Origin of the sequence: Pseudomonas sp. PA-1-3F, from assembly GCF_021609665.1 — a bacterium.
Taxonomy (GTDB): Bacteria; Pseudomonadota; Gammaproteobacteria; order Pseudomonadales; family Pseudomonadaceae; genus Aquipseudomonas; species Aquipseudomonas paracarnis.
The window spans coordinates 1-56,718 of record NZ_WJZD01000030.1; the positions used below are offsets into that span (position 1 = coordinate 1).

General features: G+C 60.8%; 53 protein-coding genes and 1 pseudogene. 12 read left to right on the forward strand and 42 right to left on the reverse strand.

The window, feature by feature from the left end:
* Positions 1-152 precede the first annotated feature (152 nt).
* The 27 genes from cspE to GIV26_RS20510 all read right to left on the reverse strand — a co-directional run bounded on the left by cspE (position 153) and on the right by GIV26_RS20510 (position 25,203).
* Positions 153-356 carry a transcription antiterminator/RNA stability regulator CspE gene (gene cspE / locus GIV26_RS20380; RefSeq protein ID WP_060764477.1) on the reverse strand — a complete coding sequence of 68 codons (204 nt, stop codon included), beginning with the start codon at positions 354-356 and terminating at the stop codon, positions 153-155.
* Positions 357-1,035: 679 nt separating this feature from the next.
* Positions 1,036-2,172, reverse strand: a complete 1,137-nt coding sequence (flhB, locus tag GIV26_RS20385) for a flagellar biosynthesis protein FlhB (protein ID WP_054920172.1) — start codon at positions 2,170-2,172, stop codon at positions 1,036-1,038.
* A gap of 3 nt (positions 2,173-2,175) precedes the next feature.
* Positions 2,176-2,961 carry a flagellar biosynthetic protein FliR gene (gene fliR / locus GIV26_RS20390; protein WP_236281996.1) on the reverse strand — a complete coding sequence of 262 codons (786 nt, stop codon included), beginning with the start codon at positions 2,959-2,961 and terminating at the stop codon, positions 2,176-2,178.
* A gap of 4 nt (positions 2,962-2,965) precedes the next feature.
* On the reverse strand, positions 2,966-3,235 hold the full coding sequence (gene fliQ, locus GIV26_RS20395) for a flagellar biosynthesis protein FliQ (protein ID WP_003192936.1): 270 nt from the start codon (positions 3,233-3,235) through the stop codon (positions 2,966-2,968).
* Positions 3,236-3,239: 4 nt separating this feature from the next.
* Positions 3,240-3,983, reverse strand: coding sequence for a flagellar type III secretion system pore protein FliP (gene fliP, locus GIV26_RS20400; protein ID WP_003192937.1), 744 nt, complete (start codon positions 3,981-3,983; stop codon positions 3,240-3,242).
* Entirely contained in the window at positions 3,983-4,417 is a 435-nt protein-coding gene (gene fliO / locus GIV26_RS20405) for a flagellar biosynthetic protein FliO (protein WP_034126791.1), read from the reverse strand. The genes fliP and fliO overlap by 1 nt, the downstream gene beginning before the upstream one ends.
* A 1-nt stretch (position 4,418) precedes the next feature.
* Positions 4,419-4,886, reverse strand: a complete 468-nt coding sequence (gene fliN / locus GIV26_RS20410) for a flagellar motor switch protein FliN (RefSeq protein ID WP_003192941.1) — start codon at positions 4,884-4,886, stop codon at positions 4,419-4,421.
* Positions 4,887-4,929: 43 nt separating this feature from the next.
* A complete protein-coding gene (fliM, locus tag GIV26_RS20415; protein ID WP_014719344.1) occupies positions 4,930-5,898 on the reverse strand; it encodes a flagellar motor switch protein FliM in 969 nt (322 codons plus the stop codon).
* 9 nt (positions 5,899-5,907) lie between these two features.
* Positions 5,908-6,408: a flagellar basal body-associated protein FliL gene (gene fliL, locus GIV26_RS20420; protein ID WP_019818373.1), complete on the reverse strand. Its 501-nt coding sequence runs from the start codon at positions 6,406-6,408 to the stop codon at positions 5,908-5,910.
* 253 nt (positions 6,409-6,661) lie between these two features.
* Positions 6,662-7,966 carry a flagellar hook-length control protein FliK gene (locus GIV26_RS20425; RefSeq protein WP_236281998.1) on the reverse strand — a complete coding sequence of 435 codons (1,305 nt, stop codon included), beginning with the start codon at positions 7,964-7,966 and terminating at the stop codon, positions 6,662-6,664.
* A gap of 84 nt (positions 7,967-8,050) precedes the next feature.
* Complete coding sequence (locus GIV26_RS20430) at positions 8,051-8,398, reverse strand: Hpt domain-containing protein (protein WP_014719347.1); 348 nt, start codon at positions 8,396-8,398, stop codon at positions 8,051-8,053.
* 30 nt (positions 8,399-8,428) lie between these two features.
* The gene (locus tag GIV26_RS20435) at positions 8,429-10,147 is read right to left on the reverse strand and encodes an ATP-binding SpoIIE family protein phosphatase (protein WP_060764476.1); all 1,719 of its coding nucleotides are present in this window, start codon (positions 10,145-10,147) and stop codon (positions 8,429-8,431) included.
* Entirely contained in the window at positions 10,144-10,449 is a 306-nt protein-coding gene (locus tag GIV26_RS20440; RefSeq protein WP_236282000.1) for an STAS domain-containing protein, read from the reverse strand. Before GIV26_RS20440 ends, GIV26_RS20435 begins: the two co-directional genes overlap by 4 nt.
* A gap of 199 nt (positions 10,450-10,648) precedes the next feature.
* The gene (gene fliJ, locus GIV26_RS20445) at positions 10,649-11,098 is read right to left on the reverse strand and encodes a flagellar export protein FliJ (RefSeq protein WP_034126787.1); all 450 of its coding nucleotides are present in this window, start codon (positions 11,096-11,098) and stop codon (positions 10,649-10,651) included.
* A gap of 3 nt (positions 11,099-11,101) precedes the next feature.
* Positions 11,102-12,460, reverse strand: a complete 1,359-nt coding sequence (gene fliI, locus GIV26_RS20450; protein WP_003192955.1) for a flagellar protein export ATPase FliI — start codon at positions 12,458-12,460, stop codon at positions 11,102-11,104.
* Positions 12,450-13,214 carry a flagellar assembly protein FliH gene (fliH, locus tag GIV26_RS20455; protein WP_236282002.1) on the reverse strand — a complete coding sequence of 255 codons (765 nt, stop codon included), beginning with the start codon at positions 13,212-13,214 and terminating at the stop codon, positions 12,450-12,452. Before fliH ends, fliI begins: the two co-directional genes overlap by 11 nt.
* Positions 13,215-13,224: 10 nt before the next feature.
* The gene (gene fliG, locus GIV26_RS20460) at positions 13,225-14,241 is read right to left on the reverse strand and encodes a flagellar motor switch protein FliG (RefSeq protein WP_003192957.1); all 1,017 of its coding nucleotides are present in this window, start codon (positions 14,239-14,241) and stop codon (positions 13,225-13,227) included.
* On the reverse strand, positions 14,234-16,009 hold the full coding sequence (fliF, locus tag GIV26_RS20465; RefSeq protein WP_014719351.1) for a flagellar basal-body MS-ring/collar protein FliF: 1,776 nt from the start codon (positions 16,007-16,009) through the stop codon (positions 14,234-14,236). The genes fliG and fliF overlap by 8 nt, the downstream gene beginning before the upstream one ends.
* 16 nt (positions 16,010-16,025) lie before the next feature.
* Positions 16,026-16,355, reverse strand: a complete 330-nt coding sequence (gene fliE / locus GIV26_RS20470) for a flagellar hook-basal body complex protein FliE (protein ID WP_236282004.1) — start codon at positions 16,353-16,355, stop codon at positions 16,026-16,028.
* Positions 16,356-16,616: 261 nt separating this feature from the next.
* The gene (locus tag GIV26_RS20475) at positions 16,617-17,993 is read right to left on the reverse strand and encodes a sigma-54-dependent transcriptional regulator (protein WP_034127042.1); all 1,377 of its coding nucleotides are present in this window, start codon (positions 17,991-17,993) and stop codon (positions 16,617-16,619) included.
* Between the two features lie 7 nt (positions 17,994-18,000).
* Positions 18,001-19,212, reverse strand: coding sequence for a sensor histidine kinase (locus tag GIV26_RS20480; protein ID WP_236282005.1), 1,212 nt, complete (start codon positions 19,210-19,212; stop codon positions 18,001-18,003).
* A gap of 110 nt (positions 19,213-19,322) precedes the next feature.
* Complete coding sequence (locus GIV26_RS20485) at positions 19,323-20,795, reverse strand: sigma-54 dependent transcriptional regulator (protein WP_034126784.1); 1,473 nt, start codon at positions 20,793-20,795, stop codon at positions 19,323-19,325.
* 169 nt (positions 20,796-20,964) lie between these two features.
* Positions 20,965-21,261: a flagellar protein FliT gene (locus tag GIV26_RS20490; protein WP_034126783.1), complete on the reverse strand. Its 297-nt coding sequence runs from the start codon at positions 21,259-21,261 to the stop codon at positions 20,965-20,967.
* Between the two features lie 25 nt (positions 21,262-21,286).
* Complete coding sequence (fliS, locus tag GIV26_RS20495; protein ID WP_054898643.1) at positions 21,287-21,691, reverse strand: flagellar export chaperone FliS; 405 nt, start codon at positions 21,689-21,691, stop codon at positions 21,287-21,289.
* A gap of 139 nt (positions 21,692-21,830) precedes the next feature.
* Positions 21,831-23,222, reverse strand: coding sequence for a flagellar filament capping protein FliD (gene fliD / locus GIV26_RS20500; protein ID WP_060764474.1), 1,392 nt, complete (start codon positions 23,220-23,222; stop codon positions 21,831-21,833).
* Between the two features lie 80 nt (positions 23,223-23,302).
* On the reverse strand, positions 23,303-23,653 hold the full coding sequence (locus GIV26_RS20505) for a flagellar protein FlaG (RefSeq protein ID WP_060764473.1): 351 nt from the start codon (positions 23,651-23,653) through the stop codon (positions 23,303-23,305).
* Between the two features lie 74 nt (positions 23,654-23,727).
* Positions 23,728-25,203 carry a flagellin N-terminal helical domain-containing protein gene (locus GIV26_RS20510; RefSeq protein WP_060764472.1) on the reverse strand — a complete coding sequence of 492 codons (1,476 nt, stop codon included), beginning with the start codon at positions 25,201-25,203 and terminating at the stop codon, positions 23,728-23,730.
* Positions 25,204-25,432: 229 nt separating this feature from the next.
* Here GIV26_RS20510 and GIV26_RS20515 point away from each other — a divergent pair.
* Positions 25,433-25,534: pseudogene (locus tag GIV26_RS20515) on the forward strand (outer membrane lipoprotein carrier protein LolA); the annotation flags it as partial.
* A 65-nt stretch (positions 25,535-25,599) separates the two neighbouring features.
* Here GIV26_RS20515 and GIV26_RS20520 read toward each other — a convergent pair.
* The 9 genes from GIV26_RS20520 to GIV26_RS20560 form a co-directional block, all read right to left on the reverse strand.
* Positions 25,600-26,529: a ketoacyl-ACP synthase III gene (locus GIV26_RS20520; protein WP_054898647.1), complete on the reverse strand. Its 930-nt coding sequence runs from the start codon at positions 26,527-26,529 to the stop codon at positions 25,600-25,602.
* Positions 26,530-26,805: 276 nt separating this feature from the next.
* A complete protein-coding gene (locus GIV26_RS20525; RefSeq protein ID WP_072447511.1) occupies positions 26,806-28,410 on the reverse strand; it encodes a flagellar hook-associated protein 3 in 1,605 nt (534 codons plus the stop codon).
* A 14-nt stretch (positions 28,411-28,424) separates the two neighbouring features.
* Complete coding sequence (gene flgK / locus GIV26_RS20530; protein WP_034126776.1) at positions 28,425-30,470, reverse strand: flagellar hook-associated protein FlgK; 2,046 nt, start codon at positions 30,468-30,470, stop codon at positions 28,425-28,427.
* Between the two features lie 10 nt (positions 30,471-30,480).
* Positions 30,481-31,740 (reverse strand): flagellar assembly peptidoglycan hydrolase FlgJ, encoded by a 1,260-nt coding sequence (gene flgJ, locus GIV26_RS20535; protein WP_034126775.1) that lies wholly within the window; start codon positions 31,738-31,740, stop codon positions 30,481-30,483.
* A 4-nt stretch (positions 31,741-31,744) separates the two neighbouring features.
* A complete protein-coding gene (locus GIV26_RS20540; protein WP_161793221.1) occupies positions 31,745-32,854 on the reverse strand; it encodes a flagellar basal body P-ring protein FlgI in 1,110 nt (369 codons plus the stop codon).
* 6 nt (positions 32,855-32,860) lie between these two features.
* On the reverse strand, positions 32,861-33,556 hold the full coding sequence (flgH, locus tag GIV26_RS20545) for a flagellar basal body L-ring protein FlgH (protein ID WP_032895934.1): 696 nt from the start codon (positions 33,554-33,556) through the stop codon (positions 32,861-32,863).
* A 53-nt stretch (positions 33,557-33,609) separates the two neighbouring features.
* Positions 33,610-34,395 carry a flagellar basal-body rod protein FlgG gene (gene flgG, locus GIV26_RS20550; protein WP_003192986.1) on the reverse strand — a complete coding sequence of 262 codons (786 nt, stop codon included), beginning with the start codon at positions 34,393-34,395 and terminating at the stop codon, positions 33,610-33,612.
* Between the two features lie 62 nt (positions 34,396-34,457).
* Entirely contained in the window at positions 34,458-35,198 is a 741-nt protein-coding gene (locus GIV26_RS20555; RefSeq protein ID WP_003192988.1) for a flagellar basal body rod protein FlgF, read from the reverse strand.
* A gap of 700 nt (positions 35,199-35,898) precedes the next feature.
* On the reverse strand, positions 35,899-37,464 hold the full coding sequence (locus GIV26_RS20560; RefSeq protein ID WP_236282008.1) for a sigma-54-dependent transcriptional regulator: 1,566 nt from the start codon (positions 37,462-37,464) through the stop codon (positions 35,899-35,901).
* Between the two features lie 257 nt (positions 37,465-37,721).
* Here GIV26_RS20560 and phhA point away from each other — a divergent pair, with 257 nt between their 5' ends.
* The 3 genes from phhA to GIV26_RS20575 all read left to right on the forward strand — a co-directional run bounded on the left by phhA (position 37,722) and on the right by GIV26_RS20575 (position 40,161).
* Complete coding sequence (gene phhA / locus GIV26_RS20565) at positions 37,722-38,513, forward strand: phenylalanine 4-monooxygenase (RefSeq protein ID WP_003192992.1); 792 nt, start codon at positions 37,722-37,724, stop codon at positions 38,511-38,513.
* A gap of 98 nt (positions 38,514-38,611) precedes the next feature.
* Positions 38,612-38,968, forward strand: coding sequence for a 4a-hydroxytetrahydrobiopterin dehydratase (locus GIV26_RS20570; protein WP_003192995.1), 357 nt, complete (start codon positions 38,612-38,614; stop codon positions 38,966-38,968).
* Positions 38,968-40,161 (forward strand): amino acid aminotransferase, encoded by a 1,194-nt coding sequence (locus GIV26_RS20575; protein ID WP_034126772.1) that lies wholly within the window; start codon positions 38,968-38,970, stop codon positions 40,159-40,161. Before GIV26_RS20570 ends, GIV26_RS20575 begins: the two co-directional genes overlap by 1 nt.
* Positions 40,162-40,340: 179 nt before the next feature.
* Here GIV26_RS20575 and GIV26_RS20580 read toward each other — a convergent pair whose 3' ends face one another.
* Positions 40,341-41,150, reverse strand: coding sequence for a UDP-2,3-diacylglucosamine diphosphatase (locus GIV26_RS20580; RefSeq protein ID WP_054898652.1), 810 nt, complete (start codon positions 41,148-41,150; stop codon positions 40,341-40,343).
* A 137-nt stretch (positions 41,151-41,287) separates the two neighbouring features.
* On the opposite strand from GIV26_RS20580, the gene GIV26_RS20585 reads away from it, so the two are divergent.
* A complete protein-coding gene (locus GIV26_RS20585; RefSeq protein WP_096143468.1) occupies positions 41,288-42,037 on the forward strand; it encodes a helix-turn-helix domain-containing protein in 750 nt (249 codons plus the stop codon).
* Between the two features lie 100 nt (positions 42,038-42,137).
* Positions 42,138-43,019: a DMT family transporter gene (locus GIV26_RS20590; protein WP_054898654.1), complete on the forward strand. Its 882-nt coding sequence runs from the start codon at positions 42,138-42,140 to the stop codon at positions 43,017-43,019.
* A gap of 2 nt (positions 43,020-43,021) precedes the next feature.
* Here the strand turns inward: GIV26_RS20590 and GIV26_RS20595 are convergent, their stop codons facing one another.
* Positions 43,022-43,309, reverse strand: a complete 288-nt coding sequence (locus tag GIV26_RS20595; RefSeq protein WP_236282011.1) for a SelT/SelW/SelH family protein — start codon at positions 43,307-43,309, stop codon at positions 43,022-43,024.
* Positions 43,310-43,392: 83 nt separating this feature from the next.
* Here GIV26_RS20595 and GIV26_RS20600 point away from each other — a divergent pair, with 83 nt between their 5' ends.
* Complete coding sequence (locus GIV26_RS20600) at positions 43,393-45,582, forward strand: patatin-like phospholipase family protein (protein ID WP_236282013.1); 2,190 nt, start codon at positions 43,393-43,395, stop codon at positions 45,580-45,582.
* A 130-nt stretch (positions 45,583-45,712) separates the two neighbouring features.
* Here the strand turns inward: GIV26_RS20600 and GIV26_RS20605 are convergent, their stop codons facing one another.
* On the reverse strand, positions 45,713-46,147 hold the full coding sequence (locus GIV26_RS20605; protein ID WP_003193007.1) for a MarR family transcriptional regulator: 435 nt from the start codon (positions 46,145-46,147) through the stop codon (positions 45,713-45,715).
* 121 nt (positions 46,148-46,268) lie between these two features.
* A complete protein-coding gene (gene recQ / locus GIV26_RS20610) occupies positions 46,269-48,398 on the reverse strand; it encodes a DNA helicase RecQ (RefSeq protein WP_236282015.1) in 2,130 nt (709 codons plus the stop codon).
* Positions 48,399-48,674: 276 nt separating this feature from the next.
* Between recQ and GIV26_RS20615 the strand changes: the two genes are divergently transcribed.
* From GIV26_RS20615 to GIV26_RS20625, 3 genes are all read left to right on the forward strand, one after another.
* A complete protein-coding gene (locus GIV26_RS20615) occupies positions 48,675-49,262 on the forward strand; it encodes a UPF0149 family protein (RefSeq protein ID WP_034128344.1) in 588 nt (195 codons plus the stop codon).
* A 20-nt stretch (positions 49,263-49,282) separates the two neighbouring features.
* Positions 49,283-49,666 (forward strand): YbaN family protein, encoded by a 384-nt coding sequence (locus GIV26_RS20620; protein WP_019818414.1) that lies wholly within the window; start codon positions 49,283-49,285, stop codon positions 49,664-49,666.
* A gap of 119 nt (positions 49,667-49,785) precedes the next feature.
* The gene (locus tag GIV26_RS20625; RefSeq protein WP_054899071.1) at positions 49,786-53,256 is read left to right on the forward strand and encodes a hybrid sensor histidine kinase/response regulator; all 3,471 of its coding nucleotides are present in this window, start codon (positions 49,786-49,788) and stop codon (positions 53,254-53,256) included.
* Between the two features lie 107 nt (positions 53,257-53,363).
* Here the strand turns inward: GIV26_RS20625 and rmuC are convergent, their stop codons facing one another.
* Both rmuC and GIV26_RS20635 read right to left on the reverse strand, forming a co-directional pair.
* Complete coding sequence (rmuC, locus tag GIV26_RS20630) at positions 53,364-54,728, reverse strand: DNA recombination protein RmuC (protein WP_169918249.1); 1,365 nt, start codon at positions 54,726-54,728, stop codon at positions 53,364-53,366.
* Positions 54,729-54,903: 175 nt separating this feature from the next.
* Positions 54,904-55,227, reverse strand: a complete 324-nt coding sequence (locus GIV26_RS20635) for a hypothetical protein (RefSeq protein ID WP_034128342.1) — start codon at positions 55,225-55,227, stop codon at positions 54,904-54,906.
* A 457-nt stretch (positions 55,228-55,684) separates the two neighbouring features.
* Here GIV26_RS20635 and GIV26_RS20640 point away from each other — a divergent pair, with 457 nt between their 5' ends.
* Together GIV26_RS20640 and GIV26_RS20645 are read left to right on the forward strand one after the other, a co-directional pair.
* Complete coding sequence (locus GIV26_RS20640; protein ID WP_197901424.1) at positions 55,685-55,990, forward strand: hypothetical protein; 306 nt, start codon at positions 55,685-55,687, stop codon at positions 55,988-55,990.
* Positions 55,991-56,433: 443 nt separating this feature from the next.
* Complete coding sequence (locus GIV26_RS20645; protein WP_034128340.1) at positions 56,434-56,658, forward strand: hypothetical protein; 225 nt, start codon at positions 56,434-56,436, stop codon at positions 56,656-56,658.
* Positions 56,659-56,718: the final 60 nt, after the last annotated feature.

Sequence of the window (56,718 nt, forward strand, 5' to 3'; positions counted from 1 at the left end):
GCTCTGCGTGGGAATGCCGCCTGGGACGCTCCGCGTCCCGAGCCAGGCGCACGACTTGAGCACTCTGCAAGGGTGACGCAGAGCGTCACGCGATGCGTTCCCACGCGGGAGCGTGGGAACGATCAAGCCAGCACCCACATGTGATCCAGTTTTTAAACTGGCCGCACATTCTCAGCCTGGGGGCCCTTTGGTCCTTGCGTGATGTCAAATTCTACTTTTTGGTTTTCAGCCAGGGTTTTTAGCCCCTGCGACTGGATTGCCGAGTAATGGACGAAAACGTCATCCCCCCCATCCTCCGGGGCAATAAAACCAAACCCCTTCTCCTCGTTAAACCATTTCACAGTACCCGCTGCCATTGCCGCTCTCCTTACACTTACTCAGAACCCAACCCACCCCGGTGATGCACCCTGACGGGCAACGCATAGATGCCCTTGGGCCGATGGACCATTTGAAACCTCAGTTGCTTACCCACCGACAGCGCTGTGCAACGCCAATCCTTGCGATTGATAAATACCTCTTCTGCCCCGTCATCCAATTCGATCAGCCAATCGCCCCTGACCCAGTCATAGGATTTGACAGTTCCTGTAGCCACCTTCAATCCCGCTCTCCCTGCATCTCGTTTACTACATACGCGCAGTGTTTGGTTCAGTCATAGAACAACGGGAAACATCCTTTGGCTACTGTCAAAGTTGACAGGTAGACGCGAGCTGCCGATGGGTGGTAGCGGTGGGACAGCAGAAGATTCATGCATCCGAGGGTTTCTTGCGCTTGCGGGGTTTTCGCGGTTTGGGAGGGGTGGGTGGAACGTTACCGTGTTGAGCGCCTGTCGACTGAACGGCAACCTCGTTGCCATCGCGATCCCGGGCAATAAAGCCGATGCCTTTGACCGCATCAAACCACCTGACCGTACCCCTACCCATCACCGCCTCCCGAGTCGTGCAGAGCTGCACGTCTCATCGCTGTATCAAACAGTGAAGGCGGCGTAATGGCTACTGTCAAAGTTGACAGGTAAACGGCACACCACTGTAGGAGCGTTCAGGAATCGCGACGCAGGTCCGGCGGGATCGGCAAATCCTTGAGCGGATCAGGCCGCTTGCCCTTGCCGGCGCGGTATTGACGGATTTGGTAAACGTAGGCCAGTACCTGTGCAACGGCCAGGTACAAGCCGGCCGGGATTTCCTGGTCCAGATCGGTGGAGTAGAAAATCGAGCGCGCCAATGCTGGCGACTCCAATAACAGAATGTCGTTGGCCACCGCGATTTCGCGGATTTTCAACGCGGTAAAATCACTGCCCTTGGCCAGCAGCATCGGTGCGCCGCCCTTCTCCGGGTCGTACTTAAGCGCTACGGCGTAGTGAGTCGGGTTGGTGATGACCACATCGGCGTCGGGCACCGAGGCCATCATCTTGCGCTGGGACATTTCCCGCTGCAGTTGGCGGATGCGTTGCTTGACCTCGGGGCGGCCTTCCTGGTCCTTGTGCTCGTCGCGCACTTCCTGCTTGGTCATCAGCAGTTTCTTGTGGCTTTCCCACAACTGGATCGGCGCATCCACGGCGGCGATGAGGATCAGCCCGGCCGCCATCCACAGCGCACTCCAGCCCACCACTTGCACGCTGTGGATGATCGCTGATTCCAGCGGCTCATGGGCAATGCGCAGCAAATCGTCGATGTCGGACGACAACACCGCCAGCGCCACGAACAGAATCAGGAAAAACTTGGCCAGGGCCTTGAGCAATTCCACCAGGGCCTTGGCGGAAAACATGCGCTTGAGCCCCGCCCCCGGGTTCATGCGGCTGAACTTGGGCGCCATGCTGCCCGCGGCAAACAGCCAACCGCCGAGGGCCACCGGGCCGATCAGCGCGGCCAGCAACAAGGTGATCAGGATCGGCTGCACCGCCAGCAGCGCGATTTTGCCCGAGTGCAGCAGGTACTGGCCCATGGCATCGGGGTTGAGCAGCACTTCGCGCGGCAAGCTGAAGTTGTGCTTCATCATCTCCAGCAGGTCCAGCGCCAGGCCACCGCCGTAGATCAGCAAGGCACCGGCGCCGGCGATCATGGTGGCGAAGGTGTTGAGCTCTTTGGAGCGCGCGATCTCGCCCTTTTCCCTGGAGTCCTTTTTACGTTTCTCCGTGGGGTCTTCTGTTTTGTCCTGACCACTCTCGCTCTCGGCCATGGCTCAGCGCGCCCGTGCCAGGTCACGTAAGAACTGCAAGGCATCGGTGGCCAGCGGTTGATACTGATTGAGAATGTCAGCCAAGCCGACCCAGAAAATCCCCATACCCAACACCAGGGTCAGCGGGAAACCAATCGAGAAGATATTCAGTTGCGGCGCCGCACGGGTCATCACGCCGAAGGCGATATTAACCACCAGCAGCGCAGTGATCGCCGGCAGCACCAGCAACAGCGAAGCCCCCAGTACCCAGCCGAGGCGCCCCACCAGCTCCCAGAAATGGTTGACCACCAACCCCGAGCCCACCGGCAAGGTGGTGAAGCTTTCGGTCAAGACTTCGAACGCCACCAGATGACCGTTCATGGCCAGAAACAGCAAGGTCACCAGCATGGTCAGGAACTGCCCTATCACCGCCGCCGACACGCCGTTGGTGGGGTCGACCATGGACGCGAAGCCCATGCCCATCTGGATCGAGATGATTTGCCCGGCGACCACAAAAGCCTGGAAGAACAGCATGAGGGAAAACCCCAGCATGGCACCGATCAGAATCTGTTCGGCAATCAGCAGCAAGGCGCTCAGGTCGAGGGCGTTCACCGGCGGCATCGGCGGTAGGCCAGGCACGATTACCACGGTGATCGCCACCGCGAAATACAGGCGCACACGACGCGGTACCAGGGTGGTGCCGAACACCGGCATGGCCATCAGCATCGCCGTGACGCGAAACAGCGGCAGGATGAACGAGGCTACCCAGGTACTGATCTGGGTGTCGGTCAAGGCCAGCAAGGATTGCATCGGCTCAGCCGATCAACTGCGGAATACTGCCGTACAACTGCAGGATGTATTCCATGAAGGTTTGCACCAACCACGGGCCGGCGACAATCAGGGTCACCAGCATCACCAGCAGGCGCGGCAGGAAGCTCAGGGTTTGTTCGTTGATCTGGGTGGCGGCCTGGAACATCGCCACCAGCAGGCCCACCAACAGGCTCGGCACCACCAGCACGGCGACCATCAGGGTGGTCAGCCACAGCGCTTCACGGAACAGGTCGACGGCGACTTCTGGCGTCATAGCGCTATACCCCTCCGAAACTGCCGGCCAAGGTGCCAATAATCAGCGCCCAACCGTCCACCAGCACAAACAGCATGATCTTGAACGGCAACGAGATGATCAGCGGCGACAGCATCATCATACCCATGGCCATCAACACGCTCGCCACCACCAAGTCGATGATCAGGAACGGGATGAAGATCATGAAACCGATCTGGAACGCGGTCTTCAATTCGGAGGTGACGAACGCGGGTACCAGGATGGTCAGCGGTGCCTGGTCCGGGGTGGCGATGTCGGTGCGCTTGGACAGGCGCATGAACAGCTCAAGGTCGCTGGAGCGGGTTTGCGACAGCATGAAGTCCTTGATCGGGCCCTGGGCCTTGTCGATGGCATCCTGGGCTGTGAGCTTTTCCGCCAGATAAGGTTGCAGGGCTTGCTGGTTCACCTTGTCGAACACCGGCGCCATGATGAACAGCGTCAAAAACAGTGCCATGCCGGTGAGGATCTGGTTCGACGGCGTCTGCTGCAGGCCCAGGGCCTGGCGCAGGATCGAGAAGACGATGATGATCCGCGTAAAGCTGGTCATCAGCATGACGAACGCTGGGATGAAACTCAGCGCCGTCATGATCAGCAGGATCTGCAGGCTGACCGAATATTCCTGGGCGCCCGCCGCGTTGGTGCCCAGGGTGATCGCCGGGATCGACAACGGGTCGGCGCCCAGAGCCATCGGCGCGGCCAGCAACAGCATGAGCGTCAACAAAACGCGCATTACTTCTTATCCTTCTGATCCTTGCCCAGCAACTCCATCAGGCGCTGGGCGAATTCTGGCGTGGCGGCTTCGGTCTTGACCGCGTCCACCGGGGTCTTGAGTACATGCAGCGGGGTGATGCGGCCGGGGGTGATGCCGAGCAGGATCTGCTCTTCGCCCACCTGCACCAGCACCAGCCGATCACGCGGGCCGAGGGCGCGCGAGCCCACCAGCTCTATCACCTGGCCGTTGCCCGGGCCGATGCGCTGCACGCGGCGCATCAACCAGGCCAGCAGGAAGATCAGGCCGATCACCAGCAACAGGCCCAGCACCAGTTGCGTCAACTGCCCGCCGACGCTGCCGACCGCTGGCGCCGCAGCCACCTGCGCCACCGGCTCAGCCGCCAAGGCGCTCAATGGCAGCGCCAGCAACAGTCCCGCCATCGAGTACTTCATCTCAGCGCAACTTCTTGATGCGTTCGCTCGGGCTGATCACGTCGGTCAGGCGGATGCCGAACTTCTCGTTGACCACCACCACCTCGCCATGGGCAATCAGGGTGCCGTTGACCAGCACGTCCAATGGCTCGCCGGCCAGGCGGTCCAGTTCGATCACCGAGCCCTGGTTGAGCTGCAAGAGGTTGCGGATGTTGATTTCGGTGCTGCCCACTTCCATGGAAATCGACACCGGGATGTCGAGGATCACATCCAGGTTCGGGCCATCGAGGCTCACCGGGTCGTTGTTCTTCGGCACGCTGCCGAATTCTTCCATGGCCAGGCGGTTGCCGGCCGGCGCGGTGGCGGCGTCGGCGGCCAGCAGCGCGTCGATGTCGTCCTGGCCAACATCGCCGGTTTCTTCCAGGGCCGCAGCCCACTCGTCAGCCAGGGCCTGGTCTTCGGCGGAAGTGTTTTCGTGTTCGGTAGCCATTACATGTCCTCGGCGCAGCAAACAATCATGAATTGGGGTTGAATCAGCGGCGGTTGATCGGCTCAACCACTTGCAGCGCCAGGTTGCCCTTGTGGGAACCGAGCTTGACCTTGAACGACGGCACGCCGTTGGCGCGCATGATCAGCTCTTCCGGCAAGTCGACGGGGATGATGTCCCCAGGCGCCATGTGCAAAATATCGCGCAGGCGCAACTGGCGGCGGGCCACGGTGGCGCTCAGCGGCACGTCGACGTCCAGCAGGTCTTCGCGCAGGGCCTTGACCCAGCGTTCGTCCTGGTCGTCGAGGTCGGACTGGAAGCCGGCGTCGAGCATTTCGCGCACCGGTTCGATCATCGAGTAAGGCATGGTCACGTGCAGGTCGCCGCCACCGCCATCGAGTTCGATGTGGAAGGTCGACACCACAATGGCCTCGCTGGGGCCGACGATGTTGGCCATGGCCGGGTTCACTTCCGAGTTGATGTACTCGAAATTGACCTCCATGATCGCCTGCCAGGCTTCCTTCAAGTCGATGAAGGCCTGCTCCAGCACCATGCGCACCACCCGCAGTTCGGTAGGGGTGAATTCACGCCCTTCGATCTTGGCGTGACGGCCGTCGCCACCGAAGAAGTTGTCCACCAGCTTGAACACCAGCTTGGCGTCGAGGATGAACAGCGCGGTACCGCGCAACGGCTTGATCTTGACCAGGTTGAGGCTGGTGGGCACGTACAGCGAGTGCACGTATTCACCGAACTTCATCACCTGCACGCCGCCCACGGCCACGTCCGCCGAGCGGCGCAGCATGTTGAACATGCTGATGCGGGTGTAGCGGGCAAAGCGTTCGTTGATCATCTCCAGGGTCGGCATGCGTCCCCGCACGATGCGATCCTGGCTGGTCAGGTCATAACTTTTGACGCTGCCGGGTTCGGCAGCCATTTCGGTCTGTACCAGACCATCGTCCACGCCATGCAACAGCGCGTCGATTTCATCCTGGGACAGCAGGTCTTGCACGGCCATGTCGTGATCCTACTGCAATACGAAGTTAGTGAAGAGCGCCTGCTCGACCACTACTTTGCCGAGTTCTTTCTGGGCCACTTCCTGCACGCTGGCAGTGACCTTCTGGCGCAACATTTCCTGGCCGACTGGCGTGGCCAGGCTGTCGAAGCTCTGCCCGGAGAACAGCATCACCAGGTTGTTGCGGATCACCGGCATATGCACCTTGAGGGCATCCAGGTCCGCCTGGTTGCGCGCCAACAAGGTGATGCTCACCTGCAGGTAGCGTTGACGACCATTCTGGTTGTAGTTGGCGACAAAGGCCGGAAGCATCTGCTCGAAGATTGCCGGTTGCTTGACGTTCGTGGCAGTTTCGGCGGTGGGCGCCGGTTTACTCGCACTGCTGTGCATGATGTACCAGGTGCCGCCCACCGAGGCACCGATCGCCAGGAGCAGGCCCAGCACAATCAACAGGATCAGCTTGAGCTTGCCTTTGCCTGCGGGGGGAGTTGCTGCGTCGTCGCTCTTCGCCATGCCAATAATCCGTCACTATTCGGGGATTCGTAGATCTATGGCAAGGCAAGAGCAAGTGTTATGCCAGAGTTGTCTGGCAGGCGCAGGAAGATGATCGTTCCCACGCTCTGCGTGGGAATGCATCTTGTGACGCTTCGCGTCACCGTGTGCAATGGTCGAAAACATCGCCGACTTCGGGACGCGGAGCGTCCGGGGCGGCATTCCCACGCAGAGCGTGGGAACGATCAGCCACTGACCGGGTTTGAGCAGGAAGTCAGGCGTAGTAGTCGACGGCGCTGGAGCCGATCACGCTCTGGCTCACGGGCGCTGCCACTTCGGCCACATCCACAGGGCCACCGGCGTCGCCGCTGTCAGCGCGCCTGCCGCTGCTACTGACGCCTCGCGCCTGGCTCTGCTGTTGCTGCTGGTCCTGGCCCCGCGACTGGTCGGAGACATTCACATCCACCTGCCCCATGCCCTGCTGGGCAAACATCTCGCGCAAACGGCCAGACTGGCTTTCCAGCGCTTCACGCACCACCGCATGGCCGCTCATGAAGTTGACCTGGGCCTGCTGGTCCGCCGTCATGTTGACCTTGATGTCCAGGCGCCCCAGCTCAGCGGGCTGCAACTGGATCTCGGCCGACTTGAGGTTGGCGCTGGACAGGTACATCACGCGGTTGACCACCTCTTCGGTCCAGCCGCTCTGGTGCATGGCCAGTGGCGCATTGGTGACGGGCGGCAAGGCATTCGCGGTTTTCGGCGTGGCCGCCTGGGTCAGCGCCGCCAGGCGGTTGGCGAAGTCATCCACACGGGTGTCGCTGCTGGCGTTCTTGAGGTCCTTGAGGCCGTCATCGATCAGCGCGCCGAAGGCCTTGTCGCCTCCCTGATCGGTGCTGTCCTTGGTGGCTTGCTGGTCGACCATGTTGCCCAGGCCGGCGGCAAAGCTCTGCGCGGCGGTCGGCTGGTCCTGGGTGGCAGGCGCGCCTTTCTGCGGCGCCTGGCTGCTGGCCGAGACATGACCGCCCTGCTCCATCGCCAGGCGCACGGCCGGCATCGAATCCAGCGGGTCGGCCTCAGGGTCGAAGGCCGGCTGCTTGGGCTCCTCGGTTACCGCGATGAGCGGCTGGGCGTTGTCATCTGCGGCCGTAACGGCAGGCGCTTGTACGGGCACAGGCACCGCCACAGGCGTCAAGGTGGCAACCAGCGCCGGGTCGGCAACCGGTTGCAGTGCCAGGGACGGGTCGGCAGGTGGCTCGCCTTCACTGTCAGCGTGGTCGTCGCTCTTGGCCGGCTTGGCAGGCAAGGGATTGCCGCTATCGGCAACCGCTGGCGCGCTGGCGGCAGGTTTATCGTCGCCGGCGGCCGGTTTGGCGCTGGCATCAGAAGCCTTGTCGCGCACCGGTTTGGCTGGCGCGTCGTCGCTCTTGGCCTGCGGCTTGGCAGCTTGCTTGGCAAACACTTGAGCGAAGCCAGCGCCCTTGTCCCGCGGAGCCACAGGCGCTACGGCAGGCGTGGCGGCCGGCGCTTGAGGCTTGGCCGCAGCGGCAGCCTGAAGAAGCGAATTGGGAGCGACTGGCATAAGTAAGGGTCTCCACTGCATGGGGTCGGGAATGCAGTCTGTGGAGGTAGAGCAAGAGTCGGGCCAAGTCAGGCCGATAAAATATCAAACCCCAGAAAACCGCTCCCGTTCATGCTCATAAAGCGGCCGAACCAGCGCAAACTCACGATCAATCTGATCCACCAACGCCCCCAAGTCGGAAGCAGACTTGAAGGACTCGGTCTCCAACCGCTCACACAACGTTGCCAACCGCAGCGCCCCCAAGTTGCCACTGCTGCCCTTGAAGCTGTGTGCGATGCGCCCCAACGTCTTGGCGTCGTCCCGCGCCTTGCGCAGCGCTTGCACGCGCTCTTCAGAATCATGCAGAAAGGTGTCCAGCAGCGTGGGGTATTCGCTTTCCATGACTTCCTGCAAACCCGACAACACCTCGGGGTCCATATGAATCTCAGCCACTTGCTCGCTCCTTGATCAAGAATCGGCGGATTATGCCAGAGCCGCCCAACAAAACTCCACGCAGACAGTGCGCCCGCCATCGGACCAGCCTACAGCGCTGCTCAGTTGACGCACCAGGCTCAGTCCCCGACCAGACAGACGGTCGATGTCCACGGGGCGCGCCAGCTCTTGCTCCACATCAAAACCCTGCCCGCTGTCTTCGAGGCGCAAGGTCAGTTTGCCGCCCTTGTCGGTGGGCACCACCTGCATATGCACGCGCACATAGCCGCTGTCCAACTGCGCCAGGCGCTCATGGCGCTGGCGATAATACTGCGCAAACCCTTGGGCATCGCGCTTGAGGCGTGAGTCCAGGCCCAGCACGCCATGCTCCAGCGCGTTGGAATACAACTCGGCCATCACACTGTAAAGCGCCCCGCTCTGCTCGCGCAGGCCGTGGATCTCCAACAGCAGTTGCAGCAGGTACGGCAGCGGGTTGTAGGTCCTGAGCGTCTGGGCGCGGAATTCGAAACTCACCGACCAATCCAGCGGGCACGACTGGCCGCTGTCGGCATACATCGGTTCTGCCGCCCGCAAGGGTTGGCCCGCCTGCAACGTGATCTCGACCATGCTGACGTCATCGCGCGCCTGGCCGCGAAAGGCCGCCAGGGCCTGCTCGATGTCCTCGAACAGGCGGTCGGGCTCACGGTTGGCGGCGAACACCTGCTGCAAGCGCTCGGCACCGAACAGTTGATCGTTGGCGTCAGCGGTGTCCAGCACGCCGTCGGAGAGCAGGAATACCCGGTCGCCCAACGCCATGGGCCAGACCTCGGTGCTGTCATCGAACGCCTCTGCCGACAACACCCCCAACGGCAGGTGCCGCGACATCAATGGCGTGCGCCTGCCCGTGGCGACTTCATGCACGTAGCCTTCGGGCATGCCGCCGTTCCACACCTCCACCGCACGCCGCTGGGCGCTCAGGCACAGCAAGGTGGCACAGCAGAACATGTCTACCGGCAGGATGCGCTTGAGCTTGGCGTTCATTTCCCGCAGGGTCTGCGTGAGGCCGTAGCCCTTGGCGGCCATGCCGTAGAACACCTCGGCCAGGGGCATGGCGCCGATGGCGGCCGGCAAGCCATGGCCAGTGAAATCCCCTAGCAGCACGTGCATATCGCCGGACGGTGTGTAGGCCGCCAGCAACAGGTCACCGTTGAACAACGCATAAGGCGATTGCAGGTAGCGGATATTCGGCGCGGCGTTGATGCAACCGGAATGGGCGACCTTGTCGAACACCGCCTTGGCCGCCCGCTGCTCATGCATCAGGTGTTCGTGATGCCTGGCGATCAGGTCACGCTGTTGCAAAACCGTGGCTTGCAGGCGGCGCAGGCGGTCCATGGCGTTGATCTTGGCCGCCAGGATCAAGGGGTTATAGGGCTTGGGCAGAAAGTCATCGCCGCCGGCGTCCAGGCACTGGGCCAGGGCTTCGCTTTCGCGCAGCGACGTGAGGAAGATGATCGGCACCAGCGCCTCCCCCGCCAGTTGCTTGATCTGCCGCGCGGCTTCAAAGCCATCCATGACCGGCATCAGTGCGTCCATCAACACCAGTTGCGGACGCTCGCGGGCAAACACCTCAATCGCTTCGGCGCCATTGCTGACAGTCAGCACCTGATGGCCCTGGCGGCGGATGATGCTCGCCAGCAACAGGCGGTCGGCGGCGCTGTCTTCGGCGATCAGGATGGTCAGCGCCTCCAGGACAGGGGCCAGGGCGCTCAATTGATATCGAACAGTTTGTCGAAGTTGGAGATGGCGAGGATCTTGCGCACGTCGGAGTTGCTATTAACCACTCGGATATCGGACTTATCGCCACCCGCATGGTCCCGCAGCAACAGGAGCATACCCAAGGCCGAACTATCCATGTAGGTGGTACCCCTCAAGTCCACTACAACAGTCTCGGGCTTAGGGTAAACACCTTCGTAGACATTGCGAAAATTTTGGTGGCTGCCGAAATCGAACCGACCCTTGATAACGATCGTCAACTTCTTCCCGTCCAGGGATACTTCTGACTCGACTGACATGTGACTGCTTCCTTGTCATTGCACTAGACACAAGGTGTAGCAGCTGAACCGCATCTGGGCAACACAGCAAATGCCCTTTGTAGGAGCGAGCTAGCTCGCGAAAAACTCACAGGCGCCGCGTTCATCCAGAAAGCACGCGTTACCGTTGACGTTTTTCGCGAGCAAGCTCGCTCCTACAGAAGACGATGACATTGGTGCGTTAGAACTGTTCTGGGCGGGGAAGGCGCTGGGACAATTCATCGAGCAGTTTTTGCTCGCGCTTGTCTTCGATGGCTCGCGCTTCGTCGATGTAGCGCTGCACCAGCTTGCGCAGCCCCTCGACCCGGGCAAACGCCTGTTGCCAGGCCTCGCGGGCTTTGTCGAGGTTGGTCTCGTGCCAGGCCAGGCTCTGGCGTTGCTGGCCGACGGCGGTTTCAAGCTGATTGAGAAAGCCCTGGTACCCCATCAGCCACTGGCCAGAAACACCCTGGCTGCCGCGCTCGATCCACTGTTGTTGGTACTCGCCACGAAAACGCTCCAGGTCGCCCAGCTTGCTTTGGGCCAACCGCACCTGGCCTTGGAAGTAGCCCAGGCGCTGTACGGCGGCTTTCTCGGCCTTTTCGGCCATGTCCACCACCGGGGCCAGGCGTGCGGCGCGGCTGTTGGCCATGGCTTAGCCGCCCGGCGCCGGGGCGAAGATGGACTGCAAGTGCGACTGGCTCTCGCCCATGGTGATCTTGTCGTTGAGACCCTGGCGCAGGTAGGTCACCAGTTGCGGCTGCAAGGCGATGGCCAGGTCGGTGTCGCGGTCGCCACCGGCCACATAGGCGCCGACGCTGATCAGGTCACGGCTTTGCTGGTAACGCGACCATAGCTGCTTGAACTGCTGGGCACGGGCCATATGCTCCGGCGTGACCACCGCCGGCATCACCCGGCTGATGGACGCTTCGATATCGATGGCTGGGTAATGCCCCTCTTCCGCCAGGCGCCGCGACAGCACGATGTGGCCGTCGAGCACGCCCCGGGCCGAGTCGGCAATCGGGTCCTGTTGGTCGTCGCCTTCAGACAACACGGTGTAGAACGCGGTGATCGAGCCACCGCCGGCTTCGGCATTACCGGCACGCTCTACCAGCTTGGGCAGCTTGGCAAATACCGACGGGGGGTAACCCTTGGTCGCGGGCGGCTCACCGATGGCCAAAGCGATCTCGCGCTGGGCCTGGGCGAAACGCGTGAGGGAGTCCATCAGCAACAGGACGTTCTTGCCCTTGTCGCGAAAATATTCGGCAATGCGCGTGCAGTACATCGCCGCACGCAGGCGCATCAGCGGTGCATCGTCTGCCGGAGAAGCGACGACAACGGAACGCTTGAGCCCTTCTTCACCGAGGCTGTGCTCGATGAACTCCTTCACTTCGCGGCCCCGCTCGCCGATCAGCCCCACCACGATGATGTCGGCCTCGGTAAAGCGCGTCATCATGCCCAGCAATACCGACTTACCCACGCCGGTACCGGCGAACAGGCCCAGACGCTGGCCGCGACCGACCGTCAATAAACCGTTGATGCTGCGAATACCCACGTCCAGTGGCACGCTGATGGGGTTGCGCTTGAGCGGATTGATGGTGGGGCCGTCCATCGGCACCCAGTCTTCGGCCTTCATGCCGCCCTTGCCGTCCAGCGCACGGCCGGCCCCGTCGAGTACGCGGCCCAGCATGCTCATGCCCATGGGCAGGCGGCCAGTGTCGGCCAGCGGCACCACGCGGGCGCCGGGAGCGATACCCGCCAGGCTGCCCACCGGCATCAGGAAAATCTTGCTGCCGGAAAAGCCCATCACTTCGGCTTCGACCTGCACCGGGTGGTAGCTGTCGTCGTTGATCACCAGGCAGCGGCTACCCATGGCGGCGCGCAGGCCTTCGGCTTCCAGGGTCAGGCCAACCATGCGCAACAGGCGCCCTTCGAGGATCGGCTGGCCGGGCAACTCCGTGGCCTCGGCGTAGCTGCCCAGGCGCTTGGCGAAGCTGGTGCGATCAAGGCGCATCGGTGGCGTCCAGGTCAACGCTCAGGTCCGGCTCGGCGGGGTGCAGGGCTTGTTCATGCAGTTGATCGAACAACTTGACCATGATCTGGCTGATGCGGGTTTCCACCGTTGCATCGATGCGGCTGTGCTCGGTTTCGACACGGCAACCACCTGGCTGCAACGAAGCGTCTTCGACGATGCGCCAGGTTTCTTCATGGCGCTCGCGCAGGGCTTTGACCTGTTCGAAATCCTGGGGGTTGATGTACAGCCGCACATTGCCGACGCCCAGGGGCAGCAGCTTGAGGGCTTCACGCATCACGCCTTCGATCTGGCTGGAATCGAGCACCAGCTCGCGCTGGATCACCTGACGAGCAATGTGCTGCACCAGGCCGACCATGGACTTTTCTAGCTGTGAGTCCTGTTCGGCGATGGGGTCGAACAGGTTGCCCATCAAGCGCTCCAGGCTGTCCAGCCTGGCGGCCAGCGCCACCTCGGCCTCCTGGCGAACCTTGAGGGTGGTGCTGCGAAAACCGTCTTTTTCCCCCGCCGCAAAGCCTTCGTTGTAGGCCTCCTGGCGGATGGTTTCCAACTCTTCAAGGGTCAGTGGCTGGACTTCATCCAGCGGCACTTCTTCCATTTCCGCTGGTGGTTCCTCGATCGGTTCAGGCTCGGGCTCCGGCACATGGGGGTCGAAGCTGGGCAGCGACCAGATGTCGAAGCCGCCGACATCCCGCGCGCGAATCAGATCGCTGGGCGCCTCATCTTTATTCGACATGCAAGGCGCCTTAGATCATTTCTTCGCCGCCCTTCCCGCCGAGAACGATTTCTCCGGCTTCGGCCATACGGCGGGCAATGGTGAGGATTTCCTTCTGGGCGGTTTCCACGTCGCTGACGCGCACCGGGCCCTTGGCTTCCAAGTCGTCGCGCAACAGCTCCGAGGCGCGCTTGGACATGTTCTTGAAGATCTTTTCTTTGACGTTTTCGTCCGAGCCCTTGAGCGCCAGCACCAGCACGTCCGAGGACACTTCGCGCAGCAGCGCCTGGATGCCACGGTCGTCGACATCGGCCAGGTTGTTGAACACGAACATCAGGTCTTCGATCTGGCCGGACAGGGTGTCGTCGATCTCGCGGATCGAGTCCATCAACTGGCCTTCGACCGAGCTGTCGAGGAAGTTCATGATGTCGGCTGCGCGCTTGATGCCACCCAGGGTGGTGCGCGAGGCGTTGGAATTGCCGGAGAACTGCTTCTCCAGAATGGTGTTGAGTTCTTTGAGCGCCGCCGGTTGCACAGTGTTCAGCGATGACACACGCAGGATAATGTCCAGGCGCACTTTATGGTCGAAGTGCCCGAGCACTTCACCGGCCTGGTCCGGGTCCAGATAGGCCACCACGATCGCCTGGATCTGCGGGTGCTCGTAGCGGATCACGTCGGCCACTGCCCGCGGCTCCATCCACTTGAGGCTATCCAGGCCGCTGGTGTTGCCACCCAGCAGGATGCGGTCGATCAGGCCGTTGGCCTTGTCTTCGCCCAGGGCCGAGGTGAGCATCTTGCGAATGTAGCTGTCGGATCCGACGCCCAGGCTGGTCTGGTCGCCGACGATCTCGACGAACTCGCTCATCACCTGCTCGACTTGCTCGCGGTGCACATTGCGCATCTGCGCCATGGCCACGCCCACTCGCTGGACCTCTTTAGGGCCCATGTGGCGCAGCACTTGGGCAGCGTCGGTTTCACCCAGGGACAGCAGCAGCACGGCGGCTTTGTCGACCCGGGACAGCTTGGCCACAGCGGCTCGATCATTCATCTGCGTTAATCCACTCTTTCACGACCTGAGCCACACGGCCCGGGTCTTCTGCCACCAGACTCTTGATTGCGTTCAACTGAGCGTCATAGCCTTCGCTCGGGCTTGGCAACAGGATGCTTTGCGGGCCGCCGAGGCTGACGCGGTCGTTGGCCAGTTCGCCGTCCAGGCCGCCCATGCCACCCAACTCGACGTCGCCACCGGCCAGCGCCAGTTGCTTCTTGCCGCCGCCAGTGATGTTGTTGAGCACCGGGCGCAATACACCAAACACCAGCACCAGGATGAACAGCACCCCCAGCACTTGCTTGACGATGTCCCAGAACCACGGCTGGGTGTAGAACGCCGGGTCAGCGATCACTTCACCGCGCTCGGCGGAGAACGGCATGTTGATCACGCTGACGCTGTCGCCACGGCTGGCGTCGAAGCCAACAGCGTCCTGCACCAGACGAGTGAAGCGCGCCAGTTCGTCAGCCGTCCACGGTGCACGGGTCACCGCGCCGTCCGCAGGGTTGACCTTGACCTGGTCATCGACCACCACCGACACCGACAGGCGATTGATCTTGCCCTGTTGCTGCTTGGTGTGGCTGATGGAACGGTCGAGTTCGAAGTTCTTGGTGGACTGGTTACGCTTGTCCGCAGGGTATGGCGCAAGCATCGGCTGGCCGGTGGCCGGGTCCATGATCTGCTGGCCGTTGGCGTCCAACAGCGGCTGGCCAGGCTGGATCGCGCCAGCCGTGGCGGCGGCGCCACCAGTGGTTTGCGGTGCCGAGGCCGGCGCGGGTGGCTGGTTGCTCAGGGCGCCTGGCACACCTTGGGGGCCATTGCTGGCGGTGCGTTGTTCGCTGGTGGACTGCTCGCTGCGCAGGGCCGGCTGGTCCGGGTTGAACTGTTCGGAGGTGGACTCGACGGCGCTGAAATCCACATCGGCGGAGACTTCAGCCTTGTAGCGGTCGTTGCCCAGTACCGGTTGCAGGATGTTATGCACGCGCTGGGTGAGCATGCTTTCCATGCGGCGGCTGTAGTCGAACTGCTTGCCGGCCTGGGTCAGCGCGGAGTTTTCGGCCATGTCGGACAGCAGGTTGCCCTTCTGGTCCACCACGGTGATTTGCGACTTGCTCAATTCGGGAACACTGGTTGCCACCAGGTTGACGATCGCCAGTACCTGGCCAGGCTCCAGGGAGCGGCCAGCAAACAGCTCGACCAAGACCGAGGCGCTGGGCTTGCGTTCGTCACGCACGAACACCGAGCTTTTCGGAATCGCCAGGTGCACACGGGCGGCCTTGACGTTATTGAGGCTGGAAATGGTGCGAGCCAGTTCGCCTTCCAGGCCACGACGATAGCGGGTGGCTTCCATGAACTGGCTGGTGCCCAGGCCCTGGTCCTTGTCGAGGATTTCAAAACCAATGTTGCTGTCGGACGGCGCCACGCCAGCGGCGGCCAGTTTCATCCGCGCGCGGGCTACGTCGTCAGCTTTGACCAGCAAGGCGCCGGAGTTGGGCTCCACGGTGTAGGCGATGTCGGCGGCGGCGAGGGTTTCCATGATCTGCTTGGAATCCATGCCCGACAGGCTGCCGTACAGGGGGCGGTAATCGGGTTGCTGCGACCACAGCACCACGGCAAAACCAATCGCCACGCTGGCGGCCAAGCCCACCATCAGGCCCACCTGACGCAGCATGGTCATTTCCGAGAGGTTTTCCAGGAACGACAGGCCAAACAACGGCGGTTTGCCGTCGGCCTTGGCGGGGAGGTTGTCGGAGACTGCTTCAGCCATGACTTAAATCTCGTCCTTAAACCGGCATCTGCATGATGTCTTGATACGCCTGAACCAGCTTGTTACGCACTTGGGTCAAGGCCTGGAAGGACACACTGGCCTTTTGCGAGGCGACCATCACATCGGTGAGGTCCACGCCGCTTTTACCGATCTCGAAGGCCGTCGCCAACTGGCTGGACGCCTGCTGGGTATCGCTGACTTTATTGATTGCCTGACCGAGCATGTCGGCAAAATTGCTTTGGCCCAATTCCGGCGCTGGCGCGACGGATTTCGGTTGAGCCATGGCATCCATTTGCATGGTGCGCATATCCAACATCAACCGATTGAACTCAATACCCTGGCTCATGACCTTCTCTCTCCGACGACCCGCAATTTTTTGACACTACGCAGCGGTTACTAGGGGTGGTAGCAACAAGGGTGCCAGCTCTGGAGCAACTCGTAAGAAAAGGCGACAAAGCTTGTCGAACTTGTTACCGCACGTTTTTGGTAGGAGCGAGCTTGCTCGCGAAGAACTCATGGACGCCGCGAGCATCCAGGAAGCACGCGTTATCGTTGACGTTTTTCGCGAGCAAGCTCGCTCCTACAAAAAAACGGTATGGGCGCGAAGTCAGGTGGCGAACAGATAGGCTTCCACATCCATACCGGCGTCGCGCATCTGCGCCAGCTTGTAGCGCAAGGTACGCGGGCTGATGCCCAGGCGTTCGGCCGCTTCTTTGCGGCGGCCACGCTCGGCGCGCAGGGTGTCGATGATCATCTGGAATTCACGGCGGCGCAGGTCATCGCCCAGGGCACCGGCTGATTCCGCCTCGGCGACCACTGGAGCCGGGGCCAGGCTCGGCAACGGCGCAACGCCATTACCCATGGCCAGGCAGAAATCCTGCGGCTGGATCAAGCCGCCCTGCTGCAAAATCAGCGCACGCTGTATGGCATTATCCAACTCGCGCACGTTGCCCGGCCATGGGTAATTGACCAGGCACGCCTGGGCCTCGGGCGACAACCGCGCCTGGGCATGCTTCATTTTTTTGACGTGGTTGTTCAGTAGGCGCTCGGCCAAGGGGATGATATCCGCCGGGCGCTCACGCAATGGGCGCCAGGCCAGCGGGAACACCGACAACCGGTAGAACAGGTCTTCACGGAAGCGCCCCGCCGCCACTTCACCCGCCAAGTCGCGGTTGGTGGTGGCGACCACGCGGATATCCAGCTGGATCGGCTTGCGTGCGCCCACGCGCTCCACTTCACGCTCCTGCAATACCCGCAGCAACTTGGCTTGCAGGCCCAGGGGCATTTCCGAGATTTCGTCGAGCAGAATGGTGCCGCCGTCGGCTTGTTCGAACTTGCCGGCCTGGGCCGCGATGGCGCCGGTGAACGAGCCCTTTTCATGGCCAAACAAGGTGGCTTCCAGCATGTTGTCGGGGATCGCCGCGCAGTTGATCGCAATGAATGGTTGTTTGGCACGGCCCGATTGCTGGTGGATATAACGCGCCAGCACTTCTTTACCGGTGCCGGACTCGCCGGAAATCAGCACAGTGGAATCACTGCGCGCCACCCGCGCCGCCAGTTCCAGCAATTGCGCGCTGGCCGGCTCAAAGGCAATCGGGCCATCGCCGTCGGCTGCGGGCATTACGCCCAGGGCATGCCGGGCGACCAGTTCGATCAACGCCTTGGGTTCGAACGGCTTGACCAGGTAATCCGCCGCGCCCTGACGCATGGCATCCACCGCCCGCTCCACCGCGCCATGGGCGGTCATCAGCAGCACCGGCAGCTGCGGCTGGCGCACCCGCAGCAGGCCGAGCAACTGGTGGCCGTCCATGCCGGGCATGTTGACGTCGCTGACCACCAGGCTGAAGGTTTCCTGCTCGACCGCCTCCAAGGCTTCCTCGGCAGAGCCGACCGCACGGTAGTCATGGCCCGCCAACAGCAGCGTGTCAGCCAATGCTTCACGCAGGGCGCGATCGTCTTCCACCAATAAAACCTTGATAGCCATCATCCTCTTACTCCGCGCTTGCCGCGCTGGAAAACAGCGGCAAGGTCATCAATGCACAGGTGCCACGCCCCAGGCGCGAACGCAGCTGCAATTGTCCCTGATGGGCACGGGCCACTGCCTTGACCACGGTCAGGCCCAGGCCAGTGCCGTTGGTCTTGGTGGTAAAAAACGGCTCGCCCAGGCGCCGCAGCACCTGCGGGGCGATACCGCTGCCGCTGTCGCTGACGCACAGACGCAGGGTTTGTCCGCGGCTATACAGGTGCACTTTCAGGCGCGCCCCGGGGCCACTGGCCTGGGTAGCGTTTTCGATCAGGTTGAGCAGCGCGCCCACCAGGGTGTCGCGGTTGCACAGCAATTCGCCCTGGTGGCTGTCGCACTGCCAGCGCAGGTTGGCCTCCTGCACATGGGTCGCCGCTGCCGCTTGCAGCGACTGCATCAAACCGGCAGGGGTAACGCGATCGGTCAGCGGCAGTTCGCCGCGGGCAAATACCAGCATGTCACGTACTTGGTGTTCCAACTCATGCAGGCGCTCCTTGAGGCGCCCGGCAAAGCGTTGGTGGGTGGCCGCTGGTAATTGCTCGTCAGTCAAATGGCTGGCGTAGATCAATGCCGCCGACAACGGCGTACGAATCTGATGCGCCAAGGAAGCGACCATCCGCCCCAGGGACGACAGCCGCTCATGGCGAGCCAACTGATCTTGCAGGTGCCGGGTTTCTGTCAGGTCATTGAGCAGCACAAGCTGGCCCGGCTCGGCGTCCAGGGAACGGGTCGCAATGGACAGCCGGCGCCCGTCCTTGAGGGAGACTTCGTGGCCGTCGTCTTCACGGGGGGCGAAACAGCGGGTGATGACTTCACGCCACAGCTCGCCTTCCAGCGGCAAGCCAAGCAGGTCGCAGGCCGCCGGGTTGGCTTCGCGAACGCGGCCTTGGTCGTCGATGACGATCACGCCACCGGGCAACAGGTCCAGCAGGTTTTGCAGACGGTTGGCCAGGCGTTCTTTCTCGGCCAGCTCCTGCATTCGCTGGGCGCTGACGACCGCCAGTTCGCCTTTAAGCTCGGAAACCCGGGCCTCAAGCAGGCTGTAGGAGTCGGTCAGCTGGTTCGACATCTGGTTGAACTGCGAGAGCGCGTGCTCCAGGCCCTGGCGGGTCGGCGGTTCTACAGGCGAAACCAGCCCCTGGATGGCAGGGGCCGAAGATAGTTGGGCGGCGTGGGGCATGATGCTCTCTCGCTTGGCTGACCGTCAGTTAAACGGAACGTTGCGAGGGCTGTAGCAATACCCGTGCCGAAAAAAATCTACCTATAAATCAAGTAGTTGAAAAACAGGCGTCAATCATCCGCCTGTTCATCACCTTCTTTGCGGCTCATCCCGTACTTGCGCATCTTCTCCACCAGGGTGGTGCGACGGATACGCAGGCGCTCGGCGGCACGGGCGACGATGCCGTTGGCATCGTCCAGCGCCTGTTGGATCAGGCCTTGTTCCAGGTTGCCGAGGTAGTCCTTGAGATCCAGGCCTTCGGGCGGCAACATCGCGCTAGCGCCGAAGTCTGGAGTATGGCCGTTGATTGCCACGCGCTCTTCCATGTCGCTGCGCAGGCTGTCCATCTGCTCGTCCTCGTCGTCGACGTAGCGGAATTTCTTCGGCAACTCGACCACGCCGATCACCCCGTACGGATGCATGATCGCCATGCGCTCCACCAGGTTGGCCAGCTCGCGGACGTTGCCCGGCCAGCCGTGGCGGCACAGGGACATGATTGCCGCGGAGTTGAAACGAATGGAGCCGCGCTTCTCGTGCTCCATGCGCGAGATCAGTTCGTTCATCAGCAACGGGATGTCTTCCACGCGCTCGCGCAGCGGGGCCATCTCGATAGGGAATACGTTGAGGCGGTAGTACAGGTCTTCGCGGAAGCTGCCGACCTCGATCATGCTTTCGAGGTTCTTGTGGGTGGCGGCAATGATGCGCACGTCCACGCTCTGGGTCTTGTTGCTGCCCACGCGCTCGAAGGTGCGCTCTTGCAGTACGCGCAGCAGCTTGACCTGCATCGGCAACGGCATGTCGCCGATTTCGTCGAGGAACAGGGTACCGCCATTGGCCAGCTCAAAGCGCCCGGCACGGCTGGTGATCGCCCCGGTAAAGGCGCCCTTCTCGTGGCCGAACAATTCGCTTTCCAGCAGCTCTGCCGGGATCGCCCCGCAGTTGACCGGCACAAAGGGCCCGTCGCGACGCTTGGAGTGATAGTGCAGGTTGCGCGCGACCACTTCCTTGCCGGTGCCCGACTCGCCGAGGATCAGCACGCTGGCGTCGGTATCGGCCACTTGCTGCATCATCTGGCGCACGTGCTGGATGGCGCGGCTGGTGCCGACCAGGCTGCGGAACAGGTTGGGTTCACGGTGACGGCCGCGCTCGCGGGCCTGGTCGTACATCTCGCGATAGACCTGGGCACGGTGCAGGGAATCGAGCAATTTGCTGTAGCTGGGCGGCATTTCCAGGTTGGATAGCACGCGGCGGCGCTGGTCTTCCGGCAGGTCCACGGAAGAAATATCGCCCATTAGCAACACCGGAAGGAACTCATCCCAGGTAGACAGTGTCTTTAACAGGCCCAGAACTGCGCCAGGAGCGTTTACCGTCCCGATCAATACACAAATGACTTCACGGCTCGACGACAACGAGCTGACCGCCTGCTGCCAATCGTGGCTGCCGCAGGGCAAATTTTCTTCACCGAGAAAATTTAAAATCACCGCTAAATCGCGGCGGCGGACGCTATCGTCATCGATCAGCAGAATTTTGGTTTCACGCCACATGCAATAGCAACTTCCCTAGTAAAACTTCCTGCCCCGGAATGAGGGCAATCAAGACGTCTGTAAGATTTCTTACCTTCTAGACGTCTGAAATCTGAAAACAGCACTAGTTAAGTCAAAAATGATGGCATAGTCAAATATATGACGCGCCGTTCGGATTAACTGCGCCCTTTCAACCGAACAGATGGTAAACCTTTGACGCATTTTTCGCTTGGTTGATCTGCGACATCTCTTCGAAAATCGCCTGGCGCTCGCCGGTCGTCACTTCAAGCAACTGCTGGTAAACCGCCAACAGGCTTTCCAGCTTTCCACGCAGCGCATCCTCATCCACCGGCGCTTCGCTCAGCACCTGATCGATCACACTGCGGCAGCCCAGGTCGAGCTCGCTGATGGCATCCCAGTTGCGCGCAGCCAGCGCGTCGACCAGGGCTTCACGGGTTTCATCAATGCGTTGCAGTGCGTGGCTCATGACGAGTTCCTCAAGGCCCGTGGCCTTATTCTGCTGCGCCTTGTGGCGCGCCGATAGCATCCCAGCCTTCTTTTACGGTAATCATCAATCGAGCGACTTCGTCGATGATCTCGGCGTCGTTTTGCTGGTTAGCCTCCATCAACCGATTGGTCATGTAGACATAAAGGCTTTCCAACTGCTGAACATAAGCCGGGTTATCACTCTTTTCAGCATCCAGGCCATCGCGCAGCCCGATAACGATGTCGATGGCCTTGCCGAGCATCAAACCCTTCTGTGCGATGTCACCACGCGCCAGGGCGCCCTTGGCCTGGGACATGCGATCCAGGCCGCCTTCCATCAACATCTGCACCAGGCGATGCGGGCTGGCTTCGGAGATCTGTGCGTGGGAATTGACCTTCTGGTATTGGCGAAGGGCTCGCATAGGGTTCATGTTTCTACCTCGTGACAGGCGACAGCGAAAAGGATTCTAGTAACCAATATGTCGACTGGGCCGCAAAAAGCTTTAACACCGGTCGTCTTTCGGTACGAAAAGGCCAGGCAGGTTGCCTGGCCTTTTGCGTGAGTGGCGATCAGTTATTGGTTTTAGGGTTGTTCAAGGCATTGAGCGTGGTCATGACACTGGTGCTTTGCTGGCGCAGTTGGGCAACCAGGGTGTCCATGGCGTTGTATTTGGCGGAGAGGCTGTTGGTCAGCAGTTCCATGCGCTCGTTCAGGGTTTCCTGCTGCTTTGCGATGTCCTTGAGACTGTCGGTCAACGAGGTAGAACGCGTTGCCAGAACCCCGGTAGAGGCCTTGGCAAAGTCATCCGTTGCACTTTTCATGCGCGCCAACATGCCGTCTTTGCCGCTGAACATACTGTTGATATCGGCTGCATTAGTCTTGACTGCAGCGTCCCACTTTTTGTCATCGATTGTCAGCAAGCCGGTGGTAGAGCTTGTGCTCACGCCAAATTGAGCCAACGACTTGAAAGTGCCAGTCCCCGAAAGGGTATTGAATTCATTGCGGATCGCCGCCTGCAGCGAACGCATGGTCGAGTCACCCGTCAATGCCGCAGCCGTTGTGCTGCCGTCAAGATTCTTGGTGACCTTGGTTTCGGCATTCATTGCGGAGATCAAAGCATTGTAGGTATCAACGAAGCCTTTGACCCCGGACTTGAGCGCCGTGTTGTTGGTACTGACGGTGATCAGCGTAGCGTTTTTATCGCCAGAGGTGCCCGTCTTGTAAGTCGAAGGCGCCACCAGCTTGATGTTCACACCACTGAGCGCGCCCTCGATACTGTTGGTCTTGGACACAGACGCAACACCATCAATGCTGTACAGCGCATCCTTGGGCAGATCGACGACCGTTGAACCCACATCCAGGCCGGAGGTGCCGGAAAGCGTAAGGTCGGAACCGGTACCCATGGTGGTAGAGGTCAGGATCAATCGGGAACCATTGGAGTCGGTCTGGATATTGGCACTGAGCCCGGAAGTACCAAACTGGGTATTGATCGAATCCCGCACCTGCTGCAAGGTCGCGCCGGCTGGAACATTGACGCTGTAATCCTTGCCCGACTGAGAGATGGTCAAGGTGGTCGGCTTATCCGTAGCGTTCACCACAGAAGAGGTGCCACCGGAGAAGTTCTTGCTGGATAATTTTGACGCCTGGGCCAACTGGTCAACGATCAGTCGGAAGCTGCCGTTCGAAGCTGTGTTATTGGCAGTCATGGTCGCCGTTTTTTCATCCGAGGACGAGCCGGTCAATCCGGTGAAACTACTGTCTTTGGTCATGGCGTCCAAAGCACTACGAAACGCATCCAGTGCCGCCTGAATCTTGCCGATCGAAGACAGCGTGGTGGTCGCCTTCTGGGACGCGGTATTGATCTGCGTCTGCTTGGGCACCTTTTCGGCGTCCACCAAGGACTTCACGATCGCTTGCGTATCGATGTTCGAACCGATACCACTTACCGTTGAACCCGCCATCATCTATCTCCTGTTCGGTGGCTGCCGTTATCTTGACTTATTACGCCTCAAGACCTGACAGCAACAAATTTCATGCCAGCTCACACCTTGTCGTCAAACAACACGTTGCTTGCGCTGGAAAGGTTCTGTGCCAGTTTCAACGCCGTTTCCGACGGAATCTGACGGATCACTTCACCACTGTCGGTGGCAATGACCTTGACCACGACCCGGTGGGTCGAATCGTCAATGGAAAAATCCAGGCTGCGCTGGGCAGCCTGGACGAATTCGCGAATGTCGGTTACTGCTTTTTCCAGGTCCGCGCGCTCAGGCTCTTTGCCGGTTGCCGCTACTTCCTGAGCCTTGCTGCTGTTTTGATCGGCAGTTGCCTTGGGAGGCGCGCCTTGAGGGGCAACCGGCGGATAAGACTGGTTCAGCTTTACACTCATGTCCATGTCCAATCTCCTCTAAACCGAAAAAACGGAAGGGCACGTAAACGCGCCCTTCCGTTAGTTACCAAGCGCGCTGATTACTGAAGCAGTTTCAGTACAGCGGATGGCAGTTGGTTAGCCTGCGACAGGATCGCGGTGGAAGCCGACTGCAGGGTTTGCTGCTTGGTCAGTTCCGCGGTTTCGGCAGCGAAGTCGACATCCTGAACGGTGGAACGCGCAGCGGTAGAGTTTTTCTGGATGTTCTGCAGGTTGTCTGCAGTGGTAGTCAGACGGTTCTGGGTGGCACCCAGACCCGAACGAACGCTGTCGATGGTGCCGATGGCCTTGTCGATAACCGACAGTGCGTTTTGAGCCATATCAGCGCTGGTCACATCAGTATTGGCGATGGTGGTTTTGGTGGAAGCAGCAGTGGTAGCCGCAGCTGCACCGAACAGCCCCCCAACACCATCCCCCGACAAGGAGTAACCCTTGGAGGAATCCAGCGATACTTGGCCGGTGGCAGTCATCTTGGTTGTATCGGACAGAGCGGTGCCTGCGCCGGTAGGGTATGCACCGGAACCATCTTTGGATTTGATAGTGATAGCGGCCGCACTGGCAGCGCCGGCTGCAACAGCACCAAACTCGATGTTCTCACCAGTATCGGACTTGACCGAAAGCGTTTTCTTGGCTTCGTCGAAGTTGACACTGATACCCAGCTTGGCGGCGTTGGACTTCAATTGATCAGCCAAGCCAGCCTGGCTAGTTACGCCCGTCATTGTGACAGTCTGGCCATTGACAGTCATTGAAAACGTGGCAGCAGCGGCAGGTGTAGCGCCCGTGGTAAACGCGGCATTATCAACTTCAATCTGAACTTCAGTGCTCGCGGTAGCTGTGAGGCCGCCAATTGCACCATTCATTTTGCTGGCGATACTCTGCGCCGAAGCACCAACCGGGACAGCAATTGCACTGCTCACCTGGCCATTACCGGTCACGGTAATAGTGCCAGCTGCACTGCCGATACCATTCTCGGTAGGAGTAATTGCAACACTCTTGATCTGCTGCGAACCAATATTGTTGGCGGCAACGTTTTCCAGGCTCAGGTTGATGGTTTCGTTAGCATTGGCACCCACTTGGATAGCCTTGGTGCCATACGAACCGTCCAACAGTTTCTGGCCACCGAAAGTGGTGGTTTGCGAGATACGGGTCAGTTCTGCGGTCAGGGCCTGGTATTCGTCGTTGTTCGACTTACGGTCGTCGGCGCTCAGGGAGCCGGTAGCCGAGGACAGGGCCAGGGTACGCATTTTTTGCAGGATGTCGGTCGAAGCCTGCATCGCGCCTTCAGCGGTCTGAGCGATGGAGATGCCGTCGTTCACGTTTTTTACAGCTTGGCCCAGGCCGTTGATTTGGCTGGTCAGGCGGTTAGCGATCTGCAGGCCGGCAGCGTCGTCTTTAGCGCTGTTGATACGCAGGCCGGAAGACAGGCGCTGCATGGAAGTGGCCAGGGCGCCGCCAGCTTTGTTCAGGTTGCCCTGAGTCGTGATGGAAGCAATGTTGGTGTTTACTGTTAAAGCCATGACGAAATCCTCGTTGGATGGATACTGCGGCTTCCGGCCCTGGCAACCGCCGGGTGTGGCCTGAGAACCTACGTAATAGTTATCGTCGTGGTAGCCGGTTGCTTGAGGGTTTTTTTGATTTTTTTTACTAGCCCTGTGCCAGCCCTTGTATTTCAACGGCTTATAGAGGCGTGAAACGCCAGTAATCACGGGTTACTGGCGCCAAAACTTCGCCTTCAAGACGCCCCCCCTGGTAGGAGCGAGCTTGCTCGCGAAGAACGTTAACGATGACGCGGGCATTCAGAATGCACGCGGCGCCCTCAGGTTCTTCGCGAGCAAGCTCGCTCCTACAGGGGGCGCAAAAAAAACGCCGATGAACATTCGATCATCGACGTTTTTCATGAAGCCGCTAAAGCATCACGGACGATAGAGAATCGCCGAGCCCCACGACAGCCCCACACCAAAGCCGCTGATTGCCACGCGCTTCCAGGCGGCGTCCATCACGTGCTTTTCCAGCAGCAACGGAATGCTCGATGACACGGTATTGCCGGTCTCGACCATGTCCTTGATGAACTTGTCCACCGGCGCTTCTTCAAAGCGGCGCGCCACGGCGTCAACGATGGCCGCGCTGCCCTGGTGGATGCAGAACGCATCAATGTCATCTGCCTTGAGGTCCGACTCATTGAGCAGTTCGTGCAAGTGTGCCGGCACCTTGAGCAAGGCGAAGTTGAACACCTGGCGGCCGTTCATGAAGAACACACCATCGCTGACCTTCAAGTGCGGCGCGCCGGAACCGTCGGTACCGAACTTGGATTTGCCCAGCAACCACGGCGCGTCCTCGCCCATCCAGGTGGCGGTGGCGGCATCACCGAACAGCATGGTGGTGTTGCGGTCTTCCGGGTCGACGATCTTGGAATACGGGTCGGCGGTGATCAGCAGGCCGTTTTTCAGGCCGGCGGCTTCCATGAAGCCTTTCATCGCGTAGATGCCGTACACGTAGCCGGAGCAGCCCAGGGAAATATCGAAAGCGGCAACGTGAGTCGGCAGGCCCAATTTGTCCTGGACGATGGCGGCGGTGTGGGGCAAGCCCTCTTCATCGCCGTTCTGGGTGACGACGATCAGCGCGTCGATGGACTCGCGCTTCAAATCCGGGTTGTTGGCAAACAATGCATTGACTGCTTCGACGCACAGGTCGGAAGTCTCCTGTGCAGCTTCCTTGCGCGGCAGGAACGCCGAACCGATCTTGCCGATGATGAACTCTTCATCCTTGGCGAATTTGGCACCCTGGGCGTAGTTATCGATCCCGTCTGCCGGCACGTAACTGGCGATGCTTTTTATGCCAATCATTGTGGCTTCCCAATACTAAATAGCTGGAGAACACCCCTCGGACTACGCCGGGAGTGCTGACAATAAAGGGGATAACCCCATGAAAATCTCGCTGAAAGCCGCCCGATAAAGGCCCTGTGACGACTTATCCTTTTCACACGATACAGTGAAGATGCGCTTTATGACTCACAGGTCACTCAATTTTGCGCGCTTTGTGCAAAAACCGGCAACATTTCCAGGCCAGAAACGACAACGGCCTCCCCTGTCGCCAGGGGAGGCCGTTGTTCATTGCGACGATTACATGCGGCTGAACAGGTTCAGCTGGGAGATTTTAACGAACGCCAGTTGCGAGGCCTGCAACATGGTTTGCTGCAACGTGAGGTTGATCGCCGCTTCGCCCATGTCAATGTTCGCCAGATCGCTCATGGTGCTTTTGTTTGCAGTGCCGATACTGATGTTTTCCGCCGACTGGATATCCAGTGCAGCTTCGCGGGCCCCGATGGAACCGCGCACGTTATCGACCTGGGCACGTGAATTGGCAAAATTACTGATGGAAGCGTCGAGCGCATCCTTGAGCTTGACCATCGCCGCCGGGTTGCCGTCGGCCGGTTGCTCCAGCGCCTTGCGCAGTTGGCTCAGGGTATCCAGCGCGTTCTGGGTCTTGGCCGTGCTGGCAGCGACCGCAAACTGATCGCCGACTTGCGGTGTGCCGCTGACATCAAAGGTCACGCCTGCTGCCGTCACGGTCGTACCGCCACCGGTGTCGCCGGTGGCGATCGCTTTGCTGTCGGCACTGTAGGGCTGGGCATAGACTTCATACGCCGTGCCACTGGTGAACTTGATCACCGCCCCGCTGTTAGCCGGGAACGTACTGGCATAGGTGGCCGGGTTGCTCACCTGCGCATTCGTCAGCTGCGCAGTGGAGGCATTACTGGGCGTGCGCGAAACACTGAAGGTGTCGGGTTTGGCGGCCAGGCTGAACGAACGGTCCTTGACCAGCGCATCGGCGTCCGGCCCCGTCGCCATATCCTTGAGATCCACCGCAATATCAAAATTCACGCCGCGCAGGCTCACGGTGGAGCCGCCTTCCTTGGTGGAATCAAAGGTGCCGTTGCCAGGGATCTCCGACGTGACGTCATTACCGTTCTTGTCGGAGACCTTGTACTGGGTGCTGCTGGTAAAGGTCAGCTTGTATGGCTCGCCATCGGCGAATTTATTCGTGTAATCCGAGCCTGAAGTCACCAGGCCGGCCGACACTGAGACTTTATGATCATTGGGCACTGGCGCCGTTGCCGGCGGCACGATGGCAGGTGCGATCCAGGTCGCCTGGGTGCGGCCCGAGTTAACGGCACCGTCCATGATGCTCTTGCCGGTGTCACCGGCACTGACTCTCAGGGAATCGGAAACCTGCAGGCTCAGCGGCGTTTCATCACCCTGATAGGTGTAGGTGCCGTCGCTGTTACGGCTATAGGGCGGCGTCGAGGTCTTGGAGCCGGAAAACAGATAGTTGCCCGAGGAATCCTTGCTGTTAAGCAAGCCCAGCACCTGGTCTTCAAGCGCACCGATCTGGCCGGCAATCGACTTGCGGTCGGCATCGCTGCGCGAACCGCCCGCTTCAATGGCCAAGGTACTGGCCGCCTGCAGCGCCTCGTTGATTGCCCCCAATACGCTTTCCTCGTTGGTCAACGAGTTCTTCAAACTGGTGATATTGCCGTTGAACTGCCCGAGCATGTCCTTCTGCTGTTGCAGCAACAACAACCTCGCCGCCGCCACCGGGTCATCCGCTGCGGTCTGCACGCGCACACCGGAACTAGCCTGCTCCTGGGCCTTCACCACGCTGGAATAGTTGTCCGTGTACTTGGCGGCACTGGTTTCAAAATACTGTGCAGTGGAAATACGCATCGTCCCAGACTCCCTTAAAGACTATTGATCAGCGTGCTGAAGGTTTCTTGCGCAGCCTTGATGATCTGCGACGAGGCGGTGTAGTACTGCTGGAATTTGATCATGTCGCCCGCCTCTTCATCGAGGTTGACCTGGGACACGGAGTTGCGCGCATCCTGGTTGGCCTTGAGCAAGGCGCCCGTGGCCGTGGTGTCGGTATTGGCCGACGCGGCCTTGGCCCCGACGGTCGACACCAGGCGACTGTTGGCCGCCACCAGGCTCACTCCGCCGCCACTGCCATCGGACAGGCCGACGGTGGCTTTGGTTTGCAGGTCGAGCAACGCCTGGGCGTTACGGTTATCCGACTTGCCCGAGGCGTTGAAGGAAAACGTGGTGCTGTCGCCAGCGGCGGGCGACCCGGCGACCGTGGTATCGAACTTGAAGCTTTTGGCCGGCACCAGCAGCGTGCCGTTGGCATCCCGCATCGGCACGTCGACCGTGATCTTGTTGCCTTGGCCCGGCACGATGGTGCCGGTGCCAATCGGGTTGCCCTGGGCATCGTTGAGCGTATAACCCTGGGTGCCGTCGGCGGCCGGCTTGCCGAATACCATCTTCACTGGCATTGAGTGCTCAATACCGGTACGCAGTTGCGCGGTATCGGCGCCACCATGAATATCGATAGGCAGGGTCAGGGTCGGCGGTGTAAAGGTGCCGGTACCCTGGTTGGTCTTGCTGCCCTCGCCCAGCAATGGCCCGGCGAACGCGATTTTATTGGCGTCCGTCAAAGTCGTGCCGATGTTGGTCGCACCGCTGGCGGTAGGGCTGACTTTGAAACTATCGCCCGCCGCCATCGGCCCCTTGCCATCCAGCGCCAGGGTGAAGCCATCGATCACCGGCGGCGGCGCGGTATTGGTGTCGAACGCGCCCATGGCCTTGCCGTCGGAACGCACCACCGTGTAGTTGTTGCCGCTGGTAAAGGTCACTTTGTAGTCGTAGGTCGACAGCTTGCTGGTGTCCGCAATGGTCACATTCAAATTGCCGGAGCCCGTGCTGTTGCCCAGCGCGCCCTGACTGCGCTGGGCAATGGCCGCCGCGCTGTTGATGTCCTTGAACAGCGATGAGCCGAAGTCACCGTTCAAGTCCAGGCCCTGCCCCAGTTGGCTGTTGATGGTATCGGCTGTCGCCAGGGCAATACGCCCCAGGTCATTGATGGCCGGCATCAGGGCATCACTGCGATAACGCAACAGGCCGCCGATGCTGCCCCCACTGAGCACGTTGCCCAGGTCGATCGCCGTACCGCCGCCAGCATTGAGCGCAATGGTGTACTGGCTTGGGTCGCTAGCGCTCGGCACTGCCGAGAGGGTGTTGGACCGGTCGCCCAATACCAGGGATTGGCCCGTGCCGGTGCTGACGCTGAACACACCATTCTGTTCACTGGTGGTCACACCCACCAGTTCATTGAGCGAGCGCACCGCCTCGTTACGGGCATCCAGCAGGTTGGCCGGGGCGCTGTTGCTTGAGCCCTGGGCCTGGGTGATCTGCTTGTTGAGCGAAGCAATCGAGGAGGTCAACTGGTTGACCTGGTCACTCATGGTGCTCAACTGGCCATTGATCGACTCTTTCTGTTGAGTCAATTGGCTGGAGATGGCGTTGAAACGGTTACTCAGGGTCTGGGCGCTGGTCAGCAGCACTTGCCGGGCAGACACGTCGCTGGGGTTGGCCGCGGAGGTCTGCACAGCGGCAAAAAACGCGCTGAGCACCGAAGACATGCCGGTTGTCTTGTCCGACAAGGTCTTGTCGATGGCGCTGGCCTGGCTGGAATAAGCCTTGGCATCGTTATTGAGCGCCGTGCTGTTCTGGTAGGCCGCATCCAGGAACTCGTTATAGACCCGACGCACATCCGCCAGCGTGGTGCCGCTGCCAATGTACACACCGCCGTAGGGGTTGTTGGCACTCGCATTTTGCGTGGTCTGCTGGCGCGAATAACCCGAGGTGTTGGCGTTGGCGATGTTATTACTCAAGACCGACAACGATCCTTGAGCGGCATTGAGCCCTGACATCCCGATACTGAGCAAACTCATGGTTCAGACCTTATAAATGTGTGGTTGCGCCAGCGGCAGCGTAGTTCTGGTAACTGTTCATGTTTTTTGCGATCTGCGAAATCTTGCTGGCGTAATCCGGGTCGGTTGCATAACCGGCTTTTTGCAACTCGCGTACAAACTGTTCCGGGTTGTCGGCTGATTTCACAACTTCTTTATAGCGATCATGGCTTTGCAGCAGGGTCACGAGGTCGTGGAAGCTGTCCTGGTAGGAGCTGTAGGAACGGAATTGCGCCGTTTCCTTGACCATCGCCCCATCGCGAAACTCGCTGGTGATCGCCCGGGCCTGACCACCCTGCCAGCTCTGCCCGGCCTTGATGCCGAACAGGTTGTGGCTGCTGCTGCCGTCTTCGGCACGCATGACTGATTTGCCCCAACCGGTTTCCAGTGCCGCCTGGGCCACCAGGTACTTGGGGTCGATACCAATCCGTGCGGCAGCGGCCTTGGCCATCGGCAACATGGTGGCGACAAATTCATCCTGCGAGCTGAAGGCTTTCTTGGCCGGCGCCAGCGGTGGCTGGGCAATGGCGCGGCCATACACCTGCATGCGCCCGCTCGGCACGGCAAAGCTACGCGCGCTGCTGTTGATGACCGTGTCGTCGGCAGCGCTGTTACGCAGGGGCGCGGATTTGGCTTCGACCGGAGCGTTCGGCACGATACCCGCCAGCAGGCGGTCGGCCAGCTTGCTGGGCAAGGCGATACGACGCTGGTTCATCAGTTCCATGTCGTTGGCATGGGTGCTGGCGCCCTCAGGCACGGCCACGCGATACGCCCACAAAGGCCGCTGGCCATTGGAGCGACCCAACGGGCCTTCGGCCTGGGTACCGGCGGCAATCTCGGTCGGCACATCGACTTTCTTCACCGGCGCATCCGCCGCCGGGCCTTGCAAGGTGGCGGCCTGAGCCTCCACCGGCTTGTTCTTCTGCATCTGGCGCATCAGCACATCGGCCAGGCCGATACCGCCACCTTCGCGGGACATCGACACCGCCAGTTGCTGGTCGTACATTTCCTGGTATTGCTTGGCGGCCGGGGTGTTCAGCGGGTTGTCCTTGCCCAGGGCCTCGGTGGCCGAACGCATGGACTTGAGCATCTCGTTCAAAAACAGCGACTCGAATTCCTGCGCCACTTTGCGCAGGTTGCCTTCGCTGTTTTTGTCGTCACCGACCTTGAGCTGGTTAAGCCGGTTCAGGTCGGAGTAAGACCCCGAGTCCGCCGTGCTGCTGATGCCGCTCTTGCGCATATCCATGGCCATGGCCTCAGATCACGATCAGGTCGGCTTGCAACGCGCCGGCCTGCTTCAAAGCTTCGAGGATCGCCATCAAGTCGCCGGGCGCAGCGCCCACCTGGTTCACCGCACGGACAATCTCGTCCAGGGTGGTGCCGGGGCCGAACTTGAACATCGGCTTGGCTTCTTGCTGGGCATTGACCCGCGAGCGCGGGACCACGGCAGTCTGGCCACCGGACAACGGCCCAGGCTGGCTGACGATCGGGTCTTCGGTGATGGTCACCGTCAGGCTGCCGTGGGTTACCGCCGCTGGCGAGACCTTGACGTTCTGGCCGATCACGATGGTGCCGGTGCGCGAGTTGATGATGACTTTCGCCACGGCCTGGCCGGGGTCCACTTCAAGGTTTTCCAGAATCGACAGGTAGTCCACGCGCTGGCTTGGGTCCAAAGGCGCAGTGACGCGAACCGAGCCGCCGTCGATGGCCTGGGCCACGCCAGGGCCGAGCATGTCGTTGATCTTGTCGACCACGCGCTTGGCGGTGGTGAAGTCGGAGCGGTTGAGGTTCAAGGTCAGGCTGTTGCCCTGGTTGAAACCACTCGGCACGGTGCGTTCAACCGTGGCGCCACCGGGGATACGCCCGGCCGACGGCACGTTCACGGTGATCTTCGAGCCGTCGCGGCCTTCGGCGTCAAAACCGCCGACCACCAGGTTGCCCTGGGCGATGGCGTAGACGTTGCCGTCGATACCTTTGAGCGGCGTCATCAGCAAGGTGCCGCCGCGCAGGCTCTTGGAGTTACCCATGGACGACACGGTAATGTCCACCACCTGCCCCGGCTTGGCGAACGCGGGCAGATCGGCGCTGATCGACACCGCCGCGACGTTCTTCAACTGCACGTTGCCCGAGCCTGGCGGTACCTTGATGCCGAACTGGGAGAGCATGTTATTGAAGGTTTGCAGGGTGAACGGCGTCTGGGTGGTCTGGTCACCCGTGCCGTTGAGCCCCACGACCAGGCCATAGCCGATCAACTGGTTGGAGCGCACGCCGGAAATACTGGCGATGTCCTTCAGGCGCTCGGCCTGGGCCACAGCACTCAAGGCCAGCAAAAGCGCCATCGCCATCAGCTGTTTGAACTTCAAAATGGCCACCTAGAAAGGGAACAGCGGGCTGAGGAAGAAGCGGTCGAACCAGCCCGGCTGGCTCGCATCGGCAAACGAACCGGTGCCCGAGTAGGTAATGCGTGCATCGGCAATGCGCGTCGACGGCACGGTGTTATCGGTGGAGATGTCATCGGCGCGGACCATGCCGGCGATGCGCACCAGCTCGTCGCCGGTGTTGAGGGTCATCCACTTTTCACCGCGCACGGCAATGATGCCGTTGGGCAATACATCGGCGACGGTCACGGTGATCGAACCGGTCAGGCTGTTGCCCTGCCCGGCCGCGCTCTTGCCGTTGGTGGCGCGGTCGCCGCTGTAGCCGGCGTCCAGGCTCAGGTCACCGCTGCCCAGCGGGTTGTTGGTGTTCAGGCCACCGCCGAACAGCGAGGTCAGGCCAATGCTGGTCTTACTGTTCTTGCCGATCTGCGAGTTGGCGTTCTTGCTGGCCTGGGTCTTCTCGTTCAGGGTGATGGTGATGATGTCACCGACCCGGAACGCCTTGCGGTCGCTGTACAGGTTCTGCTCGAAACCGGCCTGGTAGATCGAGCCATTGTTGGCCGCCGCCGGCAGCGGCGTGCGTGGCAACACCGGCGCGTAGTACGGGTCATTGGGCTTTGGCGAGGGGGCGACACAGCCCGCAAGCACGGCGATCCCACTCAATGCCAACACACAAACATAGCGATTCATGACCCTAACCTCACGGTGTTGCAGGCACCCTCAAGGGCGCCCCATAGACTTGATTACAGATTCTGCGTAACGAACGAAAGCATCTGGTCGGCGGTGGAAATCACCTTGGAGTTCATCTCGTAGGCGCGCTGGGTGGTGATCATGTTGACCATCTCCTCAACGGTGCTGACGTTGGAGGTTTCCAGGGTGCTTTGCAGCGTGGTGCCGAAGCCGTTCAAGCCAGGGGTGCCGATTTGCGGCGCGCCACTGGAGGCGGTTTCCAGGAACAGGTTGTTGCCCATCGCCTGCAGGCCGGCCGGGTTGATGAAGTCGGCGGTTTGCAGGTTGCCGATCACCTGGGACGCGGGGTTGCCAGCGACGGTGATGGACACGGTGCCGTCGTTGCCGACGGTGAAGGTCTTGGCGTCGGGCGGCACCACGACAGCAGGCTCCAGGGCGAAACCGTTGGCGGTCACGATCTGGCCGTTGGAGTCCAGGTGGAAGGTGCCGTCACGGGTGTAAGAAGTGGTGCCATCCGGTTGCAGCACTTGAAAAAAGCCCCGGCCGTTGATCGCCATGTCCAGGGGCTGGCCGGTTTGCTGCAGGTTGCCGGCGCTGAAGTTTTTCTGGGTGCCGACGATCTGCACACCGGTACCCAGTTGCAGGCCCGACGGCAATTCGCTGTCCTGGGTCGATTGGGCGCCCGGTTGCTTCTTGATCTGATAGAGCAAGTCCTGGAACTCGGCGCGATCACGTTTGAAGCCCGTGGTCGACACGTTTGCCAGGTTGTTGGAAATGGTCGTCAGGTTGGTGTCCTGGGCGGACAGGCCTGTCTTGGCAACCCATAGAGCCGGAAGCATGCTGTTCTCCTTCGTGCGCCGGATGGTTGGCGCTGCGTTGCAAATTAGTTAATGGGCTTGGATCAGCTCATCTGCATGACGCGCGTCATGGCCTGGTCGTCTTCTTTAGCGCTGTTCATCATCTTGATGTGCAGCTCGAACTGCTTGGCCAGCGCCAGCACCGCGGTCATTTCTTCCACGGCATTGACGTTGCTTGCCTGCAGGAAACCCGAGGTCAGCCGCACGTTCGCGTCGGCCTGGGCCGGTTGGCCATCCTTGGTGTGGATGGTGCCGTCCAGGCCCTTGGTCATGTTCTTGAGGTCAGGCTGGACCATCTTGATACGGTCCACTTCCGCCATTACTCGCGGGCCTTCGCCCATGGCACGGATGCTGATGGTGCCGTCCGAACCCACTTCGATTTTCTGCTGGGGCGGCACGGCGATCGGGCCACCGTTGCCCATGATCGGCATACCGTTGCCGGCCCGCAGCACGCCCAGGGCATCCACGTTCATGCTGGCGCTGCGCACGTAGGCTTCGCCGCCATCGGGGGTCTGCACCGCCATCCAGCCGTCGCCGCTGACGGCTACGTCCAGGTCGCGGCCGGTCTCGATCATCGCGCCCGGTGAAAAGTCGGTAGCCGGACGTTCGGTCATGGCAAACGCCCGCGCCGGAAAGCTGTCACCGAACACCGGCATCGAACGCGCCTGCTCCAGGTCGCGCTGAAAGCCGTTGGTGGAAATGTTCGCCAGATTGTTGGCATGGGCCTTCTGCGCCAGTGCATTCTGGCTGGCGCCGGTCATTGCCACATAAAGGTACTTGTCCACGCTCTATCCTCTTTCTGACGGACGCTTGCCGCCCACCGCTGTACTGAGGAGGCTTAAGCAATTTGCGAACCAACTTTTCAAAAGAGGCGCAAACCCAGGCGCGGCGGGGGTTTCGTGGAGGTATGTGAAATTGGCAGGGGAGAAACAGTCGAAAAAACGGCGGACTACTGCCGCCTGCGGCAAACACCGGCCTTAAATCCGGTACAGATCAAAGCCGGCTTGCCTGCGATAGCGTTGGTTCAGTGACAGACTCATTGACTGACATGCCGCCATCGCGGGCAAGCCAGCTCCCACAGGGGATTGATGCCGGTCGCTGATGCCGTGGGCACTACCCAACCAATGTGGGAGCTGGCTTGCCTGCGATAGCGGTGGTTCAGTCACAGACTCATTGACTGACACGCCGCCATCGCGGGCAAGCCCGCTCCCACAGGGGATTGATGCTGGGCGTTGATTCCGTGGGCAATACCCAACCAATGTGGGAGCTGGCTTGCCTGCGATAGCGGTGGTTCAGTCACAGACTCATTGACTGACACGCCGCCATCGCGGGCAAGCCCGCTCCCACAGAGGATTGATGCTGGGCGTTGATTCCGTGGGCAATACCCAACCAATGTGGGAGCTGGCTTGCCTGCGATAGCGGTTGGGCAGGCACTGATATGCCAACTGACAGTCCGCTATCGCAGGCAAGCCAGCTCCCACCGTTTTAGCTACGATCGACCTTGAGCACTTCGTAATCACGCAGTTTGTTGGCAATGGTGGTGTGCGACACCCCCAGGCGCTTGCCCAACTGGCGACTGCTCGGGTGTTCGGCGTACAGGCTTTCCAACACCGCCTTTTCAAAGCGCCCGACGATATCCTCCAGGCTACCCTCCAGGGAAAAATCGCCCAGCGGCTGACGCACGCCATAATCCGGCAAGCGAATATGCTCAACCTTGACCGTACCCCCTTCACACAACGACACCGCTTGGAACAGCACGTTTTCCAGCTGCCGCACATTGCCCGGCCAGTGGTAGTGGCTGAGCTTGTCCATGGCCGCAGGTGCAAGCTTGGGCAGTGGGCAACCGATCTGCCGACTGGCCTGGTCGAGAAAGTGCTCGACCAACGGCGCAAGGCCATCCAGGCATTCGCGCAACGGCGGGATATGCAACGACAGCACATTCAGCCGGTGATAAAGGTCCTGTCGAAACTCACCCCGGGCGCAGAGTTCCGACAAATCTACCTGGGTCGCGCAGATCACCCGCACGTCCAGGTATACCTCTTCATCACTGCCCACCCGGCGAAAACAACCGTCCTGCAGAAAGCGCAGCAGCTTGACCTGCAAGCGCGCGCTCATTTCTCCCACGCCATCGAGAAACAAGGTACCGCCAGCCGTCAGCTCAAGCAGGCCCAACTTACCTTCCGCCCGCGCCCCTTCAAATGCGCCGGGGCCGTAGCCAAACAGTTCGGTCTCGGCCATCGACTCGGGCAACCCCGCGCAGTTGAGCGCCATCAACGGCGACTGCCCACGCGGGCTGGCCAAGTGGCAGGCCCTGGCCAGCAGTTCCTTGCCGGTGCCGGTTTCACCTTCTATTAATAGTGGCGCATCCAGCGGCGCCATGCGTCGCGCTTCACGCACCACTGCGGCCATGACCTTGGAGCTCTGGAAGATGCTGTCGAAACCGCGCAGCTCTTGCTTGCGCACGTTATAGATACGCTCACCGACACGGTCGGCACGATGCAGGGTGAGCACGGCGCCGGCCATGGCTTCACTGTCATCGTGCTCGGAGGATTGCAGGGGCGCGATGTCCGCCAGAAATACGTCACCCTTGACCTTGACCCGCATGCCATTGATTCGCGATTTGCTGGCGCGCACCAGTTCCGGCAGGTCGAAATCCTCGGCGTAACGCGACAGGGGAATCCCCGGCACTTCATCTACCCGTACGCCAAGCAACTGCGCCGCCGCACGGTTGGCAGCCACGATGGAGCCGCCCATATCAATGGACAGCACCGGGAATTCCAGGGCGCCGAGCAACGCATTGAGTTCCATATGCCGCCGCTCGCTGGGCATCAGCCCTACCCGCTTGACCCCGAACACTCCGGCAATCGCCTCGAACTGCGGGCGCAACGCCTGGAACTGCATGTTCACCAGGTTGGGGCAGAACAGGTAGATGGCATTGCCGTGCTCGCCGCCGACTTCGCCCTTGGCGACGTTGACGCCGTACTCCACCAGCAGGTTGAGGATGTCCCGCAGGATGCCGATGCGGTTCTGGCAGTGCACTTTGATACGCATGGAAAGACTCGAAAAGGGAGTAGGCGCCCGCGTCTTTTTGTCGCCGGGCGCAGATAGTCGTCAAGATTATGTGACAGCGCGGTGGCTTTTCCCAGCCCATAGCTGCGACGAGCGGGCCTTCCGTAACGAATACTTTACGATAATCGGTAATTTTTCCTACGCTAGTCCGTTAAGGCTGATGGAAACCGGCGCCTATCCGGTTATCAATAGGAGCATCCCAGGACATAACAAGAACGAATGCCTAGCAGGAGAGCCGTATGAAGCAGACGCACTACGTGGCCCGCGAGCCCGATGCGCAAGGTTTTATCCACTACCCGCCAGAAGAACATGCGGTGTGGAACACCCTGATCACTCGCCAATTGAAAGTGATCGAGGGCCGCGCCTGCCAGGAATACCTGGACGGTATCGACAAGCTCGGCCTGCCTCTGGACCGCATTCCCCAGTTGGGCGAAATCAACAAGGTGCTGGCCGACACCACCGGCTGGCAAGTCGCCCGCGTGCCGGCGCTGATCCCCTTCCAGACCTTTTTTGAATTACTGGCCAGCAAGCAGTTTCCGGTGGCGACTTTTATTCGCACCCGTGAAGAATTGGACTACCTGCAAGAGCCGGATATTTTTCACGAGATCTTTGGCCACTGCCCGCTCCTGACCAACCCCTGGTTCGCTGAATTCACCCACACCTACGGCAAGCTCGGCCTGGCGGCCACCAAGGAGCAACGGGTGTACCTGGCGCGCCTGTACTGGATGACTATCGAGTTCGGCCTGGTGGACACGCCCCAGGGCCGGCGTATCTACGGTGGCGGCATTCTGTCGTCGCCTAAAGAAAGTGTGTATTGCCTGTCGGACGAGCCCGAGCACCAGGCCTTTGATCCGCTGGAAGCGATGCGCACCCCCTATCGCATCGACATCCTGCAACCTTTGTACTTCGTATTGCCCGAGCTCAAGCGCCTGTTCGACGTGGCGCAGGAGGACATCATGGGCATGGTGGAGCGCGGTATGCAGTTGGGTCTGCACGCACCGAAATTCCCACCCAAGCCCAAAGCCGCGTGAACCTTGCGTTTTAAGGCCAGGTGAGTCTGTTCCCTGGCCCCGCGTTGCTTTAGGGTAACGCCACTGACCTTCAATCATTCGAATTCAGGACACCTTCCATGACCACCTTGAACCAAGCCCACTGCGAAGCCTGCCGCGCCGATGCCCCGCAAGTCAGCGATGAAGAACTGCCGGTGCTGATCAAGCAGATCCCTGACTGGAACATCGAAGTGCGCGACGGCGTGATGCAGCTGGAAAAGGTTTTCCTGTTCAAGAACTTCAAATTCGCCCTGGCCTTCACCAACGCCATGGGTGAAATCTCCGAAGCCGAAGGCCATCACCCAGGCCTGCTCACCGAGTGGGGCAAAGTCACCGTGACTTGGTGGAGCCACTCCATCAAGGGCCTGCACCGCAACGATTTCATCATGGCCGCGCGCACCGACGAAGTGGCCAAGACTGCCGAGGGCCGCAAGTAATGCATTTCGATGCCATCGACCGCGTGCCCGGCGACCCGATCCTCGGGCTGATGGACCTGTATACCCAGGACGCCAACCCGAACAAGTTCGACCTGGGCGTAGGTGTCTACAAGGACGACCAAGGCCTCACGCCGATTCCTCACTCGGTGAAGCTGGCGGAACAGCGCCTGGTCGACACCCAAGTGACCAAGACCTATATCGGTGGCCATGGCGATGCAGCCTTCGGCAGCCTGATCAGCCAACTGGTGCTCGGCGCCGACTCGGCCTTGCTGCGTGACCGCCGCGCTGGCGCCACGCAAACCCCAGGCGGCACCGGCGCCCTGCGCTTGAGTGCCGACTTTATCGCCCACAGCCTGCCGGGCCGTGGCGTGTGGCTGAGCAACCCGACGTGGCCTATCCACGAAACCATTTTTGCCAAGGCCGGGCTCAAGGTCAGTCATTACCCTTACGTGGGCAGTGACAACCGCCTGGACGTGACGGCGATGCTGGCAACCCTGTCCAGCGTGCCCAAGGGCGACGTGGTATTGCTGCACGCGTGCTGCCATAACCCGACCGGCTTTGACCTGTCCCAGGATGACTGGCGCCAGGTCTTGCAGATCGTGCGTGAACGCCAGTTGCTGCCGCTGATCGACTTCGCCTACCAGGGCTTTGGCGATGGCCTGGAGCAGGACGCCTGGGCGGTGCGCCTGTTTGCCGCCGAGCTACCGGAAGTGCTGATCACCAGTTCGTGCTCGAAAAACTTCGGCCTGTATCGCGACCGCGTGGGTGCATTGATCGTCTGTGCGGCGGATGCCGAAAAGCTCACCGATGTACGCAGCCAACTGGCGAATATCGCTCGCAACCTGTGGTCGACACCGCCGGATCACGGTGCCGCCGTGGTGGCGACCATCCTCGGTGATGCACAGCTGAAAAAGCAGTGGAGCGAGGAAGTCGAGGCCATGCGTTCGCGGATCGCCCATTTGCGTTCCGGGTTGGTGGAAGCGCTTGTGCCCCATGGGCTGGCCGAGCGCTTTGCGCATATCGGCGCGCAACGTGGGATGTTTTCCTATACCGGCTTGAGTGCCGAGCAGGTCAAGCAACTACGCGAGAAGCACAGTGTGTATATGGTCAGTTCGGGGCGGGCTAACGTGGCTGGGGTTGATGCGACGCGCTTGACGTTGCTGGCTCAAGCCATTGCTGACGTCTCCAACTGAAGCAACAGGATTAACTGTGGGAGCTGGCTTGCCTGCGATGGCGGTGGTTCAGTTGCAGATTAATTGCCTGACCCGCCGCCATCGCAGGCAAGCCCGCTCCCACATTTGAATCGTGGGGTGTCAGGTAGATCAGCGTCGGCTGTCAGGCCGTCACGGGAGCAAGCTCCCTCGCCACAGGTTCAGCCAGCGACCATTTCGGCCTTTAGCATTGCTTCTTTAGCCTGCGCATCCGCCAACCGATACAACTCGATATGCCCATCCCAGTGCTCGATCAATGCCGTGCACGACTCCACCCAGTCCCCGCAGTTGAGGTAATCCACCTCGCCCACCTTGCGAATCTCGGCATGGTGAATATGCCCGCACACCACCCCGTGCAATTCCCGCTTGGTCACCTCGTGGGCAATCGCCTCTTCGAAATCGCTGATAAAACTCACTGCCGTCTTGACCTTGTGTTTCAGGTACGCCGACAGCGACCAATAACCGTAGCCATACCGCGCACGCCAGTGGTTCAGCCAGCGGTTCAGCGTCAGGGTGAACTCGTAGGCCGAGTCGCCGAGGAAAGCGAGCCAGCGGTGATAGCGCGTGATCACATCAAACTGGTCGCCATGAATCACCAGCAAATGGCGGCCATCGGCGGTGACGTGCACAGCCTCATCGACCAATTGGATATTGCCCAGGATCAGCTTGGAATAGCGACGCAGGAACTCGTCATGGTTGCCGGTGACATAGATCACCTCGGTGCCACGCTTGGCCATGGTCAGCAAGCGGCGGATCACGTTGGTGTGGGCTTGAGGCCAATACATGCCGCCGCGCAGTTTCCAACCGTCGATGATGTCACCGACCAGGTAGACCTTGTCGGCGTGGTAGCCCTTGAGAAAGTGCGACAGATGCTCGGCCTGGCAATCCCGAGTGCCCAGGTGCACGTCGGAAATCCACAGGGTTCGCACCCGTTGCTTGCGGCTGGGCTTGGTGAACTCGGCACGGGTCATGGGCATCCCTCGACGCTGTTTTGGCGAGCTTGCGCCTTGGCGATTAATAGCCCATGACAAGCGTGCGTCAGTCTGATGACAGCGCCCGCGGCCCGCCAAGCGTTGTAGACTGACGGCTTGCCGCCCTGGAGACCGCGATGAGCCCGACCCTCACGCTACGCCACTACCTCGAAGCGCCCATTGCCCACAGCCATGACCATGCGCAGTTGGTGTTCGGCCTTTCCGGGCACCTGGACCTGGAAGTCGATGGCCGTGGCAGCCAGGTGCGCGAAAGCAGCGTGATGGTGCTGCCCTTCTCCGCCCACCACGCCTGCATCAGCCGCGATGGCAGCCGCTGCCTGGTGCTGGATGTGCCGACCGAGCACTGGGTGGTGCAATCCTTGGGCGAACATGCCGATGCCAGCCGCCGCTTGCTCGACCAACCCGCGCGCCTCGCGCTGGATGCTCGGCAACACCAACTGGTGCAGTGGCTGGCACAAAGCCCGGTGCACGACCCACTGATCGTCCAGCAAGGCGCTGTGTTGTTACTGGCCAGCCTCAACCACCCTCAGGCTCAACCGCTGCCTGGCCGGCGTCTGCCTTATGCCGCGTTCAATAGCCATATCGAGCGCCATGCGGCGCGTCCGCTCCAGGTGGCCGACCTGGCGCGGATTGCCGATTTGTCCGTGCCGCGCCTGCATGCGCGGTTCATGGCGGAGTGCGGGCAAACGCCGATGGACTATCTACGCAGTCGCCGCTTGCACTTGGCGCTCAGGCTTTTACGCGAAACCTCCCTACCCATCGGCGAGATTGCCGAGCGCGTCGGCTACGCCTCGCAAAGTGCATTTTGCGCGGCCATGCTTCGGGCGTTTGGCGCCTCGCCCGGTGCATTGCGTCGAGCGGGCTAGCAAGAGTCTTGCGCTAAAAATCACCCCACCCGCGACAGACGCCCACCCGCCAACCCTCTAGACTGCGAGGCTGTCACCCCCTGTTGGATCAAGGATCGCAATGACTCCCCGCTCAGCCCTCGGCGCCCTGCATATCGGCGCATTGATGTTTGGCCTCACCGGCGTGTTCGGCAAGCTGGCGGCGGCCTCCCCCGCCATCATCGTATTTGGCCGGGCGGCGTTTGCCGTGCTGGCACTGGCGGTCTTTGCGCGCTTTGCCAGCAACGCTCCCTGGAAAAAACTGGAGATGCGTGACTGGCGCCGGCTGCTGGTCAGCGGCGTGTTGTTGGCTGCCCATTGGGTGACGTTCTTTATCGCCGTCAAAGTCGCCGGCGTGGCCGTGGCGACCTTGGGGTTCACCGCCTTTCCGGCCTTTACGGTGATCCTTGAGGGGCTGATTTTCCGCGAGCGTATTCGGGCCAATGAAGTGCTGCTGGTGGTGCTGGTCACCGTTGGCCTGGTGCTTGTGACCCCGGATTTCAATCTCGCCAGCGAAGCCACGGGCGGCCTGCTGTGGGGCATCGCCTCGGGCCTGTTGTTCTCGTTGTTGTCGCTGAACAATCGCGCCAGTTCCGGGCGCATTCCAGCGGTACAGGCCGCGCTGTGCCAGAACGTCGTGGTCGCCGCGTGCCTGCTGCCCGTGGCCGCGCCGGGGTTGGCGGATGTGCGAGGGATAGATTGGCTGTGGATCGGGCTGCTGGGGGTGTTTTGTACCGGCCTCGCCCACAGCCTGTTTGTCGCCAGCCTTGCCGTAATCAAGGCGCGCACCGCTTCGGTGGTGTTTGCGATGGAACCGGTCTACGGCATCACCGTGGCCTGGCTGTTGTTTGCCGAAACCCCGACCCTGCGCATGCTGCTGGGCGGCGCCTTGATCATCGTCGCCATCGTGCTCTCCGGCCTGATGGGCAGCGCCAGCCAGGCCAAGCAACCGGCGCCGGCCTGACTTCAGACGGTACGGTCGTTATGCCCGAGGTCGCGCTGGGGGTCGATCTGGTCGCGCACTCGCTGCTTGAGCACCTTGGCCTCGGGAAAACCGCCATCGGCCTTGCGCTCCCAAATCTGCACGCCATCGCAGGTAATGCGAAAGGCCCCGCCGGTGGCCGGTTCCAGTGCCACGCGCCCCAAGTCATCGGCAAAGGTGCTGAGTAGCTCCTGGGCCAGCCACGCGGCGCGCAGCAACCACTGGCACTGGGTGCAATAGCTGATAACGATCTCGGGTTTGCATGCAGACATCATTAAGCGGCTCCTGGCGTAACAGGCTCAGCGAATCGGGTGGCTATAATAGCGGCCTTTGTCGCCCAGCCACGAGATTGATGATGCGCCGCCTGCTGTCTTGCCTGTTCCTGTGCCTTGTCCCCCTACTTGCCGACGCGGTAGAAGCCCCCCGCCCGAAAATCGGCCTGGTGCTGTCCGGCGGGGCTGCCCGTGGCCTGGCGCATATCGGTGTGCTCAAGGCGCTTGAAGAGCAAGGTATTCATATCGATGCGATTGCCGGCACCAGCATGGGCGCTGTGATTGGCGGGTTGTACGCGTCAGGCTACAAGATCGACGAGCTGGAGAAGTTGGCGCTGGGTATCGACTGGCAGCAGGCCCTGTCCGACGCGCCACCGCGTGAAGATGTACCGTTTCGGCGCAAACAGGACGACCGGGATTTCCTGGTCAAACAAAAACTCAGTTTCCGCGACGATGGCAGCCTCGGCCTGCCGCTGGGCGTGATCCAGGGCCAGAACCTGGCGTTGCTGCTGGAAAGCATGTTCGCCCACAGCAGCAACACGCGTAATTTCGACAAGCTGCCGATCCCCTTTCGCGCCGTGGCTACCGACATCACCACCGGCGAAAAAGTAGTCTTCAGCAAAGGCCACCTGCCCCAGGTGATACGCGCCAGCATGTCGATTCCCGCGGTGTTCGCCCCGGTGGAGCTGAATGGCCGCCTGCTGGTGGACGGCGGTATGACCGACAACATCCCGTTGGATGTGGCGCGGGAGATGGGCGTCGATATTGCTATCGTGGTCGACATCGGCACCCCGCTGCGCTCGCGCAAACAACTGGCCACCGTGGTGGACGTGCTCAACCAGTCCATCACCCTGATGACCCGGCGTAACTCCGAGGAACAACTCAAGGCCCTGAACCCCAAGGACGTGTTGATCCAACCGCCGCTGGCCGCTTATGGCGTCACCGACTTTGGCCGCGCCAAGGACATGATCGATGCCGGCTACCGCGCCACCCGTGCCCTCGACGTACGCCTGGCACACCTGCGCCCTGCCGAACCCATCGACGCCGACCTGATAGCCGCCCGCACACCGGGCGAACGCACCCCGGTGATCACCGCAATCCAGGTGGAGAACGACTCCAAGGTCAGTGATGACGTCATCCGCTATTACATTCGCCAGGGGCTGGGAGAACCGTTGAACCTGGGCCGCCTGCAATCAGACATGGGCACCCTGTACGGCCTCGATTACTTCGAGCAGGTGCAATACCGCGTGGTAAAAAAAGGCCAGGACAACACCCTGGTGATCAGCGCACGCGGCAAGCGCAGCGGCACCGACTACCTGCGCCTGGGCTTGAACCTCTCGGACGACATGCGCGGCGACAGCGCCTTCAACCTCGGCGCCAGTTACCGCGTGAACGGCATCAACCGCCTCGGCGCGGAATGGCTCACACGGGTGCAGATCGGTGATCGGCAGGAGCTGTACAGTGAGTTCTACCAACCCATGGACACCGGCTCACGTTACTTTGTGGCCCCCTACATCAGGGCCGAGGCGCAGAACGTCGAGCTGATCGAGGACAATAACCCTATCTCCGAATACCGCCTGGAGCGCTATGGTTTTGGTTTGAACGTGGGTCGGCAGATCGGCAACAGCGGTGAGATCCGCTTTGGCGTGGGTGAAGCCTGGGGCAAGGCGGACGTGCGTATTGGCGACCGCGACCTGCCGAGCATGAGCTTCAGCGAAGGCTTTTATGAGCTCAAATACTCCTTCGACTCCCTGGACAACGTGTACTTCCCCCACAGCGGCGAAGACATCGGCCTGGCCTTTCGCGAGTTCGAACCCGGTTTGGGCTCCGACCAGCGCTATCGCCAGTGGGAATTCAAGCTGGACAAGGCCATGAGCCACGGGCCGGACACCTTGATACTGGGCGGTCGTTACGGTCGCACACTGGATAATTCGGATGTGGTGATTTCCAGCTTCCTGCTGGGGGGCGCACGGCAATTGTCGGGCTTCCGCCAGGATGCGATTTCGGGGCAGAACATCAGCCTCATGCGCGCGGTGTACTTCCGCAGGCTCACCCCACGCTCTTACCTGCCGCTGGACTTCCCGTTGTACCTGGGTGCATCCCTGGAACGGGGCCGGGCGTGGAACAACGATAACGAGTTCGACAGCGGCTATATCAACGCCGCGAGTATTTTCCTGGGGTTTGATACACCACTGGGGCCGCTGAATTTCAGCTATGGGTTCAATGATGATAATCAGAAGGCGGTGTACTTGAACCTGGGCCAGACGTTCTAGGAAAGGATTGCCAAGGACTTTTGTAGGAGCGAGCTTGCTCGCGAAAAACCCACAGACGCCGCGTTTATTCAGGAAGCCCGCGTTATCGTTGGCGTTTTTCGCGAGCAAGCTCGCTCCTACATTTTGCAGGTCAGGACTTTTCCAGGTTCGCCAGGATGTGCTCATGCACCCGCATGCACACCCGCAGGTCTTCTTCATTTACGCCCACGAACAATTCATGGCGCAACGCCGTGGCAATGGTTTCGATCTGGTCGATCAACGGTTGGGCGGTGTCGCACAGCAGGATACGTTTGGCACGACGGTCTTCCACTACGGCCTGGCGTTGCACCAGGCCCTGGCCCTCGAGGCTGTCGAGCAGACGAGCCAGGGTGGGCCCTTCCACGCCGACACTTTGGGCCAATTCACGCTGGGTGGGTGCTTCGACAAAACGGGCCAGGTGCAGCAGCACCAACCAGCGCGCCTGGGACAAGCCCAGCCCCGCCAGGCGGCGGTCCAGTTCGGCGCGCCAACCTCGCGACATTTGCGCCAACTGCATACCAAAACGGTGTTGATCGGTTAACGGCATAAAAAACTCGTGTTTAAGACTGAAAATAAAGTATGGCTAATTATTAGTCAGCTAAGCATGAGGCCTGCCCATAGGCAAGGCCCGCTATGTACTGATTCGTTACATTGTCGTAATTGGCACACTAAATTTCGAATTCAGACTGCAAAGCGGCACGCACGCAGTACAAAACGCCTTCCGGAACACGCCCGGTAAACAACGGCGCAATTTCGGTGACAGCTGGCAATTCGCCTTCTCCATCGAGAAAGGCGTCCTGGATTTCACCGAGCAAATCCTCAGGTAAATCAAGGGCCTGCTCCAGGGACAATTGCTGCTTGCCGATGGCTTCGGCAAGCAAGGTGTACACGTTTTTTTCCGAGCATTGCAGTTGGCCTGCGATCTGGATCGGGGTCATGCCGGCACGGGCCAGGCTGATCAGTTCGTGGCGAATATCGGCGATTTCCTTCGGCGCTTCGGCCTGACCGCCGAGCACTTCCAGGAAGGCCTGGCCGTAGCGCTCCAGTTTACGCGCGCCCACACCGCTGACCCGGGCCATCTCGGCCATGGTGGTGGGCTGCTCGCGGAGCATCTCCAGCAGGGTGGAGTCGGGGAAGATAACGTAGGGTGGCACGCTGTGCTCCTGCGCCAGTTTGCGCCGCAGGGTGCGCAAGGCTTCCCATTGTTCGCGCTCTTCACCCCGCACCAGTTGGCTGGCCTGGCTGGTGCTGCTGCTTTTGGCGGTGGTCTGCGGCTTGAGGTCACGGCGCAGTTCCAGGCTCACTTCGCCCTTGAGCAACGGCCGGCAACTGTCATTCAGCCGCAGCCCGCCGTAGCCTTCGATATCGATGTCGACAAGCCCACGGGCAACCATCTGGCGAAACAGCGAACGCCACTCACCTTCGGCGCGAGCTTTACCGACACCGTACACCGAGAGTTTTTCGTGGCCGAAGCTGCGGATTTTTTCGTTGTCCTTGCCCAGCAGAACATCCACCAGATGGCCCACGCCATAACGCTGGCCGGTGCGATAGATCGTCGACAACGCCTGGCGCGCCGGTTCGGTGGCGTCCCAGGTTTGCACGCCGTCGATGCAGTTATCGCAGTGGCCGCAGGGCTCAGGCATGTCTTCGTCAAAATACGCCAGCAGGGTCTGGCGGCGGCAGCGGGTCTCTTCGCACAACGAAAGCATGGCATCGAGCTTGTGCTGCTCCAGGCGCTTGTGGCGCTCGTCGCCCTCGGAGTTCTGCAGCATCTGCTTGAGCATCACCACGTCTTGCAGGCCGTAGACCATCCAGGCATCCGCCGGCAGGCCATCGCGGCCGGCACGCCCGGTTTCCTGGTAATAGGCCTCAAGGGACTTGGGCAGATCCATGTGCGCCACGAAACGCACGTTGGATTTGTCGATGCCCATGCCAAAGGCAATGGTCGCCACCATGATCAGGCCTTCCTCGTTCAGGAAGCGTTTCTGGTGCCCTGATCGCGTTTCATTGGGCAGGCCGGCATGGTAAGGCAGCGCCGGGTAGCCTTGTTCACAGAGGAACGCCGCGACCTCGTCGACTTTCTTGCGCGAAAGGCAATACACGATGCCCGCGTCACTGCGCCGCTCGGACAGGAACGCCAGCAACTGCTTGCGCGGCTGCTCCTTGGGCACGATGCGGTAGAAAATATTGGGCCGGTCAAAACTCGACAGGAAGCGCTCGGCGTTCTGCAAATGCAGGCGCTCGACGATCTCTTCGCGGGTGCGCTTGTCGGCGGTGGCGGTCAGGGCGATACGCGGCACATCGGGAAACAGTTCTGCCAATTGGCCAAGCTGCAGGTATTCGCGGCGGAAATCGTGGCCCCATTGCGACACACAGTGGGCTTCGTCGATGGCGAACAGAGCGATCTCAAGGCTCTGCAAAAAGGCCAGCATGCGTGGCTGCACCAGGCGCTCCGGCGCCAGGTAAAGCATTTTAACCTCGCCACGCTTGATGCGTGCAGCCAGGTCGCGCTGCTGCTCGGCGCTGAGGGTGGAGTTCAACGACGCGGCGGCGACACCGAGTTCTTCAAGGGTGGCGACCTGGTCGTCCATCAACGCAATCAGCGGCGACACCACCACGGCCAGGCCATTGCGCAACAGCGCCGGCACCTGGAAGCACAGCGACTTGCCGCCACCGGTAGGCATCAGCACCAGGGCATCGCCGCCACTGGCCACGCGCTCAATGATCGCACCCTGGCGGCCACGAAAACTGTCGTAGCCGAAGATGTCCTTGAGGACGCGTTGAGCCTGCTCGAGCATGTAAAACTCCAAAATGGTGCCGAAATCCCTCAATACAGGCTGGCCGAAAATATCCGCGCTCACGAAAAATAATCCGTAAGCGAAGTTTTCCCGGATTGGCGCTGGGCCTGCTGGGGCATCACAAAACGCGGCAGTATACCCGAGCGTTATCCACCAAAGGGCGCGACTGACGAATAGACGCACCAGGCTAAAACCGGGCAAATATGCCGTGCGGCTGGCCTGGGCGCTCAAGAAAGCCTAGAATTCAGCATCGTTTATTCCCAAGGTAGCCCTTCAATGTCCTTCGCTGAGCAACTAACCCGCCTGCAAGCCTTCCTCGACGCCGATGAGCTGCATGACGAGGCGCTGGACTACGTGGCCGCCCACGGCTACCTGACCGCCCTGTCGATCTGCTCCGACCCCGTCCCGGACCGTGAATGGATCGACGCGCTGTTCGCTGAAGAGCCTCATTACAGCGACGCCGCCCATCGCGAAGAAATCGAATCCACCCTGATCGCCCTCAAGGCCCACATCGCGCGCCAACTGGCCTCCGACGAAGAGTTCGAGCTGCCGTGCGAGCTGGATCTGGGCGACGATCCGGATGACTCCGACCTGCGCGGCTGGTGCATCGGTTTCATGGAAGGCGTATTTCTGCGCGAAGCCGCCTGGTTCGAAACCGCCGAAGAAGAAGTCAGCGAAATGCTGCTGCCGATCATGGTCGGTTCGGGTCTGTTCGAAGAGGAAGCAGAGTTCTCCGACATCGCCGCCGACGCCAACCTGATGGACGACATGATCGTGCAGATCCCGGAAGCCCTGACCGCGCTGTACCTGCTGTGCAACGCGCCTGACGAAAAACCGGCGATCCTCAAGCCACGTCACCACTGAATCGCTTGCCCGTGGAACCCATGGGCAACCGTCCACTGCTCCTGCGCTATGCGCTGCTGGCCATCGGCTGGCTAAGCGTAGCGCTGGGAGTCATCGGTATTTTCCTGCCGGTACTGCCGACCACACCCTTCCTGCTACTCGCCGCCGCCTGCTTCGCTCGCAGCTCCCCGCGCTTCTACCACTGGCTGGTGGAACACCCGCGCCTGGGGCCCTGGGTGCGCGATTACCTCGACGGCAATGGCATCCCGCTCAAAGGCAAGGTCTACGCCATCGGCTTGATGTGGCTGAGCATCTCGATTTCCTGCTACCTGGTACCACTGCCATGGGCACGGGGCTTTATGCTGACCAGTGCGGTGCTGGTGACGATCTACATCCTGCGCCAGAAAACCCTGCCGCCACGCTGAGCGCCGCCTGCGACATTCGATCCCACACGACCTTGGTCGACACTGACTAACACCAGGCATCATGCGAGACTGTCCAACCGGGCCTGGAATGCCCGGGTGTTCTTATGCTCGGAGTTACCATGACGCTGTCCAGCGGGCTGATCGCCGCCGTTGCCCTGGCCTATATGGCCACTATGTTTGCCATCGCCTTTTACGGTGACCGCCGCCATGCGCCGCTGCCGCCGCGCGTGCGTGCCTGGGTGTATAGCCTGTCGCTGGCGGTGTACTGCACCAGTTGGACCTTCTTCGGCGCCGTAGGCCAAGCGGCGGAACAACTGTGGGCATTCTTGCCGATCTACCTGGGACCTGTGCTGTTGCTGGTGCTGGCACCCTGGGTGCTGCAAAAGATGATCCTGATCAGCAAGCAGGAAAACATCACCTCAATCGCCGACTTTATCGCCGCCCGCTACGGCAAATCCCAGTCCCTGGCGGTGGTGGTGGCATTGATCTGCCTGGTCGGCGTGCTGCCCTATATCGCGCTGCAGCTCAAAGGCATCGTGTTGGGCGTGAACCTGCTGATCGGCGCCGGCCCCGACACCACCGGCACCCGCGCCCAGGACACGGCCTTGATTGTGTCGCTGGTATTGGCGCTGTTTACCATCGTGTTCGGTACACGCAACCTCGACGCCACCGAACACCACCGCGGCATGGTGCTGGCGATTGCCTTTGAGTCGCTGGTCAAGCTGTTCGCTTTTCTCGCCGTCGGTGCGTTTGTCACCTACGGCTTGTACGACGGTTTCGGCGATCTGTTCAGCCAGGCCATGCTCGCCCCGCGCCTTGAGGAATACTGGAAAGAGACCATCAACTGGCCTTCGATGGTGGTACAGACCGGCGTCGCCATGATGGCGATCATCTGCTTACCGCGACAATTTCATGTGACGGTGGTGGAGAACATCGACCCCCAGGATTTGCGCCTGGCCAAGTGGGTGTTCCCGGCTTATTTGATCCTAGCGGCACTGTTTGTGGTGCCCATCGCCCTAGGCGGCAAGATGCTGTTGCCCAGCTCGGTGCTGCCGGACTCCTATGTGATCAGCCTGCCAATGGCCGAGGCCCATCCTGCCCTCGCCGTGCTGGCATTCATTGGCGGTGCATCGGCGGCCACTGGCATGGTCATCGTAGCGAGCATCGCCTTGTCGACCATGGTTTCCAACGACATGCTGCTGCCATGGCTGTTGCGCCGATCCAGCGCCGAGCGGCCATTCGAAGTCTTCCGTCACTGGATGCTGTCGGTTCGCCGGGTGAGCATTGTGATCATCCTGCTGCTGGCGTACGTGAGCTACCGCTTGCTGGGCTCCACCGCCAGCCTGGCGACCATCGGCCAGATCGCCTTTGCCGCTGTGACCCAACTGGCCCCGGCGATGCTCGGCGCCCTCTATTGGAAGCAGGCCAACCGGCGTGGGGTGTTTGCCGGTTTGGCCGCCGGTACTTTCCTGTGGTTCTACACGTTGGTCTTGCCAGTGACGGCGAAAAGTCTGGGCTGGTCGCTCAACCTTTTCCCCGGCCTGACCTGGATGCACTCCCACCCGTTCGGGCTGTCGGTCACCTCGCTGACCCTGGGCACCGTGTTCTCCCTGGCAGGTAACTTCACCCTCTTCGTGTGGGTGTCGATGCTGTCGCGCACACGGGTTTCCGAGCACTGGCAGGCAGGCCGTTTTATCGGCCAGGAAATCAGCCAGCGTGCGAGTGCACGCTCCATGCTGTCGGTGCAGATCAGCGACCTGCTCAGCCTGGCTGCACGCTTCGTCGGGGAAGAACGGGCCCAGCAGAGTTTTATTCGCTTCGCCTATCGCCAGGGCAAAGGCTTCAACCCCAACCAGAATGCCGATAACGATTGGATCGCCCACACCGAACGCTTGCTGGCCGGCGTACTCGGAGCCTCATCGACGCGGGCGGTGGTGAAAGCGGCGATTGAAGGGCGGGAAATGCAACTGGAGGACGTGGTCCGTATCGCCGACGAAGCCTCGGAAGTGCTGCAGTTCAACCGCGCTCTGTTGCAAGGTGCCATTGAGAACATCACCCAGGGCATCAGCGTGGTGGACCAGTCGCTCAAGCTGGTGGCCTGGAACCGGCGCTACCTGGAACTGTTCAACTACCCGGACGGCTTGATCAGCGTCGGCCGGCCCATTGCAGACATCATTCGATACAACGCCGAGCGCGGCCTGTGTGGCCCCGGTGAAGCGCAAGTGCACGTGGCGCGTCGCCTGCACTGGATGCGCCAGGGGCGTGCGCACACCTCCGAGCGCCTGTTCCCCAATGGCCGGGTGATCGAGTTGATCGGCAACCCGATGCCCGGCGGCGGGTTTGTCATGAGCTTCACCGACATCACCGCGTTCCGCGAAGCCGAACAAGCGCTGACCGAGGCTAATGAGGGCCTGGAGCAGCGGGTGACCGAGCGCACCCATGAACTGTCGCAACTGAACGTGGCCCTCACCGACGCCAAGGGCGTGGCCGAATCCGCCAGCCAGTCGAAGACGCGGTTCCTGGCGGCCGTGAGCCATGACCTGATGCAACCGCTGAACGCTGCGCGGCTGTTTTCCGCCGCCCTTTCCCACCAGACCGATGGCCTGTCCGGCGAGGCACGGCAGTTGGTGCAGCATCTGGATAGCTCACTGCGCTCGGCCGAAGACCTGATCAGCGATTTGCTGGACATTTCGCGCCTGGAAAACGGCAAGATCAACCCACAACGCCAGCCCTTTGTTCTCAACGAGCTGTTCGACACCCTTGGAGCAGAATTCAAGGCGCTGGCCCAGGAGCAACACTTGCGCTTCCGCTGGCGCGGCAGCCGTTTGCGAGTGGACAGCGACATCAAGCTGCTGCGGCGGATTTTGCAGAATTTTCTGACCAATGCCTTCCGTTATGCCGACGGCCCGGTGCTGCTGGGCGTACGTCGTCGCAAGGGCGAACTCTGCCTGGAGGTCTGGGATCGCGGGCCTGGTATTGCGCCCGATAAACAAAAGGTGATCTTCGAAGAGTTCAAGCGCCTGGACAGTCACCAGACCCGTGCCGAAAAGGGCCTGGGGCTGGGCCTGGCGATTGCCGACGGCCTGTGCCGCGTGCTGGGCCATCGCCTGAGCGTGCGCTCCTGGCCGGGCAAAGGCAGCGTCTTCAGCGTGTGCGTGCCGCTGGCCCGTAACCAGACCAGCGTGCAACCCAAGGCGCCCGCAGAAACCGGCCTGCCCTTGAGTGGCGCACGCGTGCTGTGTGTGGATAACGAAGACAGCATCCTGATCGGCATGCGCAGCCTGCTCACGCGCTGGGGCTGTGAAGTCTGGACGGCCGCCAATCAGGCCGAATGCGCGGCATTGCTGGCCGAGGGCATCCGCCCGCAACTGGCGTTGGTGGATTACCACCTGGACCACGGCGAAACCGGTACCGAGTTGATGGGCTGGCTGCGTGCGCAACTGGCCGAGCCGATTCCCGGCGTAGTGATCAGTGCCGATGGGCGACCGGAGATGGTTGCCGAGGTGCATGGGGCGGGGTTGGATTACTTGGCCAAGCCGGTGAAGCCGGCGGCGTTGCGGGCGCTATTGAGCAGACATTTGCCCCTGTAGGAGCGAGCTTGCTCGCGAAAAACGTCAATGATAACGCGTGTTTCCTGAATAAACGCGGCGCCTATGAGTTTTTCGCGAGCAAGCTCGCTCCTACAATTTAGCCCCTTTTATTCCGGGAGATGCGCCACGCCATCCGAATCGGTCATCGCCCGCTCCAGCAGATCCGCCGGCAAGCTTTTGCTGGCGCGGGCACCGAGCAACCTGAGTTGCTCGGTACGGCTGACCAGGTTCCCACGCCCATCCGTCAGCTTGTTGCGCGCCGCGCTGTAGGCCTTGTCCAGCTGTTGTAGCCGGTTGCCCACTTCGTCCAGGTCCTGGATAAACAGCACGAACTTGTCATACAGCCAACCGGCACGCTCGGCAATTTCCCGTGCGTTCTGGCTCTGGCGCTCCTGCTTCCACAGGCTGTCGATCACGCGCAGGGTGGCGAGCAAGGTCGTGGGGCTGACGATTACAATATGGCGGTCGAAGGCTTCCTGGAACAGGTTGGGCTCGGCCTGCAATGCCGCAGAAAAGGCAGCCTCGATCGGTACGAACAGCAGGACGAAATCCAGGCTGTGCAAACCCTCCAGGCGCTTGTAGTCCTTGCCGGCCAAGCCTTTGACATGATTACGCAGGGACAGCACGTGTTGCTTCAAGGCGGCCTGGCCAATCACCTCGTCATCCGCCGCAACGTACTGTTGATAGGCGGTCAAGCTGACCTTGGAGTCGACCACCACCTGCTTGTCGCCCGGCAACATGATCAGCACGTCGGGCTGGAAACGCTCGCCATCCGGGCCTTTGAGGCTGACCTGGGTCTGGTACTCACGGCCCTTCTCCAGGCCCGCGTGCTCCAGCACCCGTTCAAGTATCAACTCGCCCCAGTTGCCCTGGGTTTTCTGGCCCTTGAGGGCGCGAGTCAGGTTGGTGGCTTCGTCCGACAGACGCAGGTTCAATTGCTGCAGGCGCTCAAGCTCTTTGGCGAGGGAAAAGCGCTCACGGGCTTCGTTCTGATAGCTTTCTTCGACACGCTTCTCGAAGGACTGGATACGTTCCTTGAGCGGGTCCAGAAGTTGGCCCAGCCGCTCCTGACTGGTTTCGGCGAAGCGTTGCTCACGCTCGTCGAAGATCTTGCCAGCCAGCTCGGCAAATTGCGCACGCAGTTCGTCTCGTGAGCCTTGCAGGTCGGTGAGTCGTTGCTGATGACTCTCTTGCTGCTCGCGCAATTCGGCGCTCAGGGCAGCGGCCAAGGCGTCAAGGCGACGCAGTTCGGTTTCCTTGGCGCTGCGGTCGAGGTTCCAGGCGTGCGCGGCATCGCGGGCGTTATCGCGGTCGATCTGCAACAACTCGACTTCACGGCGCAGCGCCGCCAGGTCGGCTTGTTTGGCGGCATTGGCCTGGCTGAGGTCACTGATCTCATCGCGACTGGCGTCCAGTTGCGCGGCGAGCCCTTCCTGGGCCAGTTGCGCGGTTGCCAGGCGTTCTTCCAGCAGTTCCCAACCGGTGGTGCGTGCGGTCAGGCGCCGCTGGAGTTGCCAGCACAGCGCCAGTAGCGGCACGGCTGCACCCACAAGACCCAAGGCGATACTGGTCCAGTCAAACACCATAGCCATTTCTGCCATCACCGAAAAAGATCAAGGTTAACCAAGCCTAAGGCCGGAGGACAGCTCAGTCTTCGACCTGCCCCAGTTCGCGCTGGGCGCGACGGTCGCCGGCGCGGGCAGCCGAACGCAACAAATCGTGGCCGATGCGCCGGTCACGGGCATTTCCGCACTCGCGGCACATCAGTTGGCCAAGACGGCTCTGAGCGGCCACCACGCCTTCGCGGGCGGGCTGCTTGAGCAAGCGTCCGGCGAGATGCTTGATATTGGTGCTCTGCCCCAGGCGCGGGCTGTCGAGCAGCCACAATGCGACCTTCAAGGAAAAACGCTTGGGTGCGGTAACAGTTTGGGGCGTGTCGGTAACAGAAGGTGATACTGAGCGAAACTTCATAAAGCACTGTGGGGCAGAACGGAAGGCGCGCCACTCTACTCTTTTTTTCGTACAGGTAAAGCTGAAAAAACCGTGCACGCCCGTCCTAGAGCAAGCGCTCGGGACAATCCACAGAAGCTGTGGATAACTCAGTGGACAACCCCCCTAGAACAGGCGCAAAGCCCCATGGAACGGGGGCCGCAGTCAAACTGACGATTTTTTCACCAATAAAAAAAAGCGAGATTTTTCATTGACTTAAATTTTGATTACAGGCAAATGGGCGCACTTGCACACCAGTGACAGCAGGGTTACACCCTTGGCCACAAATGTGCACAAGTCCCGATCGACTGGTTATATCGGCGGCGTTTTTTGATTCAACACCGGTTAAACATGTTACTGACCGGGCAAACCCGAGGGCTTTTCAAATCCGCCTCGGCTCGCCACACTGCGCCACCGACAATGCAAACCAGTAGGGCCGATGAAAGGAATTCTGTTATTCGCCGGGCTGCTACTGGCCATCTGCGCGATCTCCCTGGGAATCAATGCCGCGCTCCCCTCTCCGGACGGCGCACTGTTCGCCATTGCTATCTTGCTGTCAGCCGCCTTTACCGCCGTGGTCCTGTGCATCGAACTCAGTGACGGAAAGATCAATGACATGCGCGAAGTGATCCACATGATCGAGACCGGCCAGTCCTTGCGATTGACGCTCGCCGCCTATGGGCTGGGGTGCGCCCTGGCCGCGTCCATGACCGTACTGGTCTATCGCGAGTTGCTCGGCGGCTGATCGAAGTTTTTTTGCAATCGGCCTTCCCTTCCCTGTTTCAATCCGTTACTATCCGCGGCGTTAGTACCAAGCTGAAAGTCAATTCTGGTCGAATACGTCCCCTGAACCACATGGGATCGGCCACCTCGATGGTTTCCAGGTATTCCTTGCGACGACACTGCCTTTGAACAAGCAAAGGGTGGCGCGAAGTTCCAATACTCTGACCGAACCAACCTGCAAATTGATCAGGATCTTCACCCCGGGCCCAGAACCTTTGCCCCTGTTGTGTTGCCTGCCCTCCTAAGTACCTACCTGCCAGCCCAAGCGCGCCTAATTCCATAGCGCTTCAAACTGGCTGCTTTGTTCCAGTCGGGTTCTTCGTTTGATCAATGGTGATCAGCGTTACTGGAACGTTTTAACGTTGCACGGTTCTTATCCGTGTCATTTGTAGGAACACCAATAATATGAACGCTCAAATCCACACTCAGGATGCCATTCGCGCCCTCACCAACGCTTTTGCCCCAATGAACTGCCTGATCATGGCTGCTCGCAAAGGCTGCTTCAGCTTCACCCTGGTCAACGAACACGGCATCGCTCGTCACAGCGAACGCCTGTACCCCGATCAATACTCCAGCGCAGAACCGCTGCAGGCCGTGATTGATCGTACCCGTCAGGCACTGACCGCCTGATCGACCCGCGTCGCTGAAACCTCAAAAACCCTGTTTGAACAACAGGGTTTTTTATTGCCT

What these genes read in the sequence shown, in the direction of transcription:
- cspE (WP_060764477.1), bottom strand. Translation starts at nt 356, where the DNA reads ATGGCAGCGGGTACTGTGAAATGGTTTAACGAGGAGAAGGGGTTTGGT.
- flhB (WP_054920172.1), bottom strand. Translation starts at nt 2,172, where the DNA reads ATGGCCGAGAGCGAGAGTGGTCAGGACAAAACAGAAGACCCCACGGAG.
- fliR (WP_236281996.1), bottom strand. Translation starts at nt 2,961, where the DNA reads ATGCAATCCTTGCTGGCCTTGACCGACACCCAGATCAGTACCTGGGTA.
- fliQ (WP_003192936.1), bottom strand. Translation starts at nt 3,235, where the DNA reads ATGACGCCAGAAGTCGCCGTCGACCTGTTCCGTGAAGCGCTGTGGCTG.
- fliP (WP_003192937.1), bottom strand. Translation starts at nt 3,983, where the DNA reads ATGCGCGTTTTGTTGACGCTCATGCTGTTGCTGGCCGCGCCGATGGCT.
- fliO (WP_034126791.1), bottom strand. Translation starts at nt 4,417, where the DNA reads ATGAAGTACTCGATGGCGGGACTGTTGCTGGCGCTGCCATTGAGCGCC.
- fliN (WP_003192941.1), bottom strand. Translation starts at nt 4,886, where the DNA reads ATGGCTACCGAACACGAAAACACTTCCGCCGAAGACCAGGCCCTGGCT.
- fliM (WP_014719344.1), bottom strand. Translation starts at nt 5,898, where the DNA reads ATGGCCGTGCAAGACCTGCTGTCCCAGGATGAAATCGACGCGCTGTTG.
- fliL (WP_019818373.1), bottom strand. Translation starts at nt 6,408, where the DNA reads ATGGCGAAGAGCGACGACGCAGCAACTCCCCCCGCAGGCAAAGGCAAG.
- GIV26_RS20425 (WP_236281998.1), bottom strand. Translation starts at nt 7,966, where the DNA reads ATGCCAGTCGCTCCCAATTCGCTTCTTCAGGCTGCCGCTGCGGCCAAG.
- GIV26_RS20440 (WP_236282000.1), bottom strand. Translation starts at nt 10,449, where the DNA reads ATGTCAGTCGAGTCAGAAGTATCCCTGGACGGGAAGAAGTTGACGATC.
- fliJ (WP_034126787.1), bottom strand. Translation starts at nt 11,098, where the DNA reads ATGGCCAACAGCCGCGCCGCACGCCTGGCCCCGGTGGTGGACATGGCC.
- fliI (WP_003192955.1), bottom strand. Translation starts at nt 12,460, where the DNA reads ATGCGCCTTGATCGCACCAGCTTCGCCAAGCGCCTGGGCAGCTACGCC.
- fliH (WP_236282002.1), bottom strand. Translation starts at nt 13,214, where the DNA reads ATGTCGAATAAAGATGAGGCGCCCAGCGATCTGATTCGCGCGCGGGAT.
- fliG (WP_003192957.1), bottom strand. Translation starts at nt 14,241, where the DNA reads ATGAATGATCGAGCCGCTGTGGCCAAGCTGTCCCGGGTCGACAAAGCC.
- fliF (WP_014719351.1), bottom strand. Translation starts at nt 16,009, where the DNA reads ATGGCTGAAGCAGTCTCCGACAACCTCCCCGCCAAGGCCGACGGCAAA.
- fliE (WP_236282004.1), bottom strand. Translation starts at nt 16,355, where the DNA reads ATGAGCCAGGGTATTGAGTTCAATCGGTTGATGTTGGATATGCGCACC.
- GIV26_RS20475 (WP_034127042.1), bottom strand. Translation starts at nt 17,993, where the DNA reads ATGGCTATCAAGGTTTTATTGGTGGAAGACGATCGCGCCCTGCGTGAA.
- GIV26_RS20480 (WP_236282005.1), bottom strand. Translation starts at nt 19,212, where the DNA reads ATGCCCCACGCCGCCCAACTATCTTCGGCCCCTGCCATCCAGGGGCTG.
- GIV26_RS20485 (WP_034126784.1), bottom strand. Translation starts at nt 20,795, where the DNA reads ATGTGGCGTGAAACCAAAATTCTGCTGATCGATGACGATAGCGTCCGC.
- GIV26_RS20490 (WP_034126783.1), bottom strand. Translation starts at nt 21,261, where the DNA reads ATGAGCCACGCACTGCAACGCATTGATGAAACCCGTGAAGCCCTGGTC.
- fliS (WP_054898643.1), bottom strand. Translation starts at nt 21,691, where the DNA reads ATGAACCCTATGCGAGCCCTTCGCCAATACCAGAAGGTCAATTCCCAC.
- fliD (WP_060764474.1), bottom strand. Translation starts at nt 23,222, where the DNA reads ATGGCGGGTTCAACGGTAAGTGGTATCGGTTCGAACATCGATACGCAA.
- GIV26_RS20505 (WP_060764473.1), bottom strand. Translation starts at nt 23,653, where the DNA reads ATGGACATGAGTGTAAAGCTGAACCAGTCTTATCCGCCGGTTGCCCCT.
- GIV26_RS20510 (WP_060764472.1), bottom strand. Translation starts at nt 25,203, where the DNA reads ATGGCTTTAACAGTAAACACCAACATTGCTTCCATCACGACTCAGGGC.
- GIV26_RS20520 (WP_054898647.1), bottom strand. Translation starts at nt 26,529, where the DNA reads ATGATTGGCATAAAAAGCATCGCCAGTTACGTGCCGGCAGACGGGATC.
- GIV26_RS20525 (WP_072447511.1), bottom strand. Translation starts at nt 28,410, where the DNA reads ATGCGTATTTCCACTGCACAGTATTTTGAAACCAGTGCCGCCAAGTAC.
- flgK (WP_034126776.1), bottom strand. Translation starts at nt 30,470, where the DNA reads ATGAGTTTGCTCAGTATCGGGATGTCAGGGCTCAATGCCGCTCAAGGA.
- flgJ (WP_034126775.1), bottom strand. Translation starts at nt 31,740, where the DNA reads ATGGCCATGGATATGCGCAAGAGCGGCATCAGCAGCACGGCGGACTCG.
- flgH (WP_032895934.1), bottom strand. Translation starts at nt 33,556, where the DNA reads ATGAATCGCTATGTTTGTGTGTTGGCATTGAGTGGGATCGCCGTGCTT.
- flgG (WP_003192986.1), bottom strand. Translation starts at nt 34,395, where the DNA reads ATGCTTCCGGCTCTATGGGTTGCCAAGACAGGCCTGTCCGCCCAGGAC.
- GIV26_RS20560 (WP_236282008.1), bottom strand. Translation starts at nt 37,464, where the DNA reads ATGCGTATCAAAGTGCACTGCCAGAACCGCATCGGCATCCTGCGGGAC.
- phhA (WP_003192992.1), top strand. Translation starts at nt 37,722, where the DNA reads ATGAAGCAGACGCACTACGTGGCCCGCGAGCCCGATGCGCAAGGTTTT.
- GIV26_RS20570 (WP_003192995.1), top strand. Translation starts at nt 38,612, where the DNA reads ATGACCACCTTGAACCAAGCCCACTGCGAAGCCTGCCGCGCCGATGCC.
- GIV26_RS20575 (WP_034126772.1), top strand. Translation starts at nt 38,968, where the DNA reads ATGCATTTCGATGCCATCGACCGCGTGCCCGGCGACCCGATCCTCGGG.
- GIV26_RS20580 (WP_054898652.1), bottom strand. Translation starts at nt 41,150, where the DNA reads ATGACCCGTGCCGAGTTCACCAAGCCCAGCCGCAAGCAACGGGTGCGA.
- GIV26_RS20585 (WP_096143468.1), top strand. Translation starts at nt 41,288, where the DNA reads ATGAGCCCGACCCTCACGCTACGCCACTACCTCGAAGCGCCCATTGCC.
- GIV26_RS20590 (WP_054898654.1), top strand. Translation starts at nt 42,138, where the DNA reads ATGACTCCCCGCTCAGCCCTCGGCGCCCTGCATATCGGCGCATTGATG.
- GIV26_RS20595 (WP_236282011.1), bottom strand. Translation starts at nt 43,309, where the DNA reads ATGTCTGCATGCAAACCCGAGATCGTTATCAGCTATTGCACCCAGTGC.
- GIV26_RS20600 (WP_236282013.1), top strand. Translation starts at nt 43,393, where the DNA reads ATGCGCCGCCTGCTGTCTTGCCTGTTCCTGTGCCTTGTCCCCCTACTT.
- GIV26_RS20605 (WP_003193007.1), bottom strand. Translation starts at nt 46,147, where the DNA reads ATGCCGTTAACCGATCAACACCGTTTTGGTATGCAGTTGGCGCAAATG.
- recQ (WP_236282015.1), bottom strand. Translation starts at nt 48,398, where the DNA reads ATGCTCGAGCAGGCTCAACGCGTCCTCAAGGACATCTTCGGCTACGAC.
- GIV26_RS20615 (WP_034128344.1), top strand. Translation starts at nt 48,675, where the DNA reads ATGTCCTTCGCTGAGCAACTAACCCGCCTGCAAGCCTTCCTCGACGCC.
- GIV26_RS20620 (WP_019818414.1), top strand. Translation starts at nt 49,283, where the DNA reads ATGGGCAACCGTCCACTGCTCCTGCGCTATGCGCTGCTGGCCATCGGC.
- GIV26_RS20625 (WP_054899071.1), top strand. Translation starts at nt 49,786, where the DNA reads ATGACGCTGTCCAGCGGGCTGATCGCCGCCGTTGCCCTGGCCTATATG.
- GIV26_RS20635 (WP_034128342.1), bottom strand. Translation starts at nt 55,227, where the DNA reads ATGAAGTTTCGCTCAGTATCACCTTCTGTTACCGACACGCCCCAAACT.
- GIV26_RS20640 (WP_197901424.1), top strand. Translation starts at nt 55,685, where the DNA reads ATGAAAGGAATTCTGTTATTCGCCGGGCTGCTACTGGCCATCTGCGCG.
- GIV26_RS20645 (WP_034128340.1), top strand. Translation starts at nt 56,434, where the DNA reads ATGAACGCTCAAATCCACACTCAGGATGCCATTCGCGCCCTCACCAAC.